General features: G+C 62.0%; 53 protein-coding genes and 1 pseudogene (2 of these 54 cut by a window edge). 26 read left to right on the forward strand and 28 right to left on the reverse strand.

Annotation, left to right across the window (positions count from 1 at the left end):
- A protein-coding gene (locus tag ACZ5C7_RS12600) for a methyl-accepting chemotaxis protein (RefSeq protein WP_464376654.1) crosses the window boundary here: on the forward strand, positions 1-559 show its 3' portion. It extends 428 nt beyond the left edge of the window; the window shows 559 of its 987 coding nt (coding positions 429-987); its start codon lies beyond the left edge, outside the window; the stop codon is at positions 557-559.
- Between the two features lie 81 nt (positions 560-640).
- Here the strand turns inward: ACZ5C7_RS12600 and ACZ5C7_RS12605 are convergent, their stop codons facing one another.
- Entirely contained in the window at positions 641-1,336 is a 696-nt protein-coding gene (locus tag ACZ5C7_RS12605; RefSeq protein WP_464378444.1) for a VOC family protein, read from the reverse strand.
- Positions 1,337-1,485: 149 nt separating this feature from the next.
- Here ACZ5C7_RS12605 and ACZ5C7_RS12610 point away from each other — a divergent pair.
- Together ACZ5C7_RS12610 and ACZ5C7_RS12615 are read left to right on the forward strand one after the other, a co-directional pair.
- Positions 1,486-2,169 (forward strand): annotated as a pseudogene (locus ACZ5C7_RS12610) (hypothetical protein).
- A 138-nt stretch (positions 2,170-2,307) separates the two neighbouring features.
- A complete protein-coding gene (locus tag ACZ5C7_RS12615) occupies positions 2,308-2,745 on the forward strand; it encodes a hypothetical protein (RefSeq protein WP_464376655.1) in 438 nt (145 codons plus the stop codon).
- 108 nt (positions 2,746-2,853) lie between these two features.
- Here ACZ5C7_RS12615 and ACZ5C7_RS12620 read toward each other — a convergent pair whose 3' ends face one another.
- A complete protein-coding gene (locus ACZ5C7_RS12620) occupies positions 2,854-3,063 on the reverse strand; it encodes a ribbon-helix-helix domain-containing protein (protein ID WP_464376656.1) in 210 nt (69 codons plus the stop codon).
- Between the two features lie 155 nt (positions 3,064-3,218).
- Between ACZ5C7_RS12620 and ACZ5C7_RS12625 the strand changes: the two genes are divergently transcribed.
- Complete coding sequence (locus ACZ5C7_RS12625; protein ID WP_464376657.1) at positions 3,219-3,548, forward strand: DUF5789 family protein; 330 nt, start codon at positions 3,219-3,221, stop codon at positions 3,546-3,548.
- Between the two features lie 99 nt (positions 3,549-3,647).
- Here ACZ5C7_RS12625 and aglJ read toward each other — a convergent pair whose 3' ends face one another.
- The 3 genes from aglJ to ACZ5C7_RS12640 all read right to left on the reverse strand — a co-directional run bounded on the left by aglJ (position 3,648) and on the right by ACZ5C7_RS12640 (position 7,416).
- Positions 3,648-4,652, reverse strand: coding sequence for an S-layer glycoprotein N-glycosyltransferase AglJ (gene aglJ, locus ACZ5C7_RS12630; RefSeq protein ID WP_464376658.1), 1,005 nt, complete (start codon positions 4,650-4,652; stop codon positions 3,648-3,650).
- A 163-nt stretch (positions 4,653-4,815) separates the two neighbouring features.
- Entirely contained in the window at positions 4,816-6,105 is a 1,290-nt protein-coding gene (aglM, locus tag ACZ5C7_RS12635; protein ID WP_464376659.1) for a UDP-glucose 6-dehydrogenase AglM, read from the reverse strand.
- Positions 6,106-6,213: 108 nt separating this feature from the next.
- Positions 6,214-7,416 (reverse strand): MFS transporter, encoded by a 1,203-nt coding sequence (locus ACZ5C7_RS12640; protein WP_464376660.1) that lies wholly within the window; start codon positions 7,414-7,416, stop codon positions 6,214-6,216.
- A 285-nt stretch (positions 7,417-7,701) separates the two neighbouring features.
- Here ACZ5C7_RS12640 and ACZ5C7_RS12645 point away from each other — a divergent pair, with 285 nt between their 5' ends.
- The 4 genes from ACZ5C7_RS12645 (at position 7,702) to ACZ5C7_RS12660 (ending at position 14,046) form a co-directional block, all read left to right on the forward strand.
- Positions 7,702-9,405, forward strand: a complete 1,704-nt coding sequence (locus ACZ5C7_RS12645) for a M14 family zinc carboxypeptidase (protein ID WP_464376661.1) — start codon at positions 7,702-7,704, stop codon at positions 9,403-9,405.
- A gap of 162 nt (positions 9,406-9,567) precedes the next feature.
- On the forward strand, positions 9,568-10,587 hold the full coding sequence (locus ACZ5C7_RS12650; protein ID WP_464376662.1) for a TAXI family TRAP transporter solute-binding subunit: 1,020 nt from the start codon (positions 9,568-9,570) through the stop codon (positions 10,585-10,587).
- Between the two features lie 112 nt (positions 10,588-10,699).
- The gene (locus tag ACZ5C7_RS12655; RefSeq protein WP_464376663.1) at positions 10,700-11,329 is read left to right on the forward strand and encodes a DUF1850 domain-containing protein; all 630 of its coding nucleotides are present in this window, start codon (positions 10,700-10,702) and stop codon (positions 11,327-11,329) included.
- Positions 11,326-14,046: a TRAP transporter permease gene (locus tag ACZ5C7_RS12660; protein WP_464376664.1), complete on the forward strand. Its 2,721-nt coding sequence runs from the start codon at positions 11,326-11,328 to the stop codon at positions 14,044-14,046. The genes ACZ5C7_RS12655 and ACZ5C7_RS12660 overlap by 4 nt, the downstream gene beginning before the upstream one ends.
- A 182-nt stretch (positions 14,047-14,228) precedes the next feature.
- Here ACZ5C7_RS12660 and ACZ5C7_RS12665 read toward each other — a convergent pair whose 3' ends face one another.
- Positions 14,229-14,642, reverse strand: coding sequence for an Lrp/AsnC family transcriptional regulator (locus ACZ5C7_RS12665; protein ID WP_283834388.1), 414 nt, complete (start codon positions 14,640-14,642; stop codon positions 14,229-14,231).
- A 98-nt stretch (positions 14,643-14,740) separates the two neighbouring features.
- Here ACZ5C7_RS12665 and carA point away from each other — a divergent pair, with 98 nt between their 5' ends.
- Complete coding sequence (gene carA, locus ACZ5C7_RS12670; RefSeq protein WP_464376665.1) at positions 14,741-15,814, forward strand: glutamine-hydrolyzing carbamoyl-phosphate synthase small subunit; 1,074 nt, start codon at positions 14,741-14,743, stop codon at positions 15,812-15,814.
- 103 nt (positions 15,815-15,917) lie between these two features.
- On the forward strand, positions 15,918-16,454 hold the full coding sequence (locus ACZ5C7_RS12675; RefSeq protein ID WP_464376666.1) for a hypothetical protein: 537 nt from the start codon (positions 15,918-15,920) through the stop codon (positions 16,452-16,454).
- A gap of 39 nt (positions 16,455-16,493) precedes the next feature.
- On the opposite strand, the gene ACZ5C7_RS12680 is transcribed toward ACZ5C7_RS12675, so the two are convergent.
- Positions 16,494-17,237 carry an SIMPL domain-containing protein gene (locus tag ACZ5C7_RS12680; RefSeq protein ID WP_464376667.1) on the reverse strand — a complete coding sequence of 248 codons (744 nt, stop codon included), beginning with the start codon at positions 17,235-17,237 and terminating at the stop codon, positions 16,494-16,496.
- A gap of 173 nt (positions 17,238-17,410) precedes the next feature.
- On the reverse strand, positions 17,411-17,827 hold the full coding sequence (locus ACZ5C7_RS12685; protein ID WP_464376668.1) for a hypothetical protein: 417 nt from the start codon (positions 17,825-17,827) through the stop codon (positions 17,411-17,413).
- Between the two features lie 114 nt (positions 17,828-17,941).
- On the opposite strand from ACZ5C7_RS12685, the gene ACZ5C7_RS12690 reads away from it, so the two are divergent.
- The gene (locus ACZ5C7_RS12690) at positions 17,942-18,802 is read left to right on the forward strand and encodes a universal stress protein (protein WP_464376669.1); all 861 of its coding nucleotides are present in this window, start codon (positions 17,942-17,944) and stop codon (positions 18,800-18,802) included.
- Between the two features lie 798 nt (positions 18,803-19,600).
- Here the strand turns inward: ACZ5C7_RS12690 and ACZ5C7_RS12695 are convergent.
- Positions 19,601-20,419, reverse strand: coding sequence for a glycerophosphodiester phosphodiesterase (locus tag ACZ5C7_RS12695; protein WP_464376670.1), 819 nt, complete (start codon positions 20,417-20,419; stop codon positions 19,601-19,603).
- 205 nt (positions 20,420-20,624) lie between these two features.
- Here ACZ5C7_RS12695 and ACZ5C7_RS12700 point away from each other — a divergent pair, with 205 nt between their 5' ends.
- Positions 20,625-20,984: a hypothetical protein gene (locus tag ACZ5C7_RS12700; protein WP_464376671.1), complete on the forward strand. Its 360-nt coding sequence runs from the start codon at positions 20,625-20,627 to the stop codon at positions 20,982-20,984.
- A 99-nt stretch (positions 20,985-21,083) separates the two neighbouring features.
- Here the strand turns inward: ACZ5C7_RS12700 and purH are convergent, their stop codons facing one another.
- Positions 21,084-22,721 carry a bifunctional phosphoribosylaminoimidazolecarboxamide formyltransferase/IMP cyclohydrolase gene (gene purH, locus ACZ5C7_RS12705; protein ID WP_464376672.1) on the reverse strand — a complete coding sequence of 546 codons (1,638 nt, stop codon included), beginning with the start codon at positions 22,719-22,721 and terminating at the stop codon, positions 21,084-21,086.
- Between the two features lie 168 nt (positions 22,722-22,889).
- Between purH and purB the strand changes: the two genes are divergently transcribed.
- The 3 genes from purB (at position 22,890) to ACZ5C7_RS12720 (ending at position 27,152) form a co-directional block, all read left to right on the forward strand.
- Positions 22,890-24,275 (forward strand): adenylosuccinate lyase, encoded by a 1,386-nt coding sequence (gene purB / locus ACZ5C7_RS12710; RefSeq protein ID WP_464376673.1) that lies wholly within the window; start codon positions 22,890-22,892, stop codon positions 24,273-24,275.
- A 124-nt stretch (positions 24,276-24,399) separates the two neighbouring features.
- On the forward strand, positions 24,400-25,134 hold the full coding sequence (locus ACZ5C7_RS12715) for a class I SAM-dependent methyltransferase (protein WP_464376674.1): 735 nt from the start codon (positions 24,400-24,402) through the stop codon (positions 25,132-25,134).
- 365 nt (positions 25,135-25,499) lie between these two features.
- Complete coding sequence (locus ACZ5C7_RS12720) at positions 25,500-27,152, forward strand: class I adenylate-forming enzyme family protein (protein WP_464376675.1); 1,653 nt, start codon at positions 25,500-25,502, stop codon at positions 27,150-27,152.
- A 121-nt stretch (positions 27,153-27,273) separates the two neighbouring features.
- Here the strand turns inward: ACZ5C7_RS12720 and ACZ5C7_RS12725 are convergent, their stop codons facing one another.
- Entirely contained in the window at positions 27,274-27,933 is a 660-nt protein-coding gene (locus ACZ5C7_RS12725; RefSeq protein ID WP_464376676.1) for a DUF7344 domain-containing protein, read from the reverse strand.
- Positions 27,934-28,142: 209 nt separating this feature from the next.
- Positions 28,143-29,372, reverse strand: a complete 1,230-nt coding sequence (locus ACZ5C7_RS12730; RefSeq protein ID WP_464376677.1) for an acyl-CoA dehydrogenase family protein — start codon at positions 29,370-29,372, stop codon at positions 28,143-28,145.
- Between the two features lie 185 nt (positions 29,373-29,557).
- Between ACZ5C7_RS12730 and ACZ5C7_RS12735 the strand changes: the two genes are divergently transcribed.
- Positions 29,558-31,258: an acyl-CoA carboxylase subunit beta gene (locus ACZ5C7_RS12735; protein WP_464376678.1), complete on the forward strand. Its 1,701-nt coding sequence runs from the start codon at positions 29,558-29,560 to the stop codon at positions 31,256-31,258.
- Positions 31,259-31,301: 43 nt separating this feature from the next.
- Here the strand turns inward: ACZ5C7_RS12735 and ACZ5C7_RS12740 are convergent, their stop codons facing one another.
- The 5 genes from ACZ5C7_RS12740 to ACZ5C7_RS12760 form a co-directional block, all read right to left on the reverse strand.
- Positions 31,302-32,774, reverse strand: coding sequence for an MATE family efflux transporter (locus ACZ5C7_RS12740; RefSeq protein ID WP_464376679.1), 1,473 nt, complete (start codon positions 32,772-32,774; stop codon positions 31,302-31,304).
- Between the two features lie 323 nt (positions 32,775-33,097).
- Positions 33,098-33,904, reverse strand: a complete 807-nt coding sequence (locus ACZ5C7_RS12745) for an SDR family oxidoreductase (RefSeq protein ID WP_464376680.1) — start codon at positions 33,902-33,904, stop codon at positions 33,098-33,100.
- A gap of 385 nt (positions 33,905-34,289) precedes the next feature.
- Positions 34,290-35,195 (reverse strand): beta-keto acid cleavage family enzyme, encoded by a 906-nt coding sequence (locus ACZ5C7_RS12750; protein ID WP_464376681.1) that lies wholly within the window; start codon positions 35,193-35,195, stop codon positions 34,290-34,292.
- The gene (locus ACZ5C7_RS12755; protein WP_464376682.1) at positions 35,192-36,022 is read right to left on the reverse strand and encodes an enoyl-CoA hydratase/isomerase family protein; all 831 of its coding nucleotides are present in this window, start codon (positions 36,020-36,022) and stop codon (positions 35,192-35,194) included. The genes ACZ5C7_RS12750 and ACZ5C7_RS12755 overlap by 4 nt, the downstream gene beginning before the upstream one ends.
- 232 nt (positions 36,023-36,254) lie before the next feature.
- Positions 36,255-37,334, reverse strand: a complete 1,080-nt coding sequence (locus ACZ5C7_RS12760) for a M20 family metallopeptidase (protein WP_464376683.1) — start codon at positions 37,332-37,334, stop codon at positions 36,255-36,257.
- Positions 37,335-37,464: 130 nt separating this feature from the next.
- Between ACZ5C7_RS12760 and ACZ5C7_RS12765 the strand changes: the two genes are divergently transcribed.
- Positions 37,465-37,998: a GNAT family N-acetyltransferase gene (locus tag ACZ5C7_RS12765; RefSeq protein WP_464376684.1), complete on the forward strand. Its 534-nt coding sequence runs from the start codon at positions 37,465-37,467 to the stop codon at positions 37,996-37,998.
- Between the two features lie 119 nt (positions 37,999-38,117).
- On the opposite strand, the gene ACZ5C7_RS12770 is transcribed toward ACZ5C7_RS12765, so the two are convergent.
- The 5 genes from ACZ5C7_RS12770 to dapA form a co-directional block, all read right to left on the reverse strand.
- Complete coding sequence (locus ACZ5C7_RS12770; protein WP_464376685.1) at positions 38,118-39,416, reverse strand: hypothetical protein; 1,299 nt, start codon at positions 39,414-39,416, stop codon at positions 38,118-38,120.
- Positions 39,394-40,629: a diaminopimelate decarboxylase gene (lysA, locus tag ACZ5C7_RS12775; protein ID WP_464376686.1), complete on the reverse strand. Its 1,236-nt coding sequence runs from the start codon at positions 40,627-40,629 to the stop codon at positions 39,394-39,396. The genes ACZ5C7_RS12770 and lysA overlap by 23 nt, the downstream gene beginning before the upstream one ends.
- A 230-nt stretch (positions 40,630-40,859) precedes the next feature.
- On the reverse strand, positions 40,860-41,696 hold the full coding sequence (locus ACZ5C7_RS12780; protein WP_464376687.1) for a 2,3,4,5-tetrahydropyridine-2,6-dicarboxylate N-succinyltransferase: 837 nt from the start codon (positions 41,694-41,696) through the stop codon (positions 40,860-40,862).
- On the reverse strand, positions 41,693-42,460 hold the full coding sequence (dapB, locus tag ACZ5C7_RS12785) for a 4-hydroxy-tetrahydrodipicolinate reductase (RefSeq protein WP_464376688.1): 768 nt from the start codon (positions 42,458-42,460) through the stop codon (positions 41,693-41,695). Before dapB ends, ACZ5C7_RS12780 begins: the two co-directional genes overlap by 4 nt.
- On the reverse strand, positions 42,457-43,386 hold the full coding sequence (dapA, locus tag ACZ5C7_RS12790) for a 4-hydroxy-tetrahydrodipicolinate synthase (protein WP_464376689.1): 930 nt from the start codon (positions 43,384-43,386) through the stop codon (positions 42,457-42,459). Before dapA ends, dapB begins: the two co-directional genes overlap by 4 nt.
- Positions 43,387-43,833: 447 nt before the next feature.
- Between dapA and ACZ5C7_RS12795 the strand changes: the two genes are divergently transcribed.
- Together ACZ5C7_RS12795 and ACZ5C7_RS12800 are read left to right on the forward strand one after the other, a co-directional pair.
- Positions 43,834-44,658: a M48 family metallopeptidase gene (locus ACZ5C7_RS12795; RefSeq protein WP_464376690.1), complete on the forward strand. Its 825-nt coding sequence runs from the start codon at positions 43,834-43,836 to the stop codon at positions 44,656-44,658.
- Positions 44,659-44,742: 84 nt separating this feature from the next.
- Positions 44,743-45,240, forward strand: coding sequence for a LabA-like NYN domain-containing protein (locus ACZ5C7_RS12800; RefSeq protein WP_464376691.1), 498 nt, complete (start codon positions 44,743-44,745; stop codon positions 45,238-45,240).
- 192 nt (positions 45,241-45,432) lie between these two features.
- On the opposite strand, the gene ACZ5C7_RS12805 is transcribed toward ACZ5C7_RS12800, so the two are convergent.
- A complete protein-coding gene (locus ACZ5C7_RS12805) occupies positions 45,433-45,621 on the reverse strand; it encodes a hypothetical protein (protein WP_464376692.1) in 189 nt (62 codons plus the stop codon).
- 195 nt (positions 45,622-45,816) lie between these two features.
- Between ACZ5C7_RS12805 and ACZ5C7_RS12810 the strand changes: the two genes are divergently transcribed.
- The 3 genes from ACZ5C7_RS12810 to ACZ5C7_RS12820 all read left to right on the forward strand — a co-directional run bounded on the left by ACZ5C7_RS12810 (position 45,817) and on the right by ACZ5C7_RS12820 (position 47,546).
- Positions 45,817-46,305 carry a PUA domain-containing protein gene (locus ACZ5C7_RS12810; protein WP_464376693.1) on the forward strand — a complete coding sequence of 163 codons (489 nt, stop codon included), beginning with the start codon at positions 45,817-45,819 and terminating at the stop codon, positions 46,303-46,305.
- 115 nt (positions 46,306-46,420) lie between these two features.
- Positions 46,421-46,810, forward strand: coding sequence for a nascent polypeptide-associated complex protein (locus ACZ5C7_RS12815; RefSeq protein ID WP_464376694.1), 390 nt, complete (start codon positions 46,421-46,423; stop codon positions 46,808-46,810).
- Between the two features lies 1 nt (position 46,811).
- Complete coding sequence (locus ACZ5C7_RS12820; protein ID WP_464378445.1) at positions 46,812-47,546, forward strand: methyltransferase domain-containing protein; 735 nt, start codon at positions 46,812-46,814, stop codon at positions 47,544-47,546.
- A gap of 425 nt (positions 47,547-47,971) precedes the next feature.
- Here the strand turns inward: ACZ5C7_RS12820 and ACZ5C7_RS12825 are convergent, their stop codons facing one another.
- Positions 47,972-48,280, reverse strand: a complete 309-nt coding sequence (locus tag ACZ5C7_RS12825) for a transcription factor S (RefSeq protein ID WP_464376695.1) — start codon at positions 48,278-48,280, stop codon at positions 47,972-47,974.
- A 156-nt stretch (positions 48,281-48,436) separates the two neighbouring features.
- On the opposite strand from ACZ5C7_RS12825, the gene ACZ5C7_RS12830 reads away from it, so the two are divergent.
- Entirely contained in the window at positions 48,437-49,729 is a 1,293-nt protein-coding gene (locus tag ACZ5C7_RS12830; protein WP_464376696.1) for an MFS transporter, read from the forward strand.
- A gap of 107 nt (positions 49,730-49,836) precedes the next feature.
- Entirely contained in the window at positions 49,837-50,346 is a 510-nt protein-coding gene (locus tag ACZ5C7_RS12835) for a DUF5797 family protein (RefSeq protein WP_464376697.1), read from the forward strand.
- A gap of 32 nt (positions 50,347-50,378) precedes the next feature.
- Here ACZ5C7_RS12835 and ACZ5C7_RS12840 read toward each other — a convergent pair whose 3' ends face one another.
- Together ACZ5C7_RS12840 and ACZ5C7_RS12845 are read right to left on the reverse strand one after the other, a co-directional pair.
- Complete coding sequence (locus ACZ5C7_RS12840) at positions 50,379-51,416, reverse strand: DUF5787 family protein (RefSeq protein ID WP_464376698.1); 1,038 nt, start codon at positions 51,414-51,416, stop codon at positions 50,379-50,381.
- 127 nt (positions 51,417-51,543) lie between these two features.
- On the reverse strand, positions 51,544-51,981 hold the full coding sequence (locus ACZ5C7_RS12845) for a bis(5'-nucleosyl)-tetraphosphatase (protein ID WP_464376699.1): 438 nt from the start codon (positions 51,979-51,981) through the stop codon (positions 51,544-51,546).
- Between the two features lie 163 nt (positions 51,982-52,144).
- Here ACZ5C7_RS12845 and ACZ5C7_RS12850 point away from each other — a divergent pair, with 163 nt between their 5' ends.
- Positions 52,145-52,474 (forward strand): 30S ribosomal protein S10, encoded by a 330-nt coding sequence (locus ACZ5C7_RS12850; RefSeq protein WP_464376700.1) that lies wholly within the window; start codon positions 52,145-52,147, stop codon positions 52,472-52,474.
- A gap of 149 nt (positions 52,475-52,623) precedes the next feature.
- Here the strand turns inward: ACZ5C7_RS12850 and ACZ5C7_RS12855 are convergent, their stop codons facing one another.
- A complete protein-coding gene (locus ACZ5C7_RS12855) occupies positions 52,624-53,640 on the reverse strand; it encodes a DUF8054 domain-containing protein (RefSeq protein ID WP_464376701.1) in 1,017 nt (338 codons plus the stop codon).
- A gap of 230 nt (positions 53,641-53,870) precedes the next feature.
- On the opposite strand from ACZ5C7_RS12855, the gene ACZ5C7_RS12860 reads away from it, so the two are divergent.
- Complete coding sequence (locus tag ACZ5C7_RS12860) at positions 53,871-55,142, forward strand: amidohydrolase (protein ID WP_464376702.1); 1,272 nt, start codon at positions 53,871-53,873, stop codon at positions 55,140-55,142.
- A 123-nt stretch (positions 55,143-55,265) separates the two neighbouring features.
- On the opposite strand, the gene ACZ5C7_RS12865 is transcribed toward ACZ5C7_RS12860, so the two are convergent.
- Positions 55,266-55,830, reverse strand: partial view of a geranylgeranyl reductase family protein gene (locus tag ACZ5C7_RS12865; RefSeq protein WP_464376703.1) — the 3' end only. Its footprint extends 845 nt past the window's final position; the window shows 565 of its 1,410 coding nt (coding positions 846-1,410); its start codon lies beyond the right edge, outside the window; its stop codon occupies positions 55,266-55,268.

The following is a 55,830-nucleotide window of genomic DNA, read 5'->3' on the forward strand; positions in this document are numbered from 1 at the left end:
AAGCGCCGAGGAGATCGATAAAGTGGTCGAAGTCATCAACGACATCGCCGATCAAACGAATATCCTGGCGATCAACGCCTCCATCGAGGCCGCCGGAGCCGACGGGAACGGCGACCGGTTCGGCGTCGTCGCCTCGGAGGTGAAATCACTCGCTGAGGACTCACAAACTCGTGCGACCGAAATCGAGGGGATGATCGAGGACGTTCAGGAGAACACGGGCACGGCCGTCGAAAATCTGGGTGCAAACAACGACCGTATCGAGGACGGAATCGAGACAGTCGATCAGGCAATCGATATTCTCGACGAGATTCACGAAACCGTCGACGAGGTTTCGGAAGGAATCGCCCAGGTTGCGGACGCGACCGACCAACAGGCAGCCAGCACGGAAGAGGTTGCAAGCATGGCCGACCGAACCGTCGAAAGTGCCGAAACCATCGCGGAGGAGACTCGAGAGATCGCCGACGAAGTGCAAAACCAGACCGAGGAGATCGAAGAGATCAACCGAACGTTCGAACACGTCGTCGACGACTTTTCGCCGAACGCCAGCCCGCAGCGTTGACTTTCCGCAATCCGTTTTTGGCCGAGTAGCCTACTCCGTTCTATCGGGGGATACGTCGTCCGCTTCTCGGCGTCTGTACACCTATCGAGAGACGAACGACAGATGATGGCCGTCGGGGTCCCGGACGACCGTCCTGTTACCGTCCTCGGTTTCGTCCGACTCGAGCCGACAAACGCGGTCGGAAATCGCCCCAATCGCGGCTTCGGGATCGGCCGTCTCGAATCCCAGATCGACGTGGACGCCGCCGCGAGCGTCGGCGATTCCCAGTTGCGGTTCCCATAACTCGAGCGCCATCGGTCCGTCCATTCGAACCCGCGTTCGCTCGTCCCCGCGGTCGACCGTTTCGAACCCTAAATCGGCGTACAGCGCTTGCGCGCGTTCGAGCGATTCGACCTCGAGAACGACCTCGAAGATCCCGTCGATTCCCGGCCCGTCGACGTCGGACTGTCCGAGTTCGACGCAGTTGCCGTCCGGGTCGTAGAGGTACAGCGACTTCGCCGACCCGAACTGGACCTCCTCGAGGTCGTAGTCGGACTCGAGTCGATCCCACCAGTCGTCGTACGTCTCGGCCGGAATCGAGAACGCGTAGTGGGTGTGGAGACCGCCCCGCGGAACGCCCGTCGGTCGACGGAGCAGGAGGTCGGTCTCGCCGGCCTCGACGACGAGTTCGTTCTCCCGCTCCGACCGGACCGTCATCGAGAGCGTCTCCTCGTAGAACCGTCGGGCGGGGGAGAGATATTTTACCTCGAGTCCGAGCCAGGCGAGGCTGGTCAACATGACTCGTTCTACTTTCGGCAGCCGCATAGAAGCGTCGCCCGTGCTCGAGACGAGCGAGTCATCCGATCGAACCGGATCGGTTCGACCACTCTCGTCCCGTCGAGAGAGATATCTCACCGATTTATCACCGAGCCGCCCGTACGACGAGTATGACGTTTCGCGTCGACGAGTCCGGGTCCAGTCTCGAGGCGACCGACCGATTCGACGGCGGCGTGAGCTGGATCGCTCACCCCGACGAACGGATGCAACGGGCGAGCCACGCCCTCGAAAGGAACGGCGAGGTCTGGATGATCGACCCCGTCGATGCCGAGGGACTCGACGAGTTGCTCGCCGAGCTGGGACCGGTGACGGGCGTCGTCGTCCTGCTCGACCGTCACAAGCGCGACGCGGCGACTATCGCGAACCGCCACGACGCCGAGGTCTATCTGCCCGACTGGTTCGAGGGAGTCGCCGAAGACGTCGACGCCCCCATCGTTCGATTCGGTGCCGAACTCGCGGATACCGGGATCGAAGCCCACGTGATCCGGAACAGCCGATTCTGGCAGGAGGTCGGGCTGTTCGATCCGACTGACGGGACGCTCGTCGTTCCCGAATCCGTCGGCGCGTCCGGGTACTTTCTCGCCCGCGGTGAACGACTCGGCGTTCACCCGATGCTTCGAGCGGTGCCGCCGCGGCGTCAACTCGAGTAGTTCGATCCGAGTCGGGTGCTCGTCGGCCACGGTCCGGGCGTGCTCGAGAACGCCGACTCCGCACTCGCGGACGCACTCTCTGGCTCGCGTCGACGGATTCCGTGGCTCTACGGCGGAATGATTCGGGAGATGCTTCCCGTGTGAGGAGACCGTATTCGGCCGCCGCGTGTCTTCGATTTTCGGTGTTACCCCACCCAGTGCCGTCGTTCGCCGAAACCCGCGGCTCGAGAACCAATTCGTGTGGGGGATACAGCTAATTAGCACCCGGCCGTAGGCGTTTGCGTGGTCTACATCACGCGCGGTCTGGTCGACATCCTGCTGGATCTCGCCAGCGACGCCGACCCCGACGACGTGACGACCGGGGTCTCGGTCACACCCGCTAGCGAGCTTCAGGGGGCCAGAGAGGTACCGCCCGAGACACCCGTGTTCACCGACTTCGTGCTCCCCGACATCGGCGACTCGGTCAACGCCGTTTTCGGCGTCGACCTCTCGACGCCCGCTCGACAGTCACAGGGCCGATTCAACTCCCATCCGATTCACGAACTCGAGGTGACCAAACGCGACGACCTCGCACAGGTCATTTTCATCGCCGTGCCGCCGTGGACGGACGAAACCGATTCGTTCGGCGCGTTCAATCGCCGCGGCGACCGGCTGCCCCTCGAGATCATCGACGGGGAGCCGCCGGCTGAATCGCTCCCGGGCGGTCATTTCCTCGGGTAACTCAGCTTGGAGGGCGTGCTGTCTCGGCGGCTCGTGAGCTGTCGTATTACCGGGTTCGAACGGTCGAGAAGTGCGTTCCGGACCGATTGCGAGCGTATCCGGGAGGCGCTACTCGAGGTAGCCGAGTCCTTTCAACTGTTCGGTGATCTCTTCGAACTCGGCTTCGGTGAGCTCGCCGGTCTGTTGGTGCTGGATGACGATGCTCCGGAGCAGGAAGCGAACGAGGTCGCTCGTGCTCTGAAAGCTCGTCCCCTCGATCGTTTCGTCGACCCGATCCGCGAGCTCTTTCGGAATGGACACCGTCGTGTAGTCGGTCATACCTCAATCGTTCGCTGGAAGCCCCAAAGGCGTGTCGCCACGATCAGCGACAACAACTCTCGACGCGATATCGGGAGGTGACGGCGTCGCGATCGAAAACGGGCGACACACCGATATCCATACCCATTTTTATCTCCAACTCCGAACAGGGGTGTATGGGAGTCCGGCCACCATCGAACAACGACGACAACGACCCGGAGAGCGTTGAGTTCGGCATCGCCGCCGTCGATGCGCGGCTGCGGCAATCCGATCTCGATTTTCCGGCGACACAGGACGACGTGTCGGCTGCGCTCGGCCACGAACAGATCCCCTACGACGTCCACGGAAACGACGTCGCACTCGGGGTTATTCTCGAAGAAGTCACGCAGGCTCGATTCGAATCGCGCCAAGAGCTGCTCAACGCCTTGCACCCGGAGTTCGAAGCCTATCGTCAGGAACACTCCGGCGGGGTCGTCCAGCAGATGCGGTCGATACTACCGTTTTGACGTATCGATCGGGACGGACTCGAGAAATCGACCGTGGCGCTCGTCTCGTGTGACTCCCTTCGAGATCTGCAGATGTCGTCCGGGTTTCGACTCGTGGACTCAGTCTTCTCGATTCGCTTCGCGCGTTACTTGCTCCAAGTGATTTCGCTGCTCGCGATGGAGCGTGACGATCATATCTGAGAGCACGCCGAACATCAGCAACTGGACGCCGAGCAAGATGCCGGCGGCAGACACCATCGCGAGGATTTCGTGACCGACTCCATACCAGATCCACTGCGTGAGGACGTAGATCGCAAGCAGGCCGCCGGAGGTGATCCCGCCGACGCCCAGACTACCGAAGTAAAACAGGGGATTGCTCGTTTTCGCCAGCGAATACAGCGCGAGGATGATCGTTCCGCCGTCACGAACCGGGTGTAAGTTGGTTTCGGAGTCCTCCGGTCGAGCGCTGTAACTGACCGGAACGACCGTCGTTTTCACGTTATGTTTAACGCATTCGACGGCGAGTTCGGTCTCGATCGTAAAGCCGTCAGAATCGAGCGAGAGCCGCTCGAACGAATCCGTCGTGAACGCTCGATACCCCGAGAGGATGTCGTCGTACTCGGCCCCGTGAATGAACCGGAACGACCGGTTTATCATGCGGTTGCCAAAGCCGTTCAGCGCCTTCATCGCATCGTCGTCCATATCCGCGAACCGGTTGCCGATCACGTGCTCGTAGCCGTAGGCCAGGGGCTCGAGCATTCGGTCGGCGTCCGACGGATCGTAAGTCCCGTCCCCATCGAGCATCAGGACGTAGGGGACGTCGACGTACGCGACCGCTTCGCGGACGGCCTGTCCCTTGCCCGAGCCCGACTGCACGACGACACGTGCGCCGCGTTCGCTCGCGATTTCGCGCGTGTCGTCGTCGGAGTCGCCGTCGACGACGAGAACGTTCGTGTATCCGTGCGTCTGGAAGCCCTCGATCACGTCGCCGATAGTTGCGGCCTCCTCGAGCGTCGGGATGAGGATACAGACATCCTCGGGCGATATCTCACGCGCCCCTTCGGTCATGGCCACCACCTCTCCGCCACGAGCGATCGGGTCCACGTGAGCGCCATCGTTTGCCATCGCAACCACATCTCCCCCGCGAGCGCAAAAGAGTACTGATCGATCGCTGAACGGACGCTCGCTACGTTCGCTGGCGTCTGTGGATCGATTGGGCACACGACGGGCGCACGCTTCGGGTCGTAGAACCCCCCGGTTCGCAGTGGTGAGGAGCGAAGAGACACGACTACCAAGTCAGCCCTTCGTACACTTCGAGTCCGTGCGTGTCGACGTCGACCCGCCGGCCGTCGACGACGATTCGCCGTGTCATCCCATCGAACGAGAGGTCGTCGAAGCCGTCCCAGTCCGTCGCGAGGACCGCACCGTCGGCACCTTCGAGCGCCAATTCGGCGGTTTCAGCGTACTCGAGGTCCGGGTACAGTTCTCGGACGTTGTCCATCGCGACGGGGTCGTACGCGACTACGGTTGCGCCCTCGTCGCGAAGGTACTCGATGACGTCGAGCGCTCGAGATTTGCGGATGTCGTCCGTGTCGGGTTTGAACGCTAGGCCGAGGACGGCAATCTGCGCTTCTTGGAGGGAGACGTGTTCGGCGAGCGCGTCGACGAGTCGACGGGGCTGTTTGTCGTTGACGGCGACGACGGCGTCGAGCAGATCCGGTTCGTAGCCCTGTTCGCGTGCGCCCGCACGAAGCGCGTTGACGTCCTTCGGAAAACACGACCCGCCCCAGCCCAGTCCCGAGCGCATGAACCGCTCGGAGATCCTGTCGTCGAGGCCGACCGCCTCGAGGACCTCGTAGGCGTCTGCGCCGTACTCCTTCGAGATGTTGCCGAGTTCGTTGACCAGCGAGACTTTCGACGCGAGGAAGGCGTTGTTCGCGTACTTGATCAACTCCGCTTCTCGGACGCCCGTCTCGACGAGATCGGTTTCTTCGCGCTCGATGACCGGCGCGTAGAGGTCGCGGAGCGCCTCCGTCGCGGACTCTGCGGTCGTGCCGAACACGACCTTGTCCGGCTCGAGGAAATCGGAGACGGCAGTGCTCATCCGAAGGAACTCGGGGTTCATGGCGAACTCGATCCCCTCGCCGACCTGCGTTTCGGCGGCCTCCGTGACCGTCGGGGCGACGACTTCCTCGGTGGTTCCCGGCAGGACCGTGCTCTTGACGACGACGAGGTGGTTCTCGGACTTCTCGGCGAGGGCTGCGCCGAGAGATTCCGAGGCGGCCTCCATGATCGCCAGGTCCAGACTACCGTCGTCGGCCTGTGGCGTCGGCAGACAGAGAAACGTTACGTCGGTCTCGCAGACCGCGTCGTAGTCGGTCGTCGCTCGAAGTCGCGAGCCGGCGTGTTCGGCGATTCGTTCCTGTAGGCCCGGCTCGTGAATCGGCGCGTTGCCGGCGTTGATCGACTCGACGATCTCCTCGTCGATTTCGACGTTGATCACGTCGTGGCCGATGTCCGCGAGGCAGGCGGCGATCGTCGTTCCGACGTAGCCGCTCCCGATGATGGAGATCTTCATGCGTGTGCAGACGACTGGATAACGTTAGTCAGTTTTGGGTTCTCCGGAAAACGAACAGCTCACTCGTTCGAACGTGTCCCGTCCGACGTCTCCGCGGTATCGGGTTTTTCACTCCCGTGGCATCAACAGCGTGAGCAACGTGACGAGGCCCACGATACCGGCCAACAGCACGTATCCCTCGTCGAAGTAGCCGCGCTCGGCGACGAGTCCGAAGAGCACCGGCCCCGTCGCACCCAGCATCGCGGCGCTCGAGCGGATGAGCCCCAATCCGGTTCCCTGAATGCCCGGCGGAATCGTTTCCGCGAGGTACGACTGGGTAATCGCACCCGAACCGAGCATCGTACTGATGAGAACGGTTACGCCGATAAGCGGCCAGATGCCGTCGACGACTGGGAGGAGGCCGAGCCCGACGATCGAGCCGCCGAGAACGATGGGGAGCGATCCTCGAAGCCCGATCCGATCGTAAGCCATTCCTGCGGCCGGCTTGGCGACGACGCCGACGGCGAAAAACAGTCCGAAGAGCGTCCCTGCGGCCGTATTCGAGAGCCCCTTTTCGCTGACCAGGTACGTGGGATAGAACGCTGAGAACGTCTGCCAGACGAAGATGAACAGGAACAGGATCACCCCGATGATGACGAATTTCGGCTCGCGGAGTTCGCCGAACACGTAACTGACGTGCTCGCTCGAGAGGTCGTCGGTTTCCCGTTCTTCGGAGTCGTGCGTCGGAAGCGTCACCCAGATGATTGCGGCGGTGAGACAGAGCAGCGGAAGGACGAATCCGAGCCCGAGCTGCCAAGCGATTCCGACCGCGAGCACGCTGGCGACGGGCGGAAGGATCGTCTGCCCGATATCTCCCGACGCCATGGTGACGCCGAGTGCGCGTCCGATGCGATCGGGGTAGAGCTCTGAGAGCGCCGTAATACGGGCGATCGGGTACTGTGAGAGTCCGAGTCCAACCAGTCCAGTTGCAACGAAGAGGGTGAACGCCGTCGGTGCGACGAGGACGAGCCCGACGCCGACGATGACGAACGAAACGCTCGCCGTCAGTATTTTTCGTTCGCCGAGTCGGTCAGCGAGGACCCCGCCCGGAACCTGCCCGATCGCGTAGAAGAGCCAGATGATGGTAACGAGCAACCCCGCAGTCGTGAGCGTGAGTCCGAAGTCCTCGCTAAAGTACGGGAGCAAGACCGGGTAGATCATCCGAGTTCCGTTTAGCAGTCCCCAGCCGAGCGCGATCGCGATCAACGTTTTGCCGGTTCCTCCCGCCCAGAGTCCGTTCAGTTCGCGACGGATCGAGACCAGGCGACTCATCAGAAATTCAGTCGGTATGACCTTGTCTCCCGCTGATGAAATTGCTTCCGTTTCCGGTGAATTGGTGTGTCATCGGCTGCTGGGAACCGACCGATCGCTCCGCTACTCGCCAGCGGCGACCAAAATTCTATTCCGCTTATCAGTCGATAAATGTGCGTTCCTCCCGGCTAATCTTCCCGATAACGATCTTATCACAACGAGAGAAATAGACTTGTTTTAATCTATGTATGCGTGGTTTTGTCACCCATGCATAGGAGGACTGCACTCGCGTGGATCGGCACGACAGTGGCCGCTAGCTCGATCGCGTCGCCGGTCGGCGGAGCGTCGAACGATGATGACGCGACTCCCGGCGGCCCGTGGCTTCCCGACGAACAGGAGCGGTCTCTCGAAGCCTTCCACGACTACGAGGAGTTGATAGACACTCTCGAGGATATCGAGCAGAACAGTCAGGGATGGCTCTCGCTCGAGACCATCGGAACCTCGAAACAGGGTCGGGACATCCCGATGGCCTCCGTAGGAAACGGCGATACCGACGTGATGTTCTGTAGCCAACAACACGGCCACGAACCGACCGGGACCGAAACGCTGCTGAGATTGCTCCGGCGGCTCTCTGCCGGCGGCGGCAACATCGGCGGCCCGTTCACCAAACCGCTCGAGGAACTCACCGTTCACGCGATCGTTCGGGCGAACCCCGACGGCTCCGAGCCGGACGTTTTCACTCGGTTCAACGTCGACGAGGACGCGCCGTTCCGAGATCCGGACGAAGGCGTCTACACCGCGTATTCCCAGGCGGGGATCGGGTGGGACGTCAACCGCTATCACTGGTTCGACTGGACCGAAAGCGAACTGTACCAGCACCGTTCCGACGAGTACCCGAAAAACCCCGTGCCGGAAGCTCAGGCCATCGTCGACGCGATCGAGGAAATCAACCCGCTCTGGTTCGTCGACATGCACAACCAACTTTCCTACATCACCGATGACGGCGATCTCGTTACAAACTCGGTACTCTGGCCGACACACGAAGACGTTCCCGACGAAACGAGGCGACTGGGCAAACAGCTCTGCTGGGCCGCTTTCGACGAATCGAACCGGTTCGGAAACTCGACCGTCACCAGTTTCCCGGGCGGGGACGACCTCGGCATCGCGCGAAACAGCCACGGCGTCGAAGGCGTGGCTTCGATCCTCCTCGAGACGCGAGGCCACATCGGCCAAAGTTCCCTGGGACGACGCATCAGAAACGAGCTGACGATCGCCGAGCGGCTGATCGAGTCAACCGCCGACGGGTCGATCTTCGAAATCGACCCGTCGCTCGCCGACGAACTTCCCGAACGCGGCGACAGATATCACGACGACCTGCCGCCCGAGGACACGTCGATGGACGACTGGGTCTCGGCTGAGATCAACACGGCCATGATCGACTGGGACATTCTCAACGACGTCGTCGCGTGTTCGGTCGACGAGCGCTTCCTCGAGCGACTCCCCGTCGGCGTCGGCGGTACCCTCCTCGTACAAAACAGTGTGAACGACGAAATTCGTCCATACGCCGTCGCGCGGACCCACGACGACGGTGGTGCACGCACCGTTCGAATGGGGTTAGGTGCCCGGAGCCGGTTCTACGATCCCGACGACAACGTTCCGACGATAGTCGACTCGCCCGTCCAGGGTCACGATATGAGCGACTGGGAACTGCTCGAGGTTCGGCCGGCCCAGTCGGAGTGGGATATTCTCACCGACGAGACCGCCTGCTCCGTCGAAGAATCGTTCCTCGAGGAACTCTCGGCGGCTGTCGATGACGAGATCCACCTTCGGAATCACGAGACCGAAGCGGAACTGGCTTTCACGGTCGCGAGAACGCACCACACGGACGATCCGGACGGGATCGACGACGGAGAACGGCGCATTCGAATGGGCGCGGGCGCTCGAGGTCGGTTCTACGAGTCGGGTGAGTCAGTTCCCTCGTCGTTCGTCGGGCAGGCCCGGTCCCAATAACGACTGCTCGAGTCCGCCGTAACGGATCAGATAGGTTCCGAATTCGAGACTTACAATCGTTCTAGAATGTATCGATTACGATCATTCTATTTCGCTGTATCGGTTGGTTATAGATATTGGATAGCCAATAACCATCAAGTGTTCTCGTTGTACGTCGATGCCATGGTCCAGCGTATCAGACGTCGGGCGGTTATTGCAACGACCGGTGCAGTCGGCATCGGAGCGTTTGCCGGCTGCATCGGCGAGGACATCGAAGACGAGGAAGAAAACGATGGGGACGATGACGGCGAAGGGGATATCGGTGAAGCCGATCCCGACGCAGACGGGGAAATCCTCGGGTGGCATGCCGGAGGAACGAGCGGGACCTACTACCCGCTGTCCGGTGATTTCAAAACGATCGTCGAGGAGCACACGCCACACGGCCTGCAGGTCCAATCGACCGGGGCGAGCGTGGAAAACGTCGGTAGCTTGAGTCGCGAGGACGCCGAATTCGCGTTGATTCAAAACGACATCGCTCACTTCGCGTCCACGGGAACCGGAATCGACGAGTTCGAGGGCGAGGAAGTCGAGAACCTTCGCGGCGTCGCGTCGCTATATCCGGAAACGATCCACCTCGTTACGCAGGCCGATTCAGGTATCGAAAATATCGACGATCTCGAGGGTGCGTCGGTCAACACCGGAGATCTGGGGAGCGGAACACAGGTCAACGCCCTCCAGATTCTCGAGACCGCCGGGATCGACGAAGGTGACTTCGACGAACAGAACGCGGACTTCGAGACGGCCGCCGATCAGATCCGGGACGGCGACGTCGACGCGTCGTTCGTCGTCGGTGGCTGGCCGGTCGGATCCGTAGAAGAGCTCGCGACGACTGAAGAGATCTCGCTGATCGAACTTTCGGACGACCTTCGCGAGGACATCCAAGACGATGCCGAGTGGTTCGCAGACGATACGGTTCCCGGCGGAACGTACGACGGGGTCGACGACGACGTCGAAACGGTTTCGGTTCAGGCGATGATCGCCACCCACGACGGGGTAGACGAAGGGATCGTCGAGGCGGTGACGACCGCAATCTTCGACAATACCGATGATATCGGCCAGAAGTCGGACTTTATCGACGTCGAGTCGGCACAGGAAGCGATGCCGATCGACCTTCACCTCGGAGCTGAGGCGTACTTCGAGTGAGGACGACGTGGTAGGTTCCGATATATCTGCTGACACTATCACGGCACCGAGTTGAGCAGTTCTCGACTGAACAGCATGCAAACCGGTACGCACCTGTACTGGGTATTGAATCGTGGATCGACTTCAACAATCGTTCACCGTCGTTGTCGTTCTCGCAACTATCGTCGCGGCGGTAGCGTTCGGTGTCTCCGCAACACCCTCGAGTAGTCTCGTCGTTACGGACGCCGACACCGGAGAGCAACTCCTCTATGTTCCCGTCGAGGACGATGACGAAATCACGCTCTCGTACACCCACAGCGTCGAGAAGACGCCGGTGAAAGATATCTATGTCGTAGACGATTCGGCGCTTCGTGCGGATCGAATGGTGTTTCACTCACACGGGGCCGGGTTGCCGTCGGGGTCGGCTATCGAACAGACCGAGGAGGGATTCGTCGTCCGCTCGAACGAATCGTACGAGACGCTTTCGGTCGTTCCGGGGTCGATCGCAGGACACGAACTCGTGATCGATGACGATCGATACGATCTGGTCGAAAAATCCGACGGCCCCGTTCACCTCACGGTCACCGACCGCTCTCTTCGTGACCGAACCATCGGTGACCGTTTCGTTTCGACCGATAATTCACACGAACCGCACCTGTCCAATTCGTACTGGGATCCGTCGATCGAGCGCCACGGAGTCGAGTTACGGGGCTCGAACGGACCCTCGGTACCGACTCATTCACTCCATAGCCAACTATCATGAGCATAGACTCCGACGAAACAGAGACGCTTTCGGACGAAGAACAGGAGGAAATCCTTCAGGAGGTCGAACGGCGCCGTACCCTCCAGGGTGTTGCGGTCGTCGTCGTCGCCCTGATTGGTATCGCGTTCTCGGCGTTTCAACTGTGGCTCGCGGCTCGGAGCTACCAGTTCGGCGTCACGCTCCCGCTGATCGGCGAGTACCACGTTTTCTCCCTCCAGCAACTGCAGGTCAACGCAATCCACGTGACCTTCGCGTTGGTCCTCGCGTTCTTGTTGTTCCCGACGACACAGGGTGACGGATTCGTCGCCAGACGCGTCGCCCGACTCGAGCCGGCTATGCAAAACCGGTTCGGAACGGATGCGCTCCCGACGCGGATCGTCGAACGGCTCGGCGACGGCGTTCGGTGGGCCGCCGTCGATCCCGGACTGAATCGGATCACGCCGGTCGACATCTGCCTGGCCGCTCTCTCGGTGTTGCCGACCTACTACATCGTCACGGAGTTCGACGAGATCCGGACGATCGCGTTTCAGCGCTTCTCGGCAGCGCGGCCGCTTCACGAAGTGTATCCGATACTCGAGCCGTTCGTCGTCGCCATCGCGACGCTGGGAATCCCGATCGACGAGGTGTCCTACGCCTTCTTGCTCGGCGTCCTCGGGCTCCTGTTGGTGCTGGAAGCGACCCGCCGAACGCTCGGCGTCCTGTTGATGTCGCTGGTCGGGACCTTCATCGTCTACGCCAGATGGGGCCACTTCGTCCCTCGCGATTCGGTGATCGGCGCGCTATCGATTCGACCCGAAACGTGGAGCGAGATCGTCTACAACCTGTGGTACACCGTCGAAGCGGGCGTTTTCTCGACGCCGGTCACCGTCAGCGTTCGCTTCATCTACATCTTTATCCTGTTCGGAGCCTTCCTCGAGATGAGCGGCGCTGGCAAGTGGTTCATCGATCTGGCGTACTCGCTGACGGGAACCAGGAAGGGAGGCCCGGCGAAGGCGAGCACCGTCTCGAGTGGCTTCATGGGGATGCTCTCCGGTTCGTCGATCGCGAATACAGTGACGACGGGCGCGTTTACGATCCCGCTCATGAAACGGTCGGGGTACACGCCGGAGTTCTCCGGTGCGGTCGAGTCGTCGGCTTCCTCCGGCGGGCAGATGCTCCCGCCCGTGATGGGCGCTGCCGCCTTCCTCATCGTCGAGTTTACGGGAACGCCGTATCCCGACGTGATCGTCGCAGCGACCTTACCCGCGATCGCCTTCTTCTTCGGAATGTGGGTGATGGTCCACTTCGAGGCGATGCGGGCCGGGATCGGCGGCCTCTCGCGGGACCAGCTTCCCGATCCGCGTTCGCATATCCGAATGGGCTGGTTCTATCTGCTCCCGCTCGTCCTCCTGTTGTACTTCCTGGTCATCGCGCGGTTTTCGATCAACCGCGCCGGGTGGTTCACGATCGTGACCGTCGTAGCGCTCATCGCGGTCGTCGCCGCGTACAACGAACGGACGCGGATCCCGCTGTTCGGAACGATCGCGTTTCTCTTCGTCGCCCAGTTCGGCGCACACGCGATTTACGGCGGCGGAATCGCCGATATGGTACTGGCGATTATCGGCGTGGAACCTGCCGGCGAGCCCTACTCGCTGACCGCTGCGGCGTTCGCTGCGGCCGCAGATCTCGGCACGATTGCGATTATCGTCAGCGTCGTCGTCTTGTTGTTCCAGCCCCGGATGGATGCCCCGCTCCTCGAACTTGACGATGCGGTCGAGACGACGATCCAGCGCAGTACCCAAACGCTCGGACGGCCGTCGCTCGCGAACAATTCGCTCTATCGATTCGGTGCGTTCGTCCTGAAATCGATGGAATCGGGTGCTCGAACGGCGACGACGGTCGTCATCGCCGTCGCCGCGGCCGGCATTATTCCGGGCGTTATCAGCGTCTCCGGACTCGGGCCGAACCTCGCCGCACTTATCAGTTCTGTGAGCGGCGACTCGATGCTCGTATTGCTCTTGCTCACCGGCTTCGCGGCGATCCTCTTCGGCATGGGGATGCCGACGACGGTCATGTACATTATCCTCATCGCGATGCTCGAGACGCCGATCGAGCAGGGGACTGGAATTGCAATTCTCGCCGCGCACCTCTACATCCTCTATTTCGGACTGATGGCCGACGTGACGCCGCCGGTCGCCGTCGCCGCCTTTGCGGGTGCGGGTGTCGCCAAGGCCGACGAGTTCAAGACTGCGACGACCGCGTTCTTGCTCTCGCTGAACAAAATACTCGTCCCGTTCGCGTTCGTCTTCTCGCCGGGGATTCTCCTGTTGCGCGACGGGAGCGAGGGCTGGGGCGTCATCGGCTGGTCCGACGTTTTCGATGTCGGCTATTTCGTCCCGGAGGTCGTGATCCCCGTGGTCGGCATGTTCCTCGGCGTGTACGCGCTCGGCGTGACGATCATTGGGTACCAGTACTCCTCGGTCGGCGTGACGGCTCGAGGGATCTATTCGATCGCGTCGATTCTGCTGATGGTCCCGGAACTGCTCTTGCTGGTCGTCGAGGCCCTGCTGGGGCTGGCGGGTATTCCGTCGATGCTGACAATCTTCGCGATCACCTTCCCGCTTCGACTGGTCGGGCTGGGGCTACTCGTCGGGCTCTCCGTTCGCAATCGTTCGGGCACGACCGGTGAAATCGACTCGAGTGTCTCCGGACCAGCAACCGGTGAAGCCGACGACTGATACGGTTTACTGTAAGTCATTTCCGGCGCAACCGCAGGACTGGACGCGGTTACGCCGGTGGACGCTCCGCTCCTCCACCGAGGCTCGTCTCACACGGTTCGACTCACCGCCGGTAAATCGTTACAGTAATCCGTATGAGTGCCAGTTACTGTCAGTTATCGGTAGGGCGGCTCAGTTCGCCGTTACCCTAATTCTTCGTCGAGAATGAGTCGCGTCTTCGTGCTCACGACTTCGTCCTGCTCGCGCGCGTTCGTAATGAGTTCGTTGACGCCTCGAGTATCGGCCGCATCGACGACCAGGACGATATCCTGTTCGCCCGAGACCTGCCAGACAAAGTCGACTTCCTCCCACTCGGCCATCCGATCGGAGACGTTCGCCGTGTCGACGTCGACCGCAACGCTGACCTCGATCATCGCCTTGACGTTCCCGGTCCGCGTCGAAATCGTAAACCGCTCGATGATCTCCTCGTCCATCATTCGCTCGACGCGGTTTCGCACCGTTCCCTCGCTGGTGCCCACCTCGTCCGCGATTTCGGTGTACGGCGTCCGGGCGTCCCACCGGAGGACGTTCAGGATCTGCCGGTCCAACTCGTCCATTGGTTTCCCTTCGACCGGCGAGCACTTACCGATTACGAATTTCGTAACTCAGCTTCGAAGACAACACTTATGATGGTCGCACAAATACGTAGTTCGTAATGACAGCTGCCTACGTAGCATTGGAGGGTGGCCACGTTCTCGAGGGGCGTGGTCGCGCTTCGGGAACAGCTCGTGGGGAATTGGTTTTCACGACAGCATACACGGGATACGAAGAGAGTCTCACCGACCCCTCTTACGAGGAACAGGTCCTGACCTTTTCGTACCCGCTGATCGGTAACTACGGCGTCCGAGAGGAACGCTTCGAGTCCGATCGCGTTCACCCGCGAGCGGTTCTGGCACGAGAGCTCACCGAAGACGTTTCGGCGTGGCTCGAAGAAGAAGGCGTCCCTGCGGTCGACCATCTCGACACGCGAGAGGTCGTCACCGACATCCGAGACGGCGGTGCGATGAAGTGCGGAATCGCCGTCGGCGAGGATGTCACCCCCGAAGACGCGCTCGAGGAGCTCGAGGCCTGCAAGGGCATGAGCGACCACACCGAAATCGGCGAGCAAGTTAGCGTCGCCGAGCCCGTCGTCCGCGGCGAGGATAACGACGGCGAGACGGTCGCGCTCGTCGACTGCGGCGCGAAGGGATCGATCGTCTCCTCGCTAGTCGAACGCAACGCGACGGTTCACGTCCTACCCCACGATTCGTCGGTCGAGGCGGTCGCGGAAATCGATCCCGACATCCTGTTCATCTCGAACGGCCCCGGCGACCCGGCGAACTACGAACAGGCGGTCACGCTCGTCGAGGAGTTCGTCGAAGACACGCCCGTCGCGGGTATCTGCCTCGGTCAGCAGGTCGTCGCTCGCGCGCTCGGCGGCGCAACCGAAAAGATGGACTTCGGCCACCGCGGCGTCAACCAGCCCGTTCTCGACCTCGAGTCCAGTCAAGTCGTGATGACGACCCAGAATCACGGCTACACCGTCGCCGAACCCGGCGACCACCTCGAAGTTTCACAGATCAACGTCAACGACGACACGCCGGAGGGCCTCGACGGCATCGAGTACGACGTACTCACCCGTCAGTACCACCCCGAAGCCAACCCCGGCCCGCAGGACACCTTCGACTTCTTCGACGACGTCCTCGCGATGGGCGAGCCGTCCCCTCGAGCAGTTCCAGCCGACGACTGATCGAGTCTTTTGACGACTGAGCTTCACTAAGCTGTTTTCCACAAGGATTTCGAAAGCGTCGAACTCGCAACCTTCAACAGTCGTTCGTCCTTCATCTCGAGTAATGAACCGGCCGCTCGGATTGGCGAGCTTTACCACCCAGACCCGTCTCCAGCACGCACTTACCGTGGTCGGAGCGCTCGTCGTCTTCTGGCTCGGCTACTTCGGCGGCGTGTGGGCCGTCTACGGCGACCTATCGGTAGTCGCTCTCGAGACGAACATCACGGAACAGCGCGTCGGGGGTATCGCGGGGTCGATCGCCGTCTGGACGTATTTCTCGATCGCGTTCGTCCGCGGTTACGGCGGTCCGGTTCTGAACACGCTCGCCTATCCGCTTGCAATCGTCATCGTCGCCCCGTTTCTCGGTCGATGGGCGCTGTTCGGACCGGATATCAGCGGGCTCATCGACCGCTTTATTGGGCTGTTCGTCTTCGAGCCGCTGATCACGACGGTGATCGTCGCCGTGCCCGGTCTCGGCGCGTGTCTGGTCGTCCTCACGGTCTGGGCGTTCGCCCTCGCGGACGAGCGCAGACAGGAGTGGGAACGCGAGCACCTTTCGGCGGCGTTTTATGACGAATTCGTCGATCAGGCGAACGGCTGAGTTGCGGTCGGGCTCCAGCGGTAGACAGTACGCGTCGGCTCACTCGAACGAGTAGACGACCGTCGCGCTCGCGCTCACACTGACCGGTCCGGAATCGATGTCGGTGCTCGGCGCTGCGGCGTCGTCGGCTTCGGCAACCTCCGTGGTCGCATCGTACTGGACGGGGACGACGTCAACGTTGCTCGTCGAAACCGATTTCGTCCCGGTAATCTCGACCCCGCGGTTGTCGGCGATGTGGTCGGCTTCGTCGTCCGCGTTCTCGAGGGCGTGATCGATCGCGTCGTCGCGCATCTCCGCGCGGCGTTCGTCGCTCAGGCCGAAGTTCACCCGACCGATATCGTCGGCACCGGCCGCGACCGATTCGTCGATGATTTCGCCGACGCGGTCGACGTCGTCGATCTCGAGTCGGAACGTGTGGCTCCCTTCGTAGCCAGTTCCGTTGTGCTCCTCTCGAATGTTGTACCGTCCCGATTCGATGTTGTCGTCCGGGATGTCGAGCTCCTCGAACGCCTCCCGAAGGGTCTCGGAGCGCTCCGCAAGTTCGTCGTTCACCTCGCCGGCGCTCTCGCCGGCCGCTTCGATGCCGATGCTCGCGACGGCCTCGTCCGGTTCGGTCTCGACTTCGCCGCTCGCTCGGACTTCGATCTCGTTCTCGCTCGAGTTCGCCGCTCCGGTCGATTCGCCGTTGTCACCGCTATCGCCGCTGACGATTCCGTCTAGGCACCCTGCTGTGGTTACGGTAACGCCGACGGCCGTCGCCGCGAGGAGTTGTCGTCTATCCATGGTGTTCACTCGAGGGACTGACAAAAAGTACCTTCCCAAGCTAAAACGGGCGTTTGAACGTTCTCCAAATACAGAAGCGGACTTTGTAGTGTGGCACTCGGTAGCGCAGGCTCGCTTCCGTAGGCTCTATAGCCGGTGATCGTCGCGGTGGCTCGGCCGCCGTGACGGACACGCTATTCGGTTCGATTAGTAGGACCGTCGGCGTCCGAATTCGGTCGTTCGGTGTCGGATGATTGGAGCGTTATCTCACCGTTATCGACCATCCAGATCCCGCAGATCACGCCGAACCAGATCAGACCGAATCCCAGCACTCCCGCGCCCAGATGAAGCGTTTCCCCGACCCCTTGGGAAAGGGTCAGGACTCCGAATGATGTCCCTCCTGCAACCACACCAGTGGCGATATTGAATCCGTCTTCTCGAGTTCCTCTCAGCCCCAACAGTGACGGATATCGGAGCCAGAGTGCGACGGTCATAGTGTACGTAACGAATGTTCCGAAGAGGAGGGATATCGAGTCGTGCTCGATGGCAATACCAACGGTGACCCCGCTGGCGATACACAATGCGAGAAGGTAGCGGAGAGGGCGACGCATGTGAAAGAACTCTCCCGAAACCATAAATATGTTACATTTGTGCCATGCCTGTGAGCGGGTCGTTCGACGGGACACTTATGCCGACGGGCGTATCACTCTCACGGAGAGTTGAGTATGTCGACCAATCGCCTTCTCGTGCCCGTCGCGAACCCGGAGACCGCGGATCGATTGCTCACGACCGCTATCGACATCGCTCGAGATCGAGACCTCGAGATTCTCGTCCTCAACGTGGTCGACGTGCCGATGCAGCTCACGCTCGAGCAAGCCCGGGACGAACTCGACGTCGAATCGCACGAGGATATCGTCCAGTACGCGGTCGACATCGCCCGAGAGGCGGACGTTCCGGTGACGGGACGAGTCCGATTCGGCCGCGACGTCGCCGGCGGGGTCATCGACGTCGCCGAATCGCAGGACGTCGACGCGGTCTTGCTCGGCTGGCGCGGTCGCCCTCGCCGCCGCGACGTCGTCCTCGGCAGTTACATCGACGAAGTTCTCGCGAACGCGCCGTGTGACGTGTACGTCAAACGAATCGATCGAGATCGGACATCGGTCGATTCGATTCTAGTCCCCGTCGCCGGCGGGCCGAACACGACCGACGCTGCGACTGTTGCAGGGACCCTCGCTCGAGCGAACGGCGCGAGCGTCGAACTCGTCCACGTCGTTTCGGAACGGGACGAGGAGTCCGTCGATGCGGGCCGTGACCTGTTGACTCGAACCTCGAGCGAACTCGGCGCGGTCGATTCCGTTTCCGAAACGGTGCTCGAGGGACCGGTGGTCGAGACGATCACGGAGCGGGCGGGCGACCACGACCTCATCGTCATCGGAGCGGCCGAAAGCGGCGTCCTTCGGCGGGTGCTCGTCGGCAACGTTCCGGAAGAAATCGGGCGAGAAGCCGACAGCGCGGTTATCATGGTGAAGCGTCGACAGGGCGTCCCGGAAACGCTCTGGAGACGGCTTCGGGACCGATTGGTCTGACGATAGAGGAGACGTACCGTCCGGGGGCTACCGCCGCGAGTGCAGTTTCGGGCGCTACTGGTTTCCGATCTGTTTCGTGTTACGGAGATTCAAGGAGACAGCCTCGCCGTTCACGGCGGGGAGGGTGTCAAGGTTACGGAAAATCAAGGAGAAAGCCCCGTGCTTTAGCGCGGGGATGAATCCGACAAACCCTACACAACCGACATTATCAAGTATCCCGGCATCGAACATAGTAGCAAGCCAATCGCGTAAAGTATCAACCGGAAGACTCGGGGTCGCTTCCCGCCGACACGGACGGTTCCACGCCCACCACCCTGGTTCACAACGAGGTGGGGAGTACGTGGTTGGGATTCGTTCGCCGTCCTCACAGAACCCGTAGCCCCGCTGGGACGGGCAGTAATGCTCGTGTACGGGAGGGGGTGACGACTTAACCAAAACACGCCCCGTTCGCGGTTGCACTTCGCCACGAAGCGGTGTGGCGGAGTACGGTCGATGGCACGACCCGTGTCACGCTCCTCGAAACGAGGGGCGTGAATCCTCGCGTTCGCACAGTCCGTTTGGGACTGGGCGCAGGGAGCGCCACAAGCAGGGCGACTCGCAACGAGTCAGCGTCACCACGCGCTCACCGCCCTGACGTGGAGCGCACAAACCCGGTACTCCCTTCGTGGGAGGAAGTTGCCCTCGGGGGCTTGGGAACGGTCCGATGCCCCACACGGGAATCCTCGCCCTTCAGGGCGGGGAGGATGTCAATGTCCGGGCTCGCACTACCATCTCTCTATCCGGTTCTGCAACACTAGATCAATGGTGCTCGAGTATCTCGAGGGCTTTGTCGGGGTAGTTGGTCACGACGATATCTGCGCCCGCTTCGATGGCGTCGCGAATCGTCTGTTCCGTATCGATGAGCTTCCAGACGCCCGCGGTGAGTCCTTCTTCCCGAGTGTCTCTGACGAACCTCGGGAGGGCGTGTGGCGCGTAGTGTGCGAAGGCGATATCGGCTCCGGCCGCGGCCGCGTCGTCGGTCAGCCACGGCGTCGGAGCCGATCCGACCAGCCCGGTCGGAATCCCGGCTTCCTGTGCAGGCTCGATCGCCTCAGCGGAAAACGAAATAACCGTCAACCGATCGAGGAGGCCGTAGTCGGCGACCGTTTCGAGCACCTGATCGGTGTATCCACCTTCCTTGAGTTCCGCGTACAGTGACGGTTCTCGGTCGGCGTCGGTCATCACCTCGAGCGCCTCTGAGAGCCTGATGAGCGGTTCGCCGTCGATCTCGGAACCGCGGATATCGTCCCAGTCGGTGTTTTGAACCCATCCCGTTCCCGAGGAGTCCCAGTCGAGGACGGGATCGTGAAACAAGAGCAGTTCGCCGTCGGCGGTCTCTCGGATGTCGAGTTCGACTCCGTCGACGCCGACCTCGAGGGCCCGCCGAACGCTTGCTCGCGTGTTCGGCGGCGCGAGTCCCTCCGCACCTCGGTGACCGACGATCAGCGGTCGATCCCGCGGGACCTCGCCCGAGGTGATGAGCGGCGACAACCCCCACGCCGAGACTGCCGTGACACCCGCTCCGAGGCCGGCGAGAAATCGCCGTCGAGAGCGCAGCCGCGAAAAGCGGGGAGTCATACTCGAACGTACGGACCGTTCCTATTTGAATACTCGAGACCGTTTTCAGACCCAGTAAGAAGGGATCGTGCTTAACGGATGGAGTTTCCGTAGGGTATCGTATGGGCGGTTATCCGATCAGCAGCGGCCCCTCTCGTCACACTGCCGTTCAGCACCGACCCCTCGGAGCGGAATCGATTTGGTGTCAGCGATCCAATCAGCGGGCATGAGCCGACTCGAGCATCTCTCGGATCGGGTACGCGACCGTCCCGTCGTTTCCGTGTTCGTCCTGTTCGTTTCCGTTCCGACCGTTCTCGCCGTCCTCTCCTTTCGACAGCCCTTCGGCCTCCCGACGACGGTTCTCGACGAACTCGAGTTCCTGTTCCGACTGTTCGTCTACGTTCCGGTGACGGCGATCAGGGCGGTCGTTTTCGAACCGCTGCGACTCAGCGTGCTGTTTTCGATCCCGATCCTCGAACAGATTGCCGTGTTCGCCGCGTTGCTCGGATTTTATTACCTTCTCAGTCTCGTTCTCGTTCGCGGAGTCCGGATCCTTTCCGAGCGCTTCGATACGGCGTCTCGGTAACTCGCGACGGCTCGCGTATCGCGATGATTACAGTCGCTCGAGGCGACAGCAGCCGTCTGCGACGCTAAAAAGCCGATCTCGACGTGTCGTTCGCCGTTCTTAGTCGTGTCTGAACGACCGTTGACCGGTAAACGCCATCGCGATACCGTGTTCGTCGGCGGCCTCGATCACGTCTTCGTCGTTGACCGAGCCGCCCGGCTGGACGACGGCTTCGATGCCTGCCTCGGCAGCTTCCTCGATCCCGTCCGGGAACGGGAAGAAGGCGTCCGAAGCCATCACGGCACCCTTGGCGTCCGTGCCCTCGGCGTGCTCGTCGGCTTTCATCGCCGCGAGTCGAACGGCGTCGACTCGAGAGACCTGTCCCATCCCGACGCCGACGGTTTCGGTTCCCTTCGTGAACAGGATGCCGTTGGATTTGACGTGTTTCAACGTCTGCCAGCCGAACACCATCGACTCGAGTTCCTCGTCGGTGGGCTCGCGTTCGGTGACGACCTCGAGGTCGTCGACGGCAACCGACTGCAGATCTCGTTCCTGGACGAGTCGGCCGCCGACGAGGGGTTTTTCGGTAAACCGCTCAGTTCGGTCGCCGAGTTCTCCAACGTCTAACACGCGCAGATTGTCCTTCTCGAAGAGGATCTCGAGCGCGTCCTCGCTGTAGCCGGGCGCGACGACGACTTCTTTGAACGAGTCGATCACTTGCTGGGCTGTCTCGGCGTCACACTCGCGGTTGAGTGCAACGACACCGCCGAACGCGCTCATCGGGTCCGTCGAGAGCGCGTTCTCGTAGGCGTCGACGAGCGAGTCGGCGGTCGCACAGCCCGCCGGGTTCGTGTGCTTGATGACCGCTGCGGCGGGCTCGTCGAACTCCTTGATTAGGTTGAGCGCGCCGTCGGCGTCGTTGTAGTTGTTGTACGACAGCGCCTTTGCACCCTCGTTCAACTGCTCGGCGTGGACCACCGAGGCTTCGTCGCAGGTGTAGTCGGTGTACACCGCCGCATCCTGGTGCGGATTTTCCCCGTAGCGAAGCGTCTCGAGCCGGTCGTTCGAGACGAGTCTCCGTCCGGGAAGCCCGTCGTGGTCCTCGGCGTCGGTGCTGGCAACGTCGGCTTCGACGGAGACGGTCTCTGCGTCCTCGTCGACCGTGACCGTGCCGTCGGCGAACCATTTTACCGCACGCGGGTACGCCCGGAACTCGCCCTCGGAGCGGATGCGGTCCGCGAGCGAGTCCTCGTCGTCGCCCTCGTAGACCGGGATCGGCTCCTGAGTTACGATCGGACCCCCGTCGACCTCGTTCTCGAGGACGTTCCCGTCGTCGTCGGTCGCGTCGGTGACGACGTGGACCGTACAGCCGGTCGTCGAGACACCGGCCTCGAGGGCGTCGCCCCAGGCGTCCATGCCGGGGAACGACGGCAGCAACGAGGGGTGAACGTTCAGCGTGGTGGGTGAGACCTCGAGGAACGTGTCGGTGAGAATCCGCATGTAGCCGTCCAGACAGACGAGGTCGAACTCGTAGTCTGAAAGCGCCTCGAGGACGGCTTCCTCGTGTTCGGTTCGGCTCGTGCCCTCCTCGAGCGGGACGACCTCGGTGGGGATTCCGCGGTCGGCCGCCGATTCGAGGATCGGCGCGTCCTCGTTGTTGGTGAGGACGACGGCAAGTTCCGCGCCGCCCGGTGCGCGTTCGGCGATGTTCAGCAGGTTCCGTCCACGGTTGCCGGCCATCCCGGCGATTCGGGTCATACTCGAACCCGTGCTCGCAAACGGGAAAGTGGTTGCGGTCTCGAACGGGGAGATGTTCACGAACGTGAACAGTACCGGACAACTTTCGCCCCTCTACTCGAGATGGTATGCACGCTTGTGGCCTCTCGTTTCGACACGCTTTTGGACCGTGCTGGAGGATTCCCGTGTATGACCGACACACACGCGCTCTACGCCGTCTCTCCGCTCGACGGACGGTACGGCGGTCGCACCGCCCCGTTGTCGCCGTACGCGAGCGAAGCCGCGCTCATGCGCGCCCGCGTCCGAGTCGAAGTGGAATACCTGACCGCGCTCGCCGACTGCAACGCGACGCCACTCGAGATAGACACCGACGAGCGGACCCGGCTCGGCGGCCTCTACAACCACTTCGCCGAGGAGGACGCGAGGTTAATCAAGACCCTCGAGACCGAGGGCTACGAGGAGTTCGAAGCGACGAATCACGACGTCAAAGCCGTGGAGTACTTCATCCGTCACAAGCTGCCAGAGGACAGCGACGCCTCGGCTTGGATCCACTTCGGGCTCACGAGCGAGGACGTGAACAACCTCGCCCACCGCCTGCTCGTTCGGGACGCCGTCGAGGACGTGCTGTTGGGCGAGCTGTACGATCTGCAGGACACGCTCGCAGAGATGGCTCGCGAGCACCGCGACCTGCCGATGCTGGCACGCACGCACGGACAGCCTGCGACGCCGACGACGTTCGGCAAGGAACTGGCCGTCTACGCGGCTCGCCTCGGCCGAACGACGGCTCGCGTTCGGGAAGCCACCGACGGTCTTCGGGGCAAGCTCGGCGGTGCGAGCGGTACCTACGCCGCACACGTCGCGGCGTACCCGGAGGTAGACTGGCAGGCATTCGCCGAGGAGTTCGTCACCGAACTCGGCCTCGAGTTCGAACCGCTCACGACGCAGGTCAACCCCTGCGACGATCTCGCGGCGCTGTTCGACGCCTTCCGCGGCGTCAACGACGTGCTCCTCGACCTCGATCTGGACATGTGGCTCTACGTCTCCGATCGCTACCTCGGGCAGAAGACCGTCGAGGGCGAGACGGGCTCCTCGACGATGCCTCACAAGGTCAACCCGATCGACTTCGAGAACAGCGAAGGAAACCTCTCGAAGGCGAACTCGGATCTGACCTTCCTCGCCGACTACGTCACGACCTCGAGGCTCCAGCGGGACCTCTCCGATTCGACGGTCAAACGGAACATGGGTGCGGCGTTCGGACACTGTCTCATCGGCTACAAGAAGACCGCCGCCGGCTTGGAGAAGGTCGTCCCCAACGAGCACGTTATGCGCGAGGAACTCGAGTCCACCCCCGAGATCATCGGCGAGGCGGTCCAGACGATTCTCCGCCGTGAGGGGCAGGAAGACGCCTACGAGCGCGTCAAGGCGGTCACCCGCGGCAAAGACGTCTCGCTCGAGGACTTCCAGGAGATGTTCGACGAACTCGACGTGGACGAGAACGTGAGAGAGGAGCTGCACGCGCTCACGCCGGCGGGGTACACCGGCGTCGCTGGCGATCTGGTCGACGATCTCGAGTGATCGAGACGCATCCCTCGAGAGCATCGGACGGTGTGGAGCAGTGGACGACTGTTTTCCGAGTTGGTATGTGCTGTGAACACACACCACTGAAAGACATTTAACAAATATCCGACGATTAAAACCTATGACGAAAGAAGTCAAGAAGTGGTGGGACGCAACCGCCGAGGATTTTCAGAAGGAGATCGACATGGACGTCGGAGTCGACTGGACGGGACTCGGATACGGTGACCTCGATCTACTTACGGACGTCGAAGGAGCCGATATTCTCGAACTCGGCTGTGGCGGCGGCCAGTGTACGGTCGCGCTTGCACGGCGTGGCGGAACGTTGACCGGGCTCGATCTCTCCGAGAAACAGCTGGCTTACGCCCGAACGCTCGCTGACGAACACGATGTCGACATCGAGTTCCTGCAGGGAAGCGTCACAGACCTGCGTGCGTTCGCCGACGAGAGCTACGATATCGCGTTCAATTCTTGGGTTTTCCAGTGGGTCGAGGATCTGGCCGCGTGCTTCGAGGAGACCTATCGAGTGCTACGATCGGACGGTCGTTTCGTCTTCTCGATGCCCCATCCAGTGTACGACGTCACAGACGGCGGCTCACACGAGGTCACGGAGAGTTACTTCGACACCGGCCGAGACGTGACCTCCCACGACGGGATGGACGCCGATCAGATCGTCTGTCGCCACACGGTGAGTGGTATTCACAATGCGCTCGTCGACGCAGGGTTCGTTGTTGAACGAATGCGCGAGCCCGGAACGGCAGATCCTGAGGATTACGAATCGGGACCGTGGGGCGAGTTTACGCCGGAGTTAATGAGTGAGCTGCCGGCGGTGCTGATTTTCGAGGCGCGGAAACTGTGATTATACGTTGGCGGAACCACGCTTCGGGGCAGCGAACGAGGACTCGGCGTTCGTGGCTTACTTCGAGCCCACCGAATGAAGCGATGAGCACGGAGAGCGCCGCCTCGACGTGTCGGCTGTCCTCTTTATCAGATAATCGGCGTACTCCCGTTTGACGTGAACCACTCGGAGTACGATCGAGGACGATTTCCTGGGATCAGCACACCAATCGTCTCGAGAAATCCGATCGACGAAGCGCCGAAATGGGACGGATTTCCGACGCACTGAATTCCGTTCCGTACCGACTCCGTCGTTTTCACTCGAGACGAGTTCACTCGAGTTGTACGTACGTTTATTAACAATTGTGTGGAACTGTCTCACAAGCCATGATGTACCATCACGGGGAGCGGGTCGAACACATGGGGACGCTCCCGACGATGTCGGCGGACCGGTACGGTGACAAGACGGCGTTTTCGTTCATGGGCACGGAGCAGTCCTACAACGAACTCGAGGCCGAGTCGAACAAGGTTGCGAACGTGCTGGTCGACCACGGTGTCGAACCCGGCGACAGGGTCGGACTGTTCATTCCGAACACGAACCAGTTCCCGGCGGCGTACTTCGGGACGATCAAAGCCGGTGCGGTCGCGACGCCGCTCAATCTGCGAATGGATCCCGAAACGTTAGCGTACGTGCTCAACGACGCGGGTGCCGACGTGGTAATCGCGTCGGCGTTCCTCGCGGACGAGGCCCAGGAACTGGCGGCCGCGGCGGGTATCGAGACGCTGTTTCTCTCCGGCGTCGAAGACGAGGAACGCGGGATCATCAACTACTCGCACGCGCTGATGGAGGCGGACGACGAGTTCGAGCAGGTCGAACGCGAGTACGGCGATGTCGCCGCCCAGCCCTACACCAGCGGAACGACGGGCCAACCGAAGGGCGTGATGCTCTCGCATCGAAACCTGCTGTCGACGATCGGGAGCTACAGCAAGGGCGGGTTGGCCGTCGGCCCCGAGGACTCGCTGTTGCTCGTCCTCCCGCTCTTTCACATCTACGGGCTCAACGCCCTGCTCGGCTCGTTCGTCTACTCGGGCGCGAAGATCGTCCTCCAACCCAAACCCGAGCCCGAGAACATGTTAACTGCCATCGACGAACATCAGATCACCAAATTCGCCGGCGTTCCGGCGATGTACACCATGATGTTCCGCGAGTACCGGGAGAACCCCGAGCAGTACGATCTCTCCTCGCTTGAGGACGTCACCTGCGCGGCGGCACCGCTCGCGGAGGACGTTCGGCGGACCATCGAGGAGGCCTGGGAGACGCCCGTCCTCGAGGGGTGGGGGATGACCGAGACCGCTCCGGCGGGAACGCTCGAGCCTTCCGTCGGCGTCCACAAGGAAGCCGGCTGTATCGGCCCGCCATTGCCGGGGATCGACCTGAAGATCGTCGATCCGGACACCAGGGAGACGATCGTCGGCCCGGACGACCTCGAGCCGACGCCGAGCGAAGATATCGACTTCGACGACGAGGAGGCGGTCACCGGCGAGCTCGCGATTCGCGGCGACAACGTCTTCGAGGGCTACTACAACCAACCGGAAAAGACCGCGGCGGTGCTCGACGACGAGGGCTGGTTCTACACCGAGGACATTGCCCGCGTCGACGCGGACGGCTACTTCTGGATGGTCGACCGCGCCGACGACATGATCATCGCTGGCGGAGAGAACATCTACCCCGCGGAGGTCGAATCCGCGCTCTACGAACACCCCGACGTGGCCGAAGCCGCGGTCGTCGCCGCGCCACACGAGGTCAAAGGCGAAGCGCCGGTCGGCTACGTCGTTCTCGAGGAGGGTGCGGACGTGACGGAGCGAGAGCTGCGGGAGTTCTCGCTGGATTACGTCGCGACCTACGCTCACCCGCGGCGGATCTTCACCGTCGATGAACTCCCGCGAAGTGCTACCCAAAAAGTCCAGCGGTACAAACTCGAGGAAGATCTCGAAGACCGGTTGGACGAGCCGCTCGAGTCGGAGACGGACGAACTATAGAACGGGTCGAACGCTCCGAACTTCTGGGTCCAATTCGTTTCGTCGTCTCGGGCGTATTTCTCCGGTTAGCGAGCGTATCGTCGTCTAGTGCCGTTAGATTGCTTCCGATCAGCTTCGACGGTTACAGCTCGTCGGTGCTGGATAGCTTGCGCCAATTGATTTCGGTGAGTCGGTCCGGGAGGATTCGATCCGGGCGGACCAAGATCAGTATCGTCGAAACGAACAGCAGGCTAATGACTGTGACGACGGTGGCGTCCGAGATCGCGAGTACTTCGGCCGCCGAGACGAGGGCCAAGCTGACCGCCAACGTCGCCATGGTCGCGTAATGTGCGGCAGCGCTGACCACGAATGCGCTCTCCGATTGATCGTCGCTTGGCGCCGGTTGGGAACCGTCATCCATCAACACCTCGATATACGGGCGCAACAGTTCGAGGTGTTCGCCCGGTTGAACGATACCTCGAGACTGGTCGTACTCGATGACGCCCTTCTTGTCGAGCTTCGGCAGGTGCGATTGATAGAGCGGAATGTAGACGCGCTGGCGTTGGGTCGAACTCAACTGCTGGACGGTGGTATCGTGCTCTCGAGCCGAGACGTACTCCGCGACGTCGCGCATCTTGACGGGGCCGTTTTTCTCGAGGAGATACTGAATCGTCTCCCGTCGTCGGCTCGTCTGGAGGAGGTGAAAGATATCATCCCGTGAGAGCGAAGCCGACGTATCAGCCTGTGAGCCCCTGGAGGGCGTATCGACAGGGCCCGTCGGACGGTCTAACTGGAGGGTCATACTCGCCAATGAAACTCGCTGGGTCCCAAGTAAACTTTATCATGTCATTCGTATTATTTCTCACGAACGAACGAGTAGGGAGGAAAATAGATACGATCGAGTACCATTTCACATACCACGAAATGTGTGCTGCTATCGCCCGCTTTCTGCCAATACTGTTCGTGGCGGATCTGTCACAGCATGTGTCAGTTTGTGGTCAGTTGCGGAGATCAATACGATCGTGGCAATCCAAGCGTGTGCTCTCCCAGGAAGTTCTTGACCATCTCGTTAGTCACCGGCACGGTCTGGAGCAGCCTCGAGTTCTGCCAAATGTCGAAGACCTCGTACTCCGTCGAGAAGCCGTTTCCGCCGTGGGTCTGGATGGCTCGATCGGCGGCGTAGGTCGCGGCCTCGCTCGCGCGCAGTTTCGCCATGTTGGCTTCGGCACCCGCATCCTCGTCTTGGTCCCACTTCGAGGCGGCCTTGTAGGTCATCTCGCGGGCGCACATGAGCTCCGAGTAGGCGTCGGCGATCGGGTGCTGGATGGCCTGATGGCCGCCGATCTTCTGGCCGAAGACCGAGCGCTCGTTCGCGTAGTCGACCGCCAAGTCGATCGCACGGAGTCCCCCGCCGATGGCGCTGGCCGCGCCCGCGATCCGCTCGGTGTTCAAGGTATCCCAGAGCAGGTAGAGGCCGCCGTCTTCCGCGCCGAGGATCCGATCTTCGTGCACGCGAAGGCCGTCGATATCGACCTGGTACTGGGTTTCGAACCACGGCACTTCGACGTCCAGCGGCGTGAGCGAGATCCCATCTTGTTCGGCGGGTTCGGGGACGAGAAACAGCGAGACGCCGTGGGTCGGATTGCTCGAGTCGAACTCCGACGTTCGAGCGACCAATAACATTTCGTCGGCGTTCTCGACGCCGCTGATCCACATCTTCTGGCCGGAAAGGACGAACTCGTGACCGTTACCGTCGTCGCTGTTGGCGCCGTCGCCGCTATCGACGCCACCGTTGCCCCCACTGTCGCCGACTCGTTCGGCTCGAGTGTCGATGTTCAGCGTGTTCGTCCCCGCGCCGGCTTCGGTGAGTCCCATGCAAAAGCGCATCTCGCCCTCGGCGATCGCTGGCAGGTACGCTTCCTTCTGGGCCTCAGTTCCGTGGCGCTGGATGCTGATCCCACCGAAGACGGGCGTGAGAACGAAGATGATACCGCCCTGTCCGCCGCCCCGAGAGAGCTCCTCGATGACCATCGCCATCTCGAGCATACCCAGCCCGGCCCCGCCGTACTCCTCGTGGATGGTGACGCCGAGCCAGCCGTCTCGAGCGAGGTCGCTCCAGTACTCCTCGGGAAATCGTTTTTCGTCGATACAGTTCTTCCAGTACGATCGGTCGTAGTCCTCGGCGATCGATCCCACGCTGTCCCTGATGAGTTCGTGCTCGTCGGTCTCGGTGTAGTCCATACGTCGTCATCCAGAGACAGATCCTATATCGTTATGGTTACACATACCACGAAACGCGAACGGAGTTGAACGAAATTTGGTGGCCGAACGATTTTGATAATCGGTCACAATGAACAAGATATGATTCAGTCGATTCGGCGGACTCGCAAGCGCGCGGAGAGGCCACCGTACGCGGAGCGGGGTCGATGAAACTCACCCTCGAGGAGCCGCCCGACGAGGAGTCGGCTCGAGCGATCGCCAGCGCGATGGCGACGCACCTGGGACGGTCCGTCGAGCTCGTCGTCGACGGCGAGGCGCTCGTGACGGCTGGGAACGGCGATAGCGAGTTCGGCGATCCGGTAATTACGGACCGGGAGCGGCGATTACGCGAGGATATCGAGGAAATCCTTTCGGGCGGACCCGAACGCGGCCACGAGAAGCTCGAGGAACTCGGAAAGCGCTTCGTTCGAGATCGCCTCGAGTTGATCTTCGACGAAATCGAGTACGAAGATGGGACCTTCGCCCGCCATGATACCGACGGCGAGTTACCCGCAGACGGGCTGATAACGGGCGTCGGAACGATTCGCGGTCGGACGATCTTTTTCGCGGCTCACGACTACACGGTCAAAGCAGGCTCGCTCGGCCAGATGGGCGTCGAGAAAGAGATTCGACTCGCCGAACGTGCGGTCGAAGTCGGCGCACCGATTCTCCGGCTGATCGACTCGACGGGCGCGCGGTTGAACCTCGACGACCGGGAGCCCGGCGACACGCATATGGATCGCTACCGCGGCGGTCGGATGTTCCACAACCAGTGCATCCACTCAGGTCAGGTTCCTCAGATCGGCGTGCTCTACGGCCCGAACATCGCAGGCTCCGCGTACACGCCGGTCTTCTGTGATTACCTGCTCATGGTCGAGGAGATCAGCGGAATGGCGATCGCCAGCCCTCGAGTGGTCGAGGCCGTCACCGGCGAGGAGACGACCATGCAGGAACTCGGAGGGCCCCGCGTTCACGCCACGGAGTCGGGAAGCGCCGACCTCGTGGTCGAGGACGAGCGCGCGGCCGCCGACGCCGTCCGAGGTCTCCTGGGCTATCTTCCCCAGCGTCACGACGCCGATTTGCCGACGAGAGAACCGGCGTCTCCGGCGGCGAATTCCGAGGAGCTCGACACGGTCGTCCCCGAGGAGCCCAACGAGGCCTACGACGTTCACGACGCACTCGAGCGGCTGGTCGATCAGGGTTCGTGGTTCGAACTCAAACCCGAGTTCGCGCCGGAACTCGTGACCGGATTCGGGCGGATCGAGGGCCGACCGGTCGGCTTCGTCGCCAACCAGCCCGCCGTCAAGAGCGGCGCGATCTTTCCCGATTCCGCGGAGAAGGGAGCGGGGTTCGTCTGGACTTGCGACGCCTTCGGAATCCCGCTGGTTTACCTCTGTGACACGCCGGGCTTTATGGTCGGCTCGGCGGTCGAACGCCAGGGCGTCCTCCAGAAGGGCAGGAAGTTCATCTACGCGACCTCGAACGCGCAGGTGCCGAAACTCTGCGTCATCACCCGCAAAGCCTACGGTGCGGGAATCTACGGCATGGCCGGTCCCTCCTTCGATCCCGACGCGACCCTCGCCCTTCCGAGCGCCGAAATCGCCGTGATGGGGCCCGACGCCGCGGTGAACGCGCTCTTCGCGGAGCAACTCGAGGAGCTGGACGACGAGGATCGCGAGGCGTTCCTCGAGAGCATGCGCGAGGAGTACGACAGGCACATCGACATCCGCGCGCAGGCCTCGTCGATGCAAGTCGACGAGTTACTGCCGGCGGGTGAGCTGCGCGACCAGTTGGCGGCGCGGCTCCGAACGCTTCGGTCAAAGCGTCGAACGGAACGGGATCGGTATCACGGAACCGTGTTGTTTTGAGTGCCGTTCACCGCCTCCCGCTCTCCCAGCCGACGCAGTGCTCTCAGTCTGCGGGGGTCGACGGCGGTTTCTCGACGACGCCCTCCGTCCAGGTTCCTCGAAGGAACCAGACTCCCGCGATGAGGACGCTGACCACGTTCGAGACGGCCATCGCGATCCAGACGCCGGTTTCGCCGATGCCGGCCCACTGGATCAGCCCGTACGCGATGGGGATCTGGATGATCCACAGCGAGAGGATCGAAAAGCCCATCGCAATTTTTGTACTGCCGCTGCCGCGGAACGCCCCCATCAGGATCTGGAACACCCCGAGGAAGGCAAAGGTCGGCCCGACGATCGTGAGGAATTCCGCCCCCATCTGGATCACTTCTCCCGATTCCTCCTCGCCCGCCAGGAAGACGTCGATGATCTCCGGGGCGAACGCGTAGACGACGACGCTCATCGCCGCGAACGCGCCGCCGATGATCCCGGCGTTCAACAGGACGCCGCGCCGAGCGCGGTCGCTTTGTTCCGCGCCGAGGTTTTGGCCGACCACGACTTCGGTTGCCTGCGCGATACCCAACGAGAGGAGGGTAAACACCGCGTAGACGCGACTGCCGACGCCGAAGGCCGCGACGGCGTCAGAGCCGGCGATGGCGACCATTGCCGTCAGTACCGACAGGCCAAGGGCTCGAGTGCTCTGTTCGATTCCGGCCGGGATCCCGAGTCGGACGATCGTTCGCACGGTCTCGAGTTTCAGACGGAACTGCTTGAGCGTCGGGCGGATGCCGAGCTGGCCGGAAAACAGCAGCCAGATGCCGATGGCGGCACCGACCGCGCGGCTGATCACCGTCGCGATCGCCGCGCCCTGGACGTCGAGGCCAGCGAAGCCGGTCATCGAGTACAGCGACGACTCGAGGGCGGACAGCCCGAGCACGCTGAAGACCGGGTTGTCCTCGAATCCGAGGATGAGGAACGGATCGAGCACGACGTTGAGGACGACGCTGACGGTCATCAGATACAGCGGCGTGCGCGTATCGCCCCAGCCGCGCAACAGCGCCTGAAACATGAAAAACGCGAAGACCGTCACCGTCCCGATGAACCAGGTTCGGGTGTAGCTCACGGCCATCTCGTGGACCGCGCTTCCGGCTTCAGCGCCCACCAGGGTGAGCAGTTGTGGCGCGAAGATGTAGCCGATGATTGAGGCGATAATCGAGACGAGCAACACGAACGACATCGTCTGGCCGACGACGTGGTCGACCTCGTCGTGGTTCTCGGCCCCTTTGTGCTGGGCGATCAGGATGGTGCCCGCAACCGTAAAGCCGCCGCCGATGCTGATCACCAGGAAGATGATCGGAAACGCGAAGGAAATCGCGGCGACGGCGTCCGCGCCGACGCGCCCGACCCAGAACGTGTCGGCGACGTTGTAGGCCACCTGCAACAGTTGCGTGAGGACGAGCGGAATCGCGAGGAAGACGATCGGCTTCAACAGCTCTCCGTCCGTGACGTCGACGGACCGATCCTCGCCCGGCGCGCTCATTCTTCACCCGAAACTCGAGTTCCGAAACCGACGACTCGCCGTTGAGACGCACGACCGTCACTGCCGAAGAGAGACCTGAGAGGGGTATTCAACCGCTCGGGAGACCGATCCGAGCCGATCGGCCCGAACCAATTCGTCAGTTGCCACATAGTAACTGACTAGTCAGTCAGCCCGTAAATGGGTTTCGTGAGACGCCGTTCACACGCGATAAATATTACCAACTCGTCGCGGTTTCTGTTGAAGCCGTTCCGGTCTCCGGTTCGAGTTTCCGCTTCGAGCCTCCGTTTCGGGACGATACTCTCAGAAGGCAGATTTCGTCGAATTCACATCGGCGTCGGCGCGAGTAACTGCCCGCCGTCGACCGCGAAGAACGACCCCGTCACGTAGGCCGCCGCGGGACTCGAGAGAAAAAGCGTGATCGGGACGCAGTCGGCGGGTGTCCCGAGCCGATCCGCGGCGAGGTCGTCCTCGATGACCTGGTCGGCGACCGCCTCGCCCATCACCTCCATCACACCTTCAGTTCTAATTACGCCCGGCGCGACGGTGTTCGCTCGGATGCCGTGTCGAGCCCACTCGGCCGCCACGGTCTGCATCAGATTGTGGACGCCCGCCTTGCCTGCGCCGGAGTGGGCATGGTAGGGCGCTCCCCGAACCGAATTCGTCGCCCCCATCGAGACGATGGTCCCGCCGCCGCGTTCGATCATGTGTTCGCCGACGGCGAAGGTGCAGTTGGCCGTCCCGTCGAGGATCGTTCCGACGACGGACCGCCAGCCGTTCGCCGATAGCTCTTGTGCAGGTGAGAGGAAGTTCGCGCCCGCGTTGTTGACCAGAATCGAACAGTCCCCCAGTTCCTCGAGCACCGTTTCGAGCATCGCCTCGACATCTTCGGCGTCCCGAACGTCGACCGTGGTCGCGCACGCCGTTGCCCCTCGAGCCTCGAGTTCGTCGACGACCGGCTCGAGGTGCTCCATCGAGCGGCTCGCGATCGCCACGTCCGCGCCGTGGTCCGCGTACGCGAGCGCGACCGCCCGTCCGATTCCGGTGCCGCCGCCCGTGATCAGGGCAGTCTCGCCCTCGAGCAACTCGTCGCTGAAAATCTCCGTACTCGGCGGGGTCTCCTCGAAGCTCATCTAGATCCCCCCGTCGTATTCGACTCGGGTAGTGCTAGGTGCAGCTCTCGGATCGAACTCGCGTTCGTGTTCGAGACCGCATCGAGTAGGTCGAAAGCCCCTTGCGCTGTCGGCTCCCGGGCCTCGCTTCGCCCTTCGGTCGCTCGCCGAACTCGCTCCCTGCAGTGCTTGCTCAGCGAGACGCGACGCGTCTCGCCGATCCCTCGCTCGCTTCGCTCGCGAGGGCGTCGGCCGGATTCGCCCACAGCGCAAGCCCCTTTCAGTCCCACCCCGCGCCGGATGGTCGGTCCTGCTGTATAGGGCCGGATGGGCGGTCCTGCTGCGGCAGGGTGGGTAGTCGACTCTGCTGCGGGTCGGTTATTGATGCGCTGTCGCGTCGCTCGACTCATCCGTCCACCCCCAGAATCTCGCGAGCTTGGTCGGGCGTCGCCGGCTCCCGACCGACCTGTCGGACCATCTCGACGGCGTCTTCGACCAGTTCGGTGCTGCTCTCGGCCATCTCGCCGTTCGGGCGGTAGAAGTTGTCCTCGAGGCCGACGCGGACGTTGCCGCCCATCGCGAGCGCCGCCGAAACCAGCGGCCACTGGTCCTCCCCGATACCGATCACCTGCCAAGTGGACTCGTCGGGAAGCTGGCGCACCTGGTGGGCGAGGTTCTCGACCGTCGCCGGAATCCCGCCGAGGACGCCCATCACGAAGCTGACGTGGAACGGCCGCTCGAGAACGCCTTCCGCCAGCAGCGGCCGGGTGTTCCCGACGTGGCCGATGTCGAAACACTCGAGTTCCGGCGTCACGCCCGAGTCGTTCATTCCCGAGAGAAGCTCTCTAATCTCCGAAAACGGGTTCTCGAAGACCATATCGAAGACGTACTCCTCGCGGCGGTGAGAGTACTTCGCGTAGTTCATCGAGCCCATGTTGAGCGCGGCGATTTCGGGTTCGACCTCCCGAACGTACGCCAGTCGATCCTCGAGTGGCGTTTCGATCGCGCCAGTCGAGAAGTTGAGCACGATGTCCGTCCGCTCGCGAACTTCGTCGTGGATCTCTTGGTACGTGTCGCTCGAGAACGTCGGTGCACCGTCGTTCGTCCGGGCGTGGATATGTGCGACGGCCGCGCCAGCATCGCGGGCTGCCGCAGCTTCCTCGGCGATCTCCGCGGGCGTGTAGGGGATCGCCTCGCACTGGTCTCGAGTCGTCAGCGCGCCGGTGAGTGCGGCCGAAACGACCACCCGTTCGGGGTCGTTTCCTTTCGTCGATTCCTGTCGTTCGAAGATACTCGCTCCCGACACGGTCACCGCCCCCGCCACTCGGGCTCGCGGTCGGTCAGAAATGCGTCGATCCCCTCCTCGGTGTCCTCGCTCATCGCGATCATGGCGATCATCTCTTTGAGGTACGAAAGCGCCGCGCCGAAGGGCATCTCCCGCTGTTCGTAGTAGGCCTCTTTCCCCATCGAGATCAGCGCGGGACTGTTGCTCGCGAGGGTGTCGACGAGATCCTCGAGCGCCTCGTCGAATGCGTCGGCGTCGGGATCAGCGTCCGAAGTACCCTCGAGACCGACGACGTCCGTCACGAGCCCCATCTCGAGGGCCTCCTCGGCTCCGACGCGCTCGCCGGTAAAGAGCAGTTTCAGCGCGGCCTTTTCCGACGCCGCGCGGGTGATGGGTGCCATCGCTTGGGCGGGAAAGAGGCCGACGTCGACCTCCGGCGTGCCGAACTCCGAATCGGCGCTGGCGATAACGAACTCGCAGGCGGTCGCGAGTCCGAGTCCGCCGGCCAGACAGTGCCCTTCCACAGCGGCGACGGTGAGCGCGTCGGTTTCGTGCATCCGCTCGATCACGCCCGACAGTCCGCCGAAGCTCTCTCGGTAGGCCTGTGTCCCCTGCCCGATCGGAAATTCTCGAAGGTCGCCGCCGGAGCAGAACGTGCCGTCGCTTCCGCGGATGACGACCACTCGGGTCGGCCCCGAATCCGCCGCCGAGAGCGCGTCCTCGAGTCCGCGGATCACCTCGTCGTTGAGCGCGTTCCGCCGTTCCGGTCGGTCGATGGTCGCTCGGAGGACGAGGTCGTCCGCGCTCGTCTCGACCACGAGTCCGTCCCTCGAGAGCGACGCTCGTTCGTCCATCTCACACCACCTTCACGAACCCACGACGGTGACGGTAACTGCTGGCTGAACGCTGCTCTCGCTGGGATGTCGGCCTGGAGACGTCGTTGGACACCATATGGTTGAGATTAACACGCAATACCGTAAATATGGGTCAAAGGAACGGCTTTTCCGTGTCTAACAGTTTTCGAGGCGATCGACCGCTCGACTCGAGGATCCCCTCGCAGCGATTACTCGACCAGTTCCACAGAGATCAGTCGACCAGTTCAGTCAACGTCGATTCGATCGAATCTGCTGCCGCTCGTATGTCGGGTAATCTGACGTACTCTCGCTCCGAGTGGGCAACACCGCCGTTCTCGTCGGAAAGAACACCGGGTCCAAAGACGACCGTCGGTGCATCGGACGCGAAGAACGCGGCTTCGGTTGCGGCACCGAACGGGCGGACCTCCCCACCGGACGTAGCCTGGAGCGTCCGCACCAGTTCGTCTTCCTCGTCGGTCACGAAGGCCTCCGGGAACGGCGTGTCGGGTCGTACGAGGTCGACAGTGACCGAGAGTTCGTCCGGCATTCGTCGTGCCAAATGAGTCCGTAGCCCCTCGCGAAAGGACTCGCTCGTTTCCGGGGGGACGTTCCGACGATCGACAATGAGCTGACACCGCTCGGGAACTCGGTTTGTCGCTTCCCCTCCCGCAAGCCCAGTCGGGGTCAACTTCGGGCGTCCGAGCACCGGATCCTCACCCGGACCCAGGCCGTCCTCGTCGTACGTCCGAACTGCCTCGAGGACGTTCTCCAATCCGAATACTGCGTTGGGTTCTGCGGGCACACTCGCTGCGTGTCCGCTCTCGCCTTCGATCGTGATCGTCGCCCCGCACTGGCCTCTCGCCGCGATACAGACGTCCAGATTTGTGGGCTCGCCGACGATGTAGCCGTCGGCCGAGAGCGTCTCTTGGAGCCCCTTTGCGCCGGTCATGAGCGTCTCCTCGTTGGGCGTGATGGCGAGCGTTACCCGTCCCGCGGTCGGCCGAACCGCAAGGAACGCGTCGAGCAACGCGGTGAGTGGCCCCTTCGCATCGCAGGACCCACGACCGCGGACGACCTCACCATCGCGGCTGTAGGGAACGTGTGGTGCGACCGTATCGATGTGCGTGTTCAAGACGATGTGCGGTCCATCTCCCGCCCCACGGCTCGCCAAAACGTTCCCGTGATCGTCGACCGTCGGGTCGTGACCCGCGTCTCGAAGCGTCTCTACGAGGAGTTGGCGCATTTCCGTCACGTCTTCGTGAGATGCCGTCTGTACCGCCTCGGCGAGGAATCGCGTGCAATCTATAGTCATACGATCGAAGAGAGTCCACCGTCGCGGGTGCGACGGTCCTTTGATCTCTGTTCCGAACGCGTCGCTATAAACGTCCGCTTTTGACGCCATTATCGTGGCGATTATGCCTCTCGGCTGAGTAGTTTCGTCGATGGTTTCGATCAGGTTCGTGGATTCGCAGTCCAGAAAACGGCATACGAAGACGATAAGACGGCTTCTCGTAGCGGCTGACGACTCGTTCGTTCCGCCGCTAACGGGGCCAGAACGAACCAGCGTCGCACGATCCGCTGATGAGGGCGGACAGACTGATATCGACGGATACGTCGACCGGTGTCTCTCCCGTCCGATGGTTGGCGCGTTCGACGACGGCGACCTCGTAGGATTCAGTTCGTTTCACGAGATGACGTCCTCGCCCCCGCTCGAGGACTACACCCCGACGAACCACGTTTCGATCCTGATAGTCGACGAGCGATATCGAAATCGAGGAATCGCAACGCAGTGCTACGAGTATCTCATCGATGAGGTGCCCGAATCTCTCGAGCAACCCTCGATATCGACGAAAACCTGGCACACGAATCACGCGCACATCGCCGTCCTCGAAGCCCTCTCGTTTTCGCGTGTCGAGCAGATCCCGGACGATCGAGGCCCGGGTATCGACACCGTCTATTACGCTCGACAGACGTGACCAGCGTTCTCGCTTCGCACGTTGAATGCGAGAACCGACGCGCACCCACACCGATCCGCGCCGTCGTTTTTCGATTGCTGGCGTTACTTTTTGCCGCCACCTTCCGTGCTACTCTCGTCTCATTGACACCGCTGGCGCTCCGGCCACAGGACGAGCCAGACGGCCGCGAGACTGAGCAGAACCACGACCGAAACTGCCGGTCGATACAGTTCGGGTGAAAGCAATAACGTAATCGTCTGGAGGCCGCCGACGAACACGCCCAGAAATCCGAACATCGACGGGACGATGCTTCGGACCGCCACGTGACCCGTGTTGCGCCGAACCCGAACGACGTCGTCACAGAGTGCACCTGCGGCTTCCCGTTCGGTCGCAGGTAACAGGATAACTCGATCCTTGATGTCCGTTGTGTCGAAGTCTTCGTCGGTTTCGATGAGGTGGCTGTCCGGTGTGATTTCGTAGCATTGGACCGTTCGAGGGGCGTGATCGCCGACGATATCCACCCGGTCACCGTCATCGATGCCGAGAACGCGCATCGTTTCCCGGTTGACTCGAGCGATGCCGCGTCCTTCGTCGGTATTGAGCCCGAGGATGACCCGTAGGCGAATCTCGTGATACCCAACGGCGGTGTCGCACAGTCGATCGGTCACTCGAGCCCCGGCTTCCCGGAGCCGGGCGATCGGACCCGTATCGTCGACCGTCGTAGACGTCGTTTGAACTGGCGTTCGGAGCCGAACCGTTCGACAGATATCGTCGCTCACCCGAGACGCGATCTCGACCCGCAGTAACTTTCGTGAGCGCGTCCCCAACGAGATTTCGTCGGTGCCTAATTCCGGTTCGGCGCGAACGTTCCCTCGCAGTCGACCGCCCGTTTCCGGATTGTAGCACTCGATTTCGTCACCGTCGTCGACGTCGATCGTCTCGAGAACACTCGGGTGGACTCGACACTCGTCACCTCGAGTGCTTTCCGTTCGAGTCGAGAATCGAACGACTCGAAGCGCTCCGGACTCCTGTCCCGGGACCGACTCGAGCTCCAACGTTGAGGCTTCGTGCTCGGGCAGCCGATCGATTCGCCGTCGGACGTTTTGGCGCAAATACGCGTCCGGGGTCGGATCCGCATCGGATTCGTGAGCGTCGGCAAATCTGAGCGCGTACAGTGTCACGGTCTGATCGCTGTCGGGTGCCGATGCGCGTACGTACCCCGTCGTCGCATCCCCGGGGAAGAGTCGGTCGGCGACGCAAGCCGGGAGGACGATCACGTCCTTGAATTTGTCCTGACTGGGTTCGAAGTCTGCCGCTTCGAACCGCCGACGAGAGGAGACTCGAACGCGAACGACGCCCGGGTCGGCGTCTCCGTGCTCCGCGTTCGGTACTCCCGTTTCACCACGTTCGCGACGCTTACTGTTCGACTCGAGTGACATCTTCAAGTGTCTCCCGTCGCCGGACAACGCGGCTCTTTCCGTTCTCGAGTGCAACCTCGGCCGGTCGCGGCTGCGAGTGGAACTGGCTGGCAAGTTCATACCCATACGAGCCGGCGTTCCCAATCGCGAGGATGTCTCCGCGTTCCGGCCGTGCGACCGGTCGGTCGTGAGCGAAGACGTCCGCGCTGGTACAGACCGGACCGCCGACCGTGACCGGCAGCGGCTCGCGACCCGGTTCGGTGACGTTCAACATCGGGTGATAGGAATCGAACATCGCGGGACGGATGAGCGTCGCGAGACTGGCATCGACGCCGACGACCGTCGTATCGGGTGCGTTCTTGATCGTGTTCACCTCGCTCAGAATCAGGCCCCCGTCGGCGACAATGTAGCGTCCCGGCTCGAGCTTGAGGGTCGCGTCGAGCTCGCCAACAGCGTCCCGAACCGCATCCGAGGCGGCCTCGAGATCGAGCGGCGCCTCGTCCTCGTGGTAGGGGACGCCATAGCCGCCGCCGACGTCGACGAACTCGAGGTCTTCGTCGCCGACTCGTCGCGCCATCTCTCCGACTCGTTCGATCGCTCGGCAGTGGTCCTCGAGGCCGTCAGTCAGGACGCCGCTACCCGCGTGGGCGTGGATTCCAACGAGTTCGAACTCCTCGCGGACGCGGTCGGCGACCTCCGGAACGCGTTCGTAAGGGATACCGAACTTCGCATCGGCTCCGGTTGCGACCTTTTCGTGGTGACCCGTTCCGATTCCCGGATTGATGCGGATCGCGATCCGTCCGTCGTACCCCCGTTCTGCGAGGCGGTCGAGGGTATCCGTCGCGCCGATCGTGATCGTCAGTCCGGGGTTTTCGTCACCGAGATCGACGGCGTAATCGAGATCGTGATCCGGCGGGTTGACGGCGGTGTACTGGAGTTCGTTCGGATCCGCACCGGCGTCGATCGACCGCTGCAACTCGCCCCAGGCCGCACACTCGATCGTTGCACCCGCCTCGAGGACCGCCTCGAGAACGGCCCGTCCCGTGTGTGCCTTTGCCGCATACATTACGTCTGCGTCAGGAAAGGCGGCGTCAAATCGGGTGTAGTTCGCCTTCACGCGATCGAGGTCGATTACGTAAAGCGGCGTTCCGTACTCCGCGGCGAGCGACTCGAGTTTCCCGGCGTCCCAATCGGCGAGCCGGCGAACCGCCGGCGAGTCCTCGATAGCAGTCATTGTCAACTGCAAGTGACCGGGAGGATTCAAGCGTTTGGGTTTAGCCAGCGGACTGGTGCCCTACGCAGACGTCCCGGAAACAGTGCCCGATTGAGGTGGCCGAAACGATCGAAGAACGGACCGGCGAGGCCGTCGACGGTCGCGCCGAACCGGTCGAGTTCGGGTTACTCGAGTTTCGGTCCCTTGGTTCGCGAGAGCCCGAGACAACCAAAAACAGCGTACTCGACGGGTTACTCGCGAAGCGTGTCCTCGCGTTCGGTCGCCTCGAGCGTTTGCGTCTCGAGGTCGGTCGCGACGACGGCCGGCTTGTACGCGCCGCCCTCGAAGAGGTCGTGGTCGCTAACCGAGGACTCGACGAATCGGGTGAACGCCCGACGCTCGGCGGGCAGTTCGCCGAAGATGACCTCCTCCTCGACGAGATCGTAGACGGGGATTCGGGGCGTGAGCAGCGTGTTCTCGCCGACGACGCTGTTCTCGCCGACGACGAAGCCGCTGGTGACGCGACAGCCCGCGCCGAGCGAAACGCCGTCTTCGACGATGACCGGCGCGTCCTCGACGGGCTCTAAGACGCCGCCGATGAGCGTGTTCGCGCCGAGTTTGACGTTCTCGCCGATCTGGGCGCAGGAGCCGACAGTGTCACAGGAGTCGACAAGCGTGCCGTCGCCGACGTGGGCGCCGATGTTGACGAACGCGGGGCTCATCATGATGCAGTCGGAGCCGATATGTGCGCCGCGGCGGACGGCCGTCCCGTCCGGCGTGTTGCGGCTCCCGCGGTCGCCGTACTCGCTCGAGTCCGCGAGCGGAAGGACGTCGTTGTAGGTGACGCCGCCGTACTCGCGGGGCTCGGTCGATCGAAGGCCGAAGTTGAGCAGGATGCCCTGCTTGACCCAGGCGTTAGCTTCCCAGGTGTCGCCGTGCTTTTCGGCCGCGCGAACGTCGCCGGCCTCGAGCGCGTCGAGGAAGTCCTCGAGGGTCGCGAGGGCGTCCTCGTCGGCCGTTTCTGCGTTGATTTCGTCGTTTTCGTACCGTTCCCACAGGGTCGAAATGTCGGATTCGAGTGCGCTCATTCTGCGATCACGTCCGAAAAGTCGTAGTAGCCCGACTTGCGTCCTGCGATCCAGACCGCCGCGTCGACGGCCCCCGCGGCGAACACGCCGCGATCCTCCGCACGATGTGTGAGCCGGACTTCCTCGTGGTTTCCGGCCAGCAGTATCTCGTGCTCACCGGTGATGTCGCCGGCCCGAAGCGCGTGAACGCCGATCTCGGCTTCCTCTCGGGGTTGATCACCTTCGCGCCCGTGCGTGCGCTCGCTAAAGTCGCCGTTTTCCTCGATCTCATCGAGCAGTCGGTTCGCCGTCCCGCTCGGGGCGTCTCGCTTGCCGTTGTGGTGGGTCTCGACCAGTTCGACGTCGTAGCCGGGCAGGTTACTGACCGCCTCGCCGACGACGTTGACCAGCGCCTGCACGCCACGAGCGAAGTTCGGCGCGTGCAAGAGCGGAATCGACTCGCTGGCGTCCTCGAGCGTCTCGAGGCCGTCGTCGTCGAAGCCGGTCGTTCCGGTGACGAACGCGACGCCTTCCTCCGCACAGCTTTCAGCGTACTCGAGCGCTGATTCGGGGCCCGTAAAGTCGATTACGGCAGCAGGTTCGCGTTCGACGACGAGATCGTCGAAGGTATCGGCGGACTCGAGTTCGACCCCGTGGACGTCCTCGGCGTTCGTACTGCGGTTAACCGCGAAGACGACTTCGACGTCCTCTCGCTCGGTGACCGCGCCGATCACTTCCTCGCCCATCCGGCCCGTGGCCCCGGTGACGCCGACCCGGACCGTCATCGATCACCCTCCGGCCTCGTGTCAGCGACCGCCGCGGAACTCTCTTCTAGATCCGAGAGGACGGTCTCGAGTCCCTCCTGATACTCCTCGGAGAGTCGCGTGAGCGGCGGACGCATTCGCGCCGAGCAGTTGCCGCGGATCTCCATGGCTTCCTTGACCGGAATCGGGTTCGTCTCGACGAACAGTTCGCGAAACAGCGGGCCGAGTTCGTGGTGCAGGTTCCGAGCGCGCTGGTAATCGCCGTCGAGCGCGGCTCCGACCATCGCGCAGGTCCGTTCGGGTTCGACGTTCGCGGCGACGCTGATCGTCCCGGTTCCGCCAACGGAGATGACCGGGAGCGTAAACGCGTCGTCGCCCGAAAGCACCGAGAAGTCCTCGTCCGTCGTTCGTTCGACGATTTCGCCGATCGCGCCGAGGTCGCCCTCCGCGGCCTTGTAGCCCGCGATGTTTCGGTGCTCGGCGAGTTCGACGACCGTGTCGGGCTCGAGCGTCTGGCCCGTTCGCGAGGGAACGTTGTAGACGATCTGTGGCACGTCGACGGCGTCGGCGATCGTCCGGTAGTGCTCGAGAAAGCCGCGCTGTTCGGGCTTGTTGTAGTACGGCGAAATGAGGAGCAGGCCGTCCGCGCCGGCGTCGGCGGCGCGCTCGGAGAGCTCGAGCGCCTCTCGAGTGTTGTTCGAACCGGAGCCCGCGATCACGGGCACGTCGCCGACGGCGTCGATGACCGCCTCGACGACCTGAACGTGCTCTTCGTGAGTCAGCGTCGCGGATTCGCCCGTCGAGCCGACGGGAACGAGGCCGTCGACGCCCGCGCGCTCGAGTCGCTGTGCGTCGGTCTGGAGGGTTTCGAAGTCGATGCGTTCGTCTTCGTCGAAGGGCGTACACATTGCCGGGAAGACGCCCGTAAAGTCGATATCGTCCGTCATGGGTGTTCTATTGGTATGTTGGTGGGTCGTTGGCTACTTGGATGTGATGATTCGTGCGTCCCCGCCCGAGCGGTCGCTGGTCGGAGTTGGAGTCAGGATCGCACCCAAAACGGGACGCCACGCCCGCCTCGAGTACTCTCAGGCACGTTTTTTCAGAAAACGAGGTTTCGCACCGCTCACGGTCGGGCTGGCCGATCGGTGAGCGAGGCGACGCATACTGGATAGCTCACAGCGGACGAACTTATCCGTTGTGGATTTCGGCGGCCGATCGTGTTCCCCGATACGCGCTCTATACCCTATTGCTGTCGATCATCGTCCGTCCTTGTCCTGCCGACGCCTGATTATGGAGCAATCGTTCCCGATTGGGCAAAACTCAAACAAGTGCCGCGGTAACGCATGACATCACGTTTCGCGTAACTTATGCCATCGGCTTACCAATACCACCCTATGACAGATTTCGGACTGAAACTTCGGATGGTCGTCGTCGGTACCATCCTGTTTGCACTGTATATCGGTGCAGCGACCGTGCTGTCGGTGATGCTGGGTCTTCCACTGATCCCCGTCTTACTCGTCGGGATCATCGTCCTCCCAGCGGTTCAGTACAAAATCGGGAAGTGGATGGCTCTCCGTGGCGCTGAAGAGATGCCCGAGGACGGACAGTATCAGGAAGTCCATCAGATGACGGAGTCGCTCTCTCGCGATATGGGCGTCAAAAAACCCAAACTGATGGTCATGGATATGGGCGTTCCCAACGCGTTCGCCGTCGGACGAAAAGGCGCCGGCGTGGTCTGCGTCTCGAACGAACTGATGCACTTGCTCGAGCGCGACGAACTCGAGGGCGTCATCGCCCACGAGATCGCTCACATCAAAAACCGCGACGTCATCACGATGGTCGTCGGCCAGTCCATCGGGATGATGGTCGGTTACGTCGCATACTTCGCGGTACTGATGGGCGGCGAACGAAACATCGGGAGCTACATCCTCGCGATAGCCGCCTCGACTATCGCGAACATGCTCGTGATGATCTTCGTGCTCGCGATTTCGCGATACCGAGAGTACGTCGCCGACGACGACGCGCGACAGGCGATCGGCAGCGGCGACCCGCTCGCGCGAGCGCTCGAGAAGATTTCTCAGGGCGCACAGGGCAAGGAGTCGAAGATGGACGACAGCATGAGCGCGCTCTGTATCCTTAACTCGGACAAGAGCATCATGGAAAAGATCTTCGCGACCCACCCGCCGACGGAAAAACGCATCGAGAAGCTCCGATACTAACTACCGAAGCGGGTGTCGCGAGTTGGTAAGTATTTCGACCGCTACGACGCGATTTTTTTACGTGCGCCCGTCACATACGCGAGTGTGACAGATATTCATCCAAGTCAGCGCGTCGCGGTTCTCGTCGACGCCCAGAACCTCTATCATACCGCACAAAGTATGCACAGCCGTAACATCGATTACTCGGCGTTACTCGAGAAAGCCGTTCAGGATCGACAGCTCGTTCGCGCCATTTCGTACGTGATCCGCGCGGATTCGCCCGAAGAGGAGACGTTCTTCGACGCGCTGGTCGACATCGGTTTCGAGACGAAAATTAAAGACATCAAGCGATTCTCCGACGGGACCAAGAAGGCCGACTGGGATGTCGGGATGAGCCTCGACGCGATCACGCTGGCGAATCACATCGACACGCTCGTTCTCTGTACCGGCGACGGGGACTTCTCCCGGCTCTGTTCGCACCTCCGCCACGAAGGCGTCCGCGTCGAAGTGATGGCGTTCGAGTCCTCGACCTCCGAGCAACTCATCGATGCCGCGGATACGTTCCTCGATCTCGGCGAACGCCACGAAACGTTTCTGCTCTAAGTACTCGAGTTCGCCCCTCCACTCCTCGAGTTCAGGTCTCAGCGCGTACTTCTCCCTACTACCTTCGGGAAGAGTCCCCTTTCGAGAAACATCTCGAGTACCGAAACAAACGGCGTTTTTTGAACGAAGAATTACTGACCTACAATCCATCAGACGGCGACTCGAGATCCTGCAACGATGACCCGAAGCGGTTCAGTACTGCCCACGAGGGTCGGCATTGTTTCGAACGACGCCGATCATGAGCGCACCAGCGGCGACGAGCGCTGCGACGATCGGGACCGTATAACCGAGCGCACTCGAGTCGAGGAGAGCCGGTCCAGTAAGTGTGAGACTGCTCACGCCCAGCAGGGCGAGACCGAGACCGATCTGTGTGACGTTCATGCGATTGGTATCCCTTTCGAACGATGTTTTATAACCTTCACTATCTCGTTCGGACCCTGGCTGCGGTCCTTCGGCAAAACACTCCGAATTTCTCGGATAGAGCTCCCTGGTTGACTACTTCCGCGGTTTTAAACTCGCGAGCGGTCGGACAAGACGTTCGACACCCTTTCGAGCACCGAGTTCCGACAGTGGATAATGAGCGAACGAGTCGACGGCCGAACCGGGATTTCGAATCTCCGAACGATCGCGGACTACCAGTTCGGGTCCGGTGCGGGGGAGACGTTGTTTCCGGAAGACGGGTCGCTGACGATCAAACGGACCGCCTCGGGTCGTCCCCAGCAGGTCCTCGCCGAGTCGGGTCGAATCGTCTCGTTCGGAACTGACGGCCGTTTCACGCTCGGGATCGAAGGCGGACGTCGTCTCGCCTCGGCGCTCGAGTCGCCAGCCTATCGCGTCATCGTTGACGACGAAAGCGAGCCGTTCGTGCGCGACGGCAAGAACGTCTTCGCGAAGTTCGTCCTCGAGGCGGGCGAACAGATCAGACCGGGAGACGAGGTTGTGGTAGTACACGAACGCGGCGAAGTGATCGCGGTTGGCCGTGCGGAGCTCGACGCCGCCGGAATGGGGGACTTCCAGACGGGGATGGCGGTGAAAGTGCGGAACGGCGTCCCGCAAGCGGAATAGTTCTCGTTCGTCGTTTATTTCTCTCGCATCGGAGGGTTCTCTCGTTGCGGTGAACGTTTCGAATCGAGCGTTCCAGACCGCAGGGTAAAAGGTCGCGGGTGACGAGAGTCAGAGTATGTTTGGAGGAGGCGGCGGCGGATTGAATCCGCGCAAGATGGAACAGATGATGGAACAGATGGGGATCGACGTCGACGACATCGACGCCGAAGAGGTCATCATCCGCACGGCAGAACACGACCTCGTCTTTACCGACGCGGAAGTGACGAAAATGGACGCACGCGGCCAGGAAACCTACCAGGTCATCGGGACGCCCGAGGAACGCGATTCGGGTTCCGCGGGAGCGATAGAAAGTGCCGACGCTGACAGTGGCGGTGACTCGAGCGGCGTCGACGAAGACGACGTCGACCTCGTCGTCACGCGAACCGGCGCAAGCGAGGACGAAGCCCGCGAAGCGCTCGAGAACAACGACGGTGATCTCGCGGCGACGGTCGCGGAACTCGAGTGACGTGACGGTTCCCGTCTTGCTCGTTCGTGACGACCGGGAGTATCTCGTCGAACCGGGCGAAGAGTTCGGTACGGACCTCGGTGTCCTCGAGGTTCCCGAAGATATCGAACCGGGTACGACCCTCGAGACGCATCTGGGGACTGCGTTCCGGGTCCGACGGCTCCGCGGTCCGGACCTATTTCACCACTTCGAACGGACGGGTGCCCCGATGGTGCCCCGCGATATCGGACTGGTGATCGGCGAAACGGGGATCTCGGTCGGTGACCGGGTGCTCGATGCCGGAACGGGAACGGGCGTCCTCGCAGCGCTCGTGGCTCGTGCCGGCGCGGATGTCGTTACTTACGAACAAGATTCCGAATTCGCCGAGGTCGCACGCGAGAACATGACACTCGGCGGCGTCGAGGATCGCGTGGAGGTTCGCGCCGGCGACGTGATCGACGACCTCGAGTCGTTGACCGAGGAGCCCTTCGACGTGGTCACGCTCGACACCGGCGACGCGCCGTCGATCGTCGCGTCGGCGGCCGACCTCCTTGTCGAAGGCGGATTTCTCGCGGTATATAGCCCCTTCGTCGAATCGACTCGAGACGTCGTCGCGGCCGCTCGAGAGGCCGAACTCTCGAACGTCAGAACTCGAGAGACGATCCAGCGGGAGATGGATTTCGACGAGCGCGGCTCGCGACCGTCGACGGCGCCCGTCGGTCACACCGGGTATTTGACGATCGCTCGAAACGAGTAACCGACGCGGTCGGTGACGCACGTCCTTGATAGCTCAAGCATTGCACTATTCTCCGGGACGACCCACGTTTCATTGCCCGCAATTTTCAAGCGGGCAACCGAAAACCGGATCGGGCACTGTCAGAGGCACGGAACGGTTCGGGCACTCTCGTCGTCGAGACGAGGGGGACTCTCTCGCTCGACGTCGTTTTTGATACTATCGGATAGAAGTCAATACGAAGTCGGTCGCGAATTTGCGGCCGTCTCCACCGGCGACGGCTCAACGGAGCGACCGATCTTCACGTAGTACTGTCTGATAGTATGGGACGGTCCGGTAGTATAGACTGAAACGTACCCACAGACGTGAACGACTGCCCCGCCTCGAGTAGCGGATTCGAAAGTAGTTCGTCTCGACTCGGTTGGGCGGCCGGTCGCTCGACTCGAGCCCTAGTTATCGTCTTCGCGCCACTTGTACTCGCATTCCGAACAGATGAAAAACCGCGTTTCGGATTCGTCCGCCGAACGGATCTGTTTCATGTACCAGTACGCCCGATCGTGGCCACACTCCGGACAGTGGGCATCGGTTTCGGGTAACGACGTCTCGCCGGAGGATTCGATAACCTCACTGGCTTCTTGCCCTTCGGTTACGGTGTACTTTGCGGCGTCACCTTTCGGCTTCGTGAAGTCACAGCTCCCACAGACCCACGTGCCGTCCTCGGCTTTCATCATCGAACCGCATTCGTCGCAAAACTCCATCAGTATACGGGCTACGAAGTCCGAGTGACTTAAGCGACCCGTTTACCGGATCAGTTCGATTCGGAACGGGTCGTTCCAGTAGTGCCATCAGGAAGCCGTACGGGTTACATTTCGATTCGAAACCATAATTGGGATGGGTTACCGATCTATCAAAAGATGGCGGCACTCTTTCGGCGAGTTTACTCCGCATTCGTTGTCGATCGGCAAGTCCTCGCGCTCGCGTTCGCACGGATGGCGGACGGAATCGGCAACTCGTTTCTTATCGTCGTTATTCCCCTCTACGTTGGCAGCGATGTCATTACCGGCGCAACCTTCGGTCTCGCGGAGTCAGTAATCATCGGCGGCATACTCTCGTTGTTCGGGTTTGTAAACAGCAGCTTCCAGCCGTTTACGGGTCGACTTTCCGATCGGACGGGGAGGCGAAAAGCGTTCATTCTCGTCGGACTGTCCGGGTTGGCGGTAACGAACCTCGCGTACGTCTTCGCCGAGAGCTATCTCTCGCTGGTCGTAATTCGGGGTCTACAGGGATTGAGCGTCGCGTTTATCGTTCCGGCATCGATCGCGCTGGTGAACGAAATCGCGACCACGGAAGATCGAGGCGGAAATATGGGTGTCTACAACACCTTTCGCCTGATCGGCTTCGGTGCCGGCCCGGTCGCGGCGGGTGCGGTCGTCAACGCCGGTCCGTACTCGATCCCTCTCCTCGGTGGCTTCTCCATCACCGGATTCGACGCCGCCTTTTACGTCGCCGCGATTACCGCAACGATTAGCTACGTGATGGTCACGATCCTCATCGCAGACCCCGAATCGACCAGGGAAAACGCGGGGGCCGACATGTCGATCGCCGTGCGGGATCCGTCTGGATCGAACTTCTTCGATCCGATTTTCACGTTAGGCGTGGCGACGCTCTTTCTGGCGACCACGATCGGACTTTTCGCGACGATCCAACCGCAGATCAACGAGCACTTAGAGCAAGGCGCGACGTGGTTCGGCCTCCAGTTTGCGGCCTTCGTCATCGCACAGGTTCTGCTCCAGACGCCGATCGGTCGGGCCTGTGACCGGTACGGTCGTCGGCCGTTCATCGTGCTCGGGATGGCCTTTCTCGTTCCGACGACGCTCGTCCAGGGGTTCATCGATACCTCCGAACTGATGTTGCTCGCCCGACTCCTACAGGGAGTTGCGGGCGCGATGGTGTTCGCGCCGTCGCTCGCCCTCGCCGGTGACCTCGCCGGAAAAGGGGAATCCGGAACCAAACTGTCGATCCTCACGATGGCGTTCGGCTTTGGAATCGCCATCGGCCCCCTCGCATCCGGTCTCTTGATCGGGTACGGATTCGCAGTGCCGTTCGTCTTCGGTGCAGTGATCGCGGCTGTCGGCGCGGCGCTGGTCTTCACACAGGTCGAGGAAACGCTCGAGACGGCGACGACGCTCCCCGGTATCGGAAGCTGAGTGGCGATCCACTGACAGGACGACTCTTCTTCGTGATCTCCACGGAGACCGAAATTCGGATCGACAGGGCGCAACGCAAAAGTACCGGATGCACATACGATTCGACGATGACGCTCTCGGAGGAGGCTCGAGAACGGTTGGCCGACGTGGTGGAGCTACAGCCGACGAAAAACTCGGAACTACAGGACCGGTGGGGTGTCGAAAGCGGCAGCGAGGTCCATCAGATCCTCGAAAACGATCTGGGTGACTACTACTTTCGCGACGACAACAGTTTGATCCGCGCGACCGCGGAAGCGGCGGAACTGGTCGACGTCGAACCCGGCGTCGTCAGCGATCCGGACAGCGACGGCGCGCCGTCGGCGATTCGCGTCCCGGAGTTACACGCACAGATCGTCGAGGTACTCGCCGGCCCCGACGAAGAATCGGAGAGCGTGGTTTCGGTCCTCCACAAGCTCCGAGAGGCCTACGATGTCGATCCGGAAAGCGAAGACGTCCGATCCGGCCTCCAGAGTCTTCGCCGGAAAGACGTCGTGGAAGTCGAGTACCGAACGGTGCCGACGTTTCGACTCGCGCTCGACCGCGACGACCTCGAGGTTTCGGTCTCGGATTCGGACTGAGACGGTTGCAACGGGGGGCGACCGGTTCCGTGCTATAATCCCGGCCGGTTTCGGCGCCGCCGCTCTTCGAGCAGTTTCTGCGTTCGTTTGCCAGGACCACCTTCGATCGGCCACCCGCGGGTTCGCCAGGTGGGCGGTTCCGGTTCGTAGGACGGACACGATCCGGAGCACTCAGCCGCGGTCGGGAGACAGTCTTTCGCCCGACAGTACGGGAGGAACTGGCCGTGCGAGCGAAGTTCGAACGCCTTGCAATCGGGCCGCATCGTATCCACGAACGAGCGCCAACCGCGCTCGTAGGCGCGCTCAGCGATCGCGAGTCGCTGCTTTGCTTTCACCTCGGGATCGACGTATTCGAATCGGGCGGCCGAGGCGTCCCGATTGTTTCCGGACGGACGCTCCTCGATCCGCGTCCCGGGATCCTCGACCGAGAGCGCTCGCGGATGCCACGCGACCGCTCCCTCGAGAGTGGCCGGGTCGAGCGAGAGAATCCCGGCTTCGACCGGAAGTCCCTCGAAGAGTGCCGGTTCGACGCGGTCGCCCGTGGCCTCGGTCGCGACCCAAACCTCGTCCGCCAGCGCCATCGCGACGTCGTACTCGAGTTGTGGACCGAGCGTCCGGGCGGCGCTGGCGTCGAGATCAGGCTTGTTCTCGATCGCGATAATCCGCTCGAGCCAGTCCGGATAGGACCACTTTCTGCGAATCTCGATCCGGTTCCCGTTTCGACGGGTTTCGAGAATGTTTCGATCGTCTGCTTCGTGGATCGACTCGCGAACGTACCGCCAGGGGTAGCCGGGATGGGGGAGCGCGTCGCGGTAGTAGGCCCACTCCTCGGGTGCGTTTCGGACGACGTGTAACAGGTCCCCGTCGAGGCGGTCCGGGCCGAAGAGCGCACGCTGTCTGAGCCCGTCGAGATCGCATTCGAGAACGATGGTATCCCACCGTCGGCGTTTCGTGCCGAGCTGGCGGGCGACGACGACCGAGCAATCTGCCTCCTCGAGCGGCCACTCCCGCTCGACCCAGCGACAGCAGGCGAGTTCGAACCCGAATTCCGAAGATCCGTGGAGACTCACTGGTCGGCACTACGAGTGGGGTATCGAAATGTGCTGTGGTCTTCGAGAACTCGATTCCTGGGTTCAGTCGCTTGCCCACACCAGCAGCTAGACGCCGTTGTGCATCCCGGTTGAAAACGAGTTCCGCTTAGATCTCGTCTTCGGCCTCGAGCACGTCGAGGTAATCGTGAGCCTGTTCGAAGATCTCTCGAGGACCGTCCTGCGTGACGGTGTTGACCGCCTGCTCGTAATCGCGCCACTGGAGGTCGCGGTGCTCGCTCGAGAGTTCGGCACTCGCTTCGAAGGATTTCGCGATAAAGAGGTGGACGGTCTTGTGAATCGTCGTTCCGTTCGCCTCGAAGACGTAGCTGTAGTCCTCGCGAAAGCCATCAAGTAATCTAAACTGCTCTATTCCTGCCTCTTCCTTTACTTCGCGGATAGCCGTCTGCTGAAGTTCTTCGCCTCCCTCGACACCGCCCTTGGGAAACTCCCAATCGCCTGGGCGGCTCTTGAGTAGAAGATACTCGCGCCGGCCCCGCGTATCGCGGAAGAGGATCGCGCCTGCGCTCGTAGCTTCGACTGCCATTACAGGGAATAACGGGTGTGGCGTTAAGTGAATATCGGACTGTCTTCTGGCGCTAGATCATGACACGTCTCTGCCTGCCAGACACGCACCTCCGTCTGCCGACCGCCGACGTATCTCAGCAAGCTTTTACGCCATCACCGAGGATGTGTGTACAACACCAGCCATGACCTTCGTCACACGTCTCACGCTCCAGAGTGGTGATCGAGCGGCCCTCGACGGGCTCGTCGAGGATATCAAAGAAACCGCCGAACGCAAGGGAGCGGCGCTGAAAGGCCCGCATTCTCACCCGCCGGAACGGCTCTCGGTCCCACAGCACTGTCGACTCCACAACGACGACGAGCGACGATTCGCCTCGTGGGAGTACACCGTTTTCACGCGCGAACTCGAGATTCACGGACACGATAACCTCGCACGAAATATCGCATCCCAGAACTTTCCCCAATCGATTCACATCGAAGCCGAAGTCGAGCAGATTCACGACATGGGGAACTGAGCCGATCAGCGTTCACGGACGAGCCGGCTACGAGATTCGCCGGTTCGGTCCTCTCCCGATGAACCAGTCGCGACGAAGGTGGTTCGTTCTCCCGTCTCCGTTTCGGCCGTTGCAACGAAACGCCCTCTCAGCAGTGATTCGCCGACCAGTTAGACGTCCGTAATACGGTGTTCGAAGAGTCGTTCGCCGGTATCCTCACAGGTCACGGCGAACACTTTGTGCGAACTACAGCAGGATTCGACGACTTCTTCGCCCATCTGAATGTCGCCGTTGGTCGTCGGGCAGGTCTCGAGAAACATTCGAAGACTGTTCAGCACCTGTCCCTTCTGAGCGGGGTCGAACGTCTCCCAATCGTCGATCCAGGATTCGAAGACGCGGCTCGCGGCGATGTCCGCGACGAGCGCCGCGCGCGAGGGCCATTGCCCGGTTCGACTCGAGTTCGTCCGAAGGGTATGGACGTCGTCTCGCGTGACGAGTTCGAACTCCTCGGGATCGTCGTCGAATCCGAACGCCTCGACGGCCGCCGGTGCGGCGATCTCCGAGGAATTGATCGGTTCGATCGCTTCGAACCACGCGGTTTCGAACGCCTCGGTCAGACAGAGGTCCTCCGAGTCCTCGCACGGCTCGAGAATATTCTGCTCCAAAAAGTACGTCTCGAGATCCATCCCTGCTTCGGGCCCCTCGTCACTGTTGTCCGCTTGAGCCGATTCCGAGGCGGGAGCGGATTCGGACTGGTCCCCGTCTACGTCTTCAGCCGAGTCGGTTGGGGACTCCCCGTCCGTCCCGCTCGAGGCCGACGACGCTTTGGGACCGGTAGCTCCGTCGTCGTCCGCCCGCTCAGTTACCGTCCGCTCGCTATCGGTCTCCGCCTCGAGCGATCCGAGTCCGGATGCGACCACCGGCTCCGGATCTTTTCCAAACCACCGGAGGATCTCGGGCGGGAGATATCGCTTCGTTAGCGTCGGAGTTCCCGGAACGAGATACCCTCGCAGATAGATTAGCCCGATTGAACAGCCGATAGCGATCAGCCCGCCGAGTTTCGATTTACGTGCGATGAGAGAACTCAGAATGGCGGCAATAACCAGGTTCAAAATCGTACACGGCTCGCATCGGTTTTCGCCGGTGTATTCCGGCTGATGGAGCGCTTCGACGACATCAATCTTCATTTCATCCGTATGATCGAACTCATATATTGTTTAATTTTGGGGTCCGGCCTCGACGCTTCAATTCACTCGATTGACGATTCGAACGGCAGATATTCGGACGTTGAGCCGTTTTCACCGGCGCGATTCGTCCGACCGGTTTCTTCGCTGGCTCTCGATTTTCGTTCGATCTTCCCGCCACATGCTGACACTCTGTCCGGCACAGTTTTGAGGACTCCTGAGAAGGTATAGGCATGACCAGCGGATCACACGTTTCGCTTCGCCGCGATCTCCATCGAAGACCCGAACCGGCGTGGCGCGAGTTCTACACCACCGCACGGATCGTCGAAGAACTCGAGAAACTCGACCTCGACGAACTTCACGTCGGTCCGGACGCCCTCGCCGACGAACACCGGATGGGGTTGCCGGACGACGACGAACTGTCGGCGTGGTACGAGCAAGCATCGGCGTACGACGTCGACGAGTCCGTTCTCGAGTCCCTCGAGGGCGGCTACACGGGCGCAGTTGCGGTTATCGAACAGGGCGCAGGACCGACCGTCGGTCTCCGCGTGGATATCGACGGCTTGCCCCGAAAGGAGTCCGAGGACGCGGATCACGCTCCCGTTTCGGGGGGCTTTCGATCTGAACACGAGAGCGCGATGCACGCTTGCGGTCACGACGCCCACGCGACGATCGGAATCGGCGTTCTCGAGGCGATCCAGGAGAGCGATTTCTCGGGGACGCTCAAGGTCTTCTTCCAGCCCGCAGAGGAGGTCGTCGGCGGCGGCAAGTCGATGGCAAAGAGCGAACACATCGCGGACGTCGACCACCTGCTCGCGGTGCATATCGGTCTCGACCACCCGACGGGGGAGGTCGTCGCGGGTGTCGAGGGATTCCTCGCGGTCGTCCACCTCGAGGCGACGTTCACCGGCGAGTCGGCGCACGCGGGCGGCCATCCGGAACAGGGCCGAAACGCGAATCAAGCGCTCGCGACGGCGGTCCAGAATCTCTACGGAATTCCGCGCCACGCCGAGGGTGCGACGCGGATCAACGCCGGCGTTATCGAGGGCGGATCCGCGGCGAACGTCATTCCCGAGGAGGCGAGACTCGTCGCGGAAGTTCGTGGTGAGACGACCGAACTGATGCGGTACATGGACGAGAAGGCCCGAAACGTCCTCAGGTCCGCGGCCGAAATGCACGACTGCGAACTCGAGGTTGAAACAGGTGCCGAGGCACCGAGTGCACACAGCGACGACGAGCTCGTCTCCATCGTCGCGGACGCCGCGGGAAGCGTCGACGGCGTGGATTCGATCCTCGAGCGCGACGAACTCGGCGGGAGCGAAGACGCGACGTTCCTGATGCGCGAGGTCCAGCAAAACGGCGGACTGGCCTGCTACGTCGGCGTCGGCACCGACCACCCGGGCGGCCATCACACGGCCACCTTCGACGTCGACGAGGAGAGCATCGGTCACGGAATCGACGTGCTGTCGGGTGCGATCGAACGGATCGCTCGAGACCGTCCCTAATGAGGGCCAGGCGAGACGACCGTTAGGAGATCGTTATTAACCCGTGTCTCTTCTTCGAGAATTCCATCGAACCGAGCAAAAGAGCGTATCGAGAGCGAGTCGACGATCGGGCTAGTCGCGGCGTCAGTACTTCGGATCCGCGCCGGTGGTCTCGTAGACCTTCTCCATCAACTCGTCTCGTTCGGTCTGCCAGGCCTCGAACTCGGCCGGACTCGAGGGATAGTCTTCGTAATGGGCCAGCAACTCGTCGGCTCGCTGTTTGGTCTGGTAGAGGTTCCAGATGGTGCCCCAGTGGCCGCGGCTCTTGATCAGCGACTCGAGTTTGAGCTTGAGTCCGATATCTGCGCTTCCCGAATAGAGCGCCTCGGCGAGCTTATCGCCGGGCATCGCGGCAAGCAGTCCCATCAGATCGTCGATGTCGACCGCCGTCGAGAGGATGTTGTAGACGTCGAGGGCCGCGTATCGTGCGCCGAAGTGATCCATGACGCGCTCGTTGTACCGCCAGAAGGTTTCCTCGCTGTAGTCGCCGGTCTCGAGGGCCTCGATGGCCTGGTCGGCGGCGTAGCTTCCGGCGTAAGCCGCGCCCGCGATCCCGCCGCCGGTGGTCGGGTTGACGTGGCCCGCGGCGTCGCCGACGGACATGAATCCGGGGTGGACGGCCGAATCGTAGGGTCGACGGGTCGGGAGC

This window comes from Halostagnicola alkaliphila (assembly GCF_055379965.1).

Excerpts from the sequence above, each read along its gene's own strand:
- ACZ5C7_RS12715 (WP_464376674.1), top strand. The coding sequence starts at position 24,400 with ATGACGAAAGAAGTCAAGAAGTGGTGGGACGCAACCGCCGAGGATTTT.
- ACZ5C7_RS12665 (WP_283834388.1), bottom strand. The coding sequence starts at position 14,642 with ATGGACGAGTTGGACCGGCAGATCCTGAACGTCCTCCGGTGGGACGCC.
- ACZ5C7_RS12685 (WP_464376668.1), bottom strand. The coding sequence starts at position 17,827 with ATGCGTCGCCCTCTCCGCTACCTTCTCGCATTGTGTATCGCCAGCGGG.
- ACZ5C7_RS12695 (WP_464376670.1), bottom strand. The coding sequence starts at position 20,419 with ATGACTCCCCGCTTTTCGCGGCTGCGCTCTCGACGGCGATTTCTCGCC.
- ACZ5C7_RS12795 (WP_464376690.1), top strand. The coding sequence starts at position 43,834 with ATGACAGATTTCGGACTGAAACTTCGGATGGTCGTCGTCGGTACCATC.
- ACZ5C7_RS12825 (WP_464376695.1), bottom strand. The coding sequence starts at position 48,280 with ATGGAGTTTTGCGACGAATGCGGTTCGATGATGAAAGCCGAGGACGGC.
- ACZ5C7_RS12855 (WP_464376701.1), bottom strand. The coding sequence starts at position 53,640 with ATGAAGATTGATGTCGTCGAAGCGCTCCATCAGCCGGAATACACCGGC.
- ACZ5C7_RS12860 (WP_464376702.1), top strand. The coding sequence starts at position 53,871 with ATGACCAGCGGATCACACGTTTCGCTTCGCCGCGATCTCCATCGAAGA.
- ACZ5C7_RS12850 (WP_464376700.1), top strand. The coding sequence starts at position 52,145 with ATGACCTTCGTCACACGTCTCACGCTCCAGAGTGGTGATCGAGCGGCC.
- ACZ5C7_RS12700 (WP_464376671.1), top strand. The coding sequence starts at position 20,625 with ATGAGCCGACTCGAGCATCTCTCGGATCGGGTACGCGACCGTCCCGTC.
- ACZ5C7_RS12815 (WP_464376694.1), top strand. The coding sequence starts at position 46,421 with ATGTTTGGAGGAGGCGGCGGCGGATTGAATCCGCGCAAGATGGAACAG.
- ACZ5C7_RS12640 (WP_464376660.1), bottom strand. The coding sequence starts at position 7,416 with ATGAGTCGCCTGGTCTCGATCCGTCGCGAACTGAACGGACTCTGGGCG.
- ACZ5C7_RS12725 (WP_464376676.1), bottom strand. The coding sequence starts at position 27,933 with ATGACCCTCCAGTTAGACCGTCCGACGGGCCCTGTCGATACGCCCTCC.
- ACZ5C7_RS12830 (WP_464376696.1), top strand. The coding sequence starts at position 48,437 with ATGGCGGCACTCTTTCGGCGAGTTTACTCCGCATTCGTTGTCGATCGG.
- ACZ5C7_RS12730 (WP_464376677.1), bottom strand. The coding sequence starts at position 29,372 with ATGGACTACACCGAGACCGACGAGCACGAACTCATCAGGGACAGCGTG.
- ACZ5C7_RS12810 (WP_464376693.1), top strand. The coding sequence starts at position 45,817 with ATGAGCGAACGAGTCGACGGCCGAACCGGGATTTCGAATCTCCGAACG.
- ACZ5C7_RS12650 (WP_464376662.1), top strand. The coding sequence starts at position 9,568 with ATGGTCCAGCGTATCAGACGTCGGGCGGTTATTGCAACGACCGGTGCA.
- ACZ5C7_RS12835 (WP_464376697.1), top strand. The coding sequence starts at position 49,837 with ATGACGCTCTCGGAGGAGGCTCGAGAACGGTTGGCCGACGTGGTGGAG.
- ACZ5C7_RS12780 (WP_464376687.1), bottom strand. The coding sequence starts at position 41,696 with ATGAGCGCACTCGAATCCGACATTTCGACCCTGTGGGAACGGTACGAA.
- ACZ5C7_RS12760 (WP_464376683.1), bottom strand. The coding sequence starts at position 37,334 with ATGACTATAGATTGCACGCGATTCCTCGCCGAGGCGGTACAGACGGCA.
- ACZ5C7_RS12675 (WP_464376666.1), top strand. The coding sequence starts at position 15,918 with ATGAACCGGCCGCTCGGATTGGCGAGCTTTACCACCCAGACCCGTCTC.
- ACZ5C7_RS12845 (WP_464376699.1), bottom strand. The coding sequence starts at position 51,981 with ATGGCAGTCGAAGCTACGAGCGCAGGCGCGATCCTCTTCCGCGATACG.
- ACZ5C7_RS12660 (WP_464376664.1), top strand. The coding sequence starts at position 11,326 with ATGAGCATAGACTCCGACGAAACAGAGACGCTTTCGGACGAAGAACAG.
- ACZ5C7_RS12625 (WP_464376657.1), top strand. The coding sequence starts at position 3,219 with ATGGGAGTCCGGCCACCATCGAACAACGACGACAACGACCCGGAGAGC.
- ACZ5C7_RS12620 (WP_464376656.1), bottom strand. The coding sequence starts at position 3,063 with ATGACCGACTACACGACGGTGTCCATTCCGAAAGAGCTCGCGGATCGG.
- dapA (WP_464376689.1), bottom strand. The coding sequence starts at position 43,386 with ATGACGGACGATATCGACTTTACGGGCGTCTTCCCGGCAATGTGTACG.
- ACZ5C7_RS12735 (WP_464376678.1), top strand. The coding sequence starts at position 29,558 with ATGAAACTCACCCTCGAGGAGCCGCCCGACGAGGAGTCGGCTCGAGCG.
- aglM (WP_464376659.1), bottom strand. The coding sequence starts at position 6,105 with ATGAAGATCTCCATCATCGGGAGCGGCTACGTCGGAACGACGATCGCC.
- purB (WP_464376673.1), top strand. The coding sequence starts at position 22,890 with ATGACCGACACACACGCGCTCTACGCCGTCTCTCCGCTCGACGGACGG.
- ACZ5C7_RS12745 (WP_464376680.1), bottom strand. The coding sequence starts at position 33,904 with ATGAGCTTCGAGGAGACCCCGCCGAGTACGGAGATTTTCAGCGACGAG.
- ACZ5C7_RS12740 (WP_464376679.1), bottom strand. The coding sequence starts at position 32,774 with ATGAGCGCGCCGGGCGAGGATCGGTCCGTCGACGTCACGGACGGAGAG.
- ACZ5C7_RS12770 (WP_464376685.1), bottom strand. The coding sequence starts at position 39,416 with ATGTCACTCGAGTCGAACAGTAAGCGTCGCGAACGTGGTGAAACGGGA.
- ACZ5C7_RS12680 (WP_464376667.1), bottom strand. The coding sequence starts at position 17,237 with ATGGATAGACGACAACTCCTCGCGGCGACGGCCGTCGGCGTTACCGTA.
- lysA (WP_464376686.1), bottom strand. The coding sequence starts at position 40,629 with ATGACTGCTATCGAGGACTCGCCGGCGGTTCGCCGGCTCGCCGATTGG.
- ACZ5C7_RS12755 (WP_464376682.1), bottom strand. The coding sequence starts at position 36,022 with ATGGACGAACGAGCGTCGCTCTCGAGGGACGGACTCGTGGTCGAGACG.
- ACZ5C7_RS12765 (WP_464376684.1), top strand. The coding sequence starts at position 37,465 with ATGGTTTCGATCAGGTTCGTGGATTCGCAGTCCAGAAAACGGCATACG.
- dapB (WP_464376688.1), bottom strand. The coding sequence starts at position 42,460 with ATGACGGTCCGGGTCGGCGTCACCGGGGCCACGGGCCGGATGGGCGAG.
- ACZ5C7_RS12690 (WP_464376669.1), top strand. The coding sequence starts at position 17,942 with ATGTCGACCAATCGCCTTCTCGTGCCCGTCGCGAACCCGGAGACCGCG.
- carA (WP_464376665.1), top strand. The coding sequence starts at position 14,741 with ATGACAGCTGCCTACGTAGCATTGGAGGGTGGCCACGTTCTCGAGGGG.
- aglJ (WP_464376658.1), bottom strand. The coding sequence starts at position 4,652 with ATGGCAAACGATGGCGCTCACGTGGACCCGATCGCTCGTGGCGGAGAG.
- ACZ5C7_RS12720 (WP_464376675.1), top strand. The coding sequence starts at position 25,500 with ATGATGTACCATCACGGGGAGCGGGTCGAACACATGGGGACGCTCCCG.
- purH (WP_464376672.1), bottom strand. The coding sequence starts at position 22,721 with ATGACCCGAATCGCCGGGATGGCCGGCAACCGTGGACGGAACCTGCTG.
- ACZ5C7_RS12805 (WP_464376692.1), bottom strand. The coding sequence starts at position 45,621 with ATGAACGTCACACAGATCGGTCTCGGTCTCGCCCTGCTGGGCGTGAGC.
- ACZ5C7_RS12605 (WP_464378444.1), bottom strand. The coding sequence starts at position 1,336 with ATGTTGACCAGCCTCGCCTGGCTCGGACTCGAGGTAAAATATCTCTCC.